The sequence below is a fragment of the Alteromonas sp. ABV4_515 genome (assembly GCF_056160345.1).
The window spans coordinates 1-57,671 of record NZ_JBSWWZ010000001.1 but is presented as its reverse complement, the minus strand read 5'-3'; the positions used below and the strand labels follow the sequence as shown (position 1 = coordinate 57,671).

The window sequence follows — 57,671 nt, the reverse complement described above, 5'->3', positions numbered from 1 at the left end:
GTAAATTTACAGCCAGAGAAAAAGCTGGAAGATTTATCTGCCGACAAACTCATGGCCTACTTTGCGGTGAATACCATTATTCCCACCCTTTGGGTGAAAAATCTGGTGGGATGCATGGCAGATGAGCATAGCTCGATAACCTGTCTGAGTGCACGGGTTGGCAGCATATCGGACAATCAGCTCGGCGGTTGGTATGGCTATCGGGCCTCCAAGGCCGCGTTAAACATGATGCTAAAAACAGCTGCCGTGGAATATGCAAGACGTAGCAAGGGCACCGCACTGGTTAGCTATCATCCCGGCACCGTCGATAGTGGGTTATCTCAACCTTTCCAAGCCAATGTCCCCAAAGGCAAACTGTTTACCCCTCACTTTACCGCAGAGCGATTAATGGCGTTTCTCGATAACGTCACGCCCGCTCACTCTCCCTACTTTACAGATTGGCAACATAAGCCTATCGACTGGTAGCGTAAATATTCGCCACACCCCGCGTAAACAGGCCATTCCAGCTGACTGATGCGAGACTTTACACAGGGACGCTGATACTATTCGCCGTTACTGTTTGCGAACTTGCCAAAAACTTGCGAGTGTAAGCAGTGTGGGGAAGGTGAGGCCATAAAATTATTAAAAACGGCCGTAACACGTGTGGTAAACAAAACAACACAAAAAATCATCACCACCCGATTATAACAATAAGTGAAGAGGAAAGATGATATGAGCGGGGCGAGAGAACAGTTCGGATCGCGCATCGGATTTATTCTGGCAGCAGCTGGATCGGCAGTCGGTATTGGTAACCTGGTTGGGTTTCCTGTTGGCGCTGCTAAAAACGGTGGCGGCGCGTTTTTATTGATGTACGCCATTTTTGTTGTGGCGATCTGCTTACCTGTCATGTTGGCAGAAATGTCGGTTGGGCGTCATGCCAAGAAAGACCCTCTGGGGGCGTATCGTGTCATCAGCGGGAATTCGACGGGCTGGAAACTCGCGGGTTGGTTATCCGTTATCACGCCATTCATGATTGCCGTGTTTTATTTGGTTATTACGGTATGGATTTTTGGTTATCTGTACGAGATTGTCACCGGCGATTTAGCGGTGCTCGCCGAACCTGAAACGTTCGGTAACTTTATTAAAAGCGAGAGAATTTTTATTTACATGGCCGGCGTATTGGCGGTGGTGTATCTGATCCTGCAAGGCGGGGTGAAAGACGGTATCGAGAAAGCCGCGAAAGTACTCATGCCCACGCTATTTGCCATGCTGGTGGCATTGGTGATATTCGTTTTAACGCAAGATAACGCCATGAAGGGTGTTGAGTTCTACCTTATCCCAGATTTCGACAAAATTAACGCTGGCGTGATAAACGGTGCGCTCTCCCAGGCATTCTTCTCGCTGTCATTGGGTATGGGTATCATGATTACCTATGGCAGCTACATTGATAATCGTTCCGATGTTCCGGGCTCAGCAAAGCTGGTGGCACTTACCGACACGGCGGTCGCTTTTATTGCCGGTCTGATGATTCTCCCTGCAATTTTCTCTTTCGACCCGAATACCGATCCTAGCCAATTGAGCGAATCGTCTATCGGCATGATATTCAGCTTCCTGCCGCAAATTTTCCTCGCACTGCAAGATTCGTTCGGTTACACCGGCGCGAGTATCGTGGCAGCCGTGTTCTTCCTGCAGGTTTTCTTCGCCGCTATTACATCACTGGTTTCTATTTTTGAAGTGCCAGTGGCGGCGCTGATGGACGAGAAGGACATGGGGCGGAAGAAAGCCCTGTTCATTCTTGGCCTCATGATGGTGGTACTGGCCGTGCTGTCGGCGTTATCGTTTGGTTATAACGCATTCTTGTCGAGTTTTGTGAGTTATGCGGGACAGAGTAAGTCATTTTTTGATGTGATTTACGATGTGTTTTACGACACTATTCTGCCGTTGAACGGTTTCTTAATTTGTATCTTCGTGATTTACAAATGGAAGAAAGTGAATTTTAATAAAGCGTTGGATGAAGGCGCTGAAAATTACAAAGGTAGCTTCTTCGAGAAGTATGTGGATTTTTCAGTAGGTACGTTCATTCCGGTTATCCTACTGGCGGTATTCATCAATACCGTTGCCTTGAAATACTTCGGCCACAGCCTTTTCTTTTAAGGCTGGTTAAAGCATATCGTAGGGGCTGGCAAACTTCGGTTTCAGCCCCAGCATGTTCCAGTACATCTCACTGAGTATCTTTTTCCCACCGATTCCTTTTTCTGTATTTGCGGTAAATTCAGGGGGTTCTAATCCCAGTTTTTCACACGCCCAGGTGTAATACTCGTCACGACGAGGGTGGTTAATGGCGCATAATTGCATGAGGGCACCGGGCTGGCTCGAACCGCACGCTAAAATGGCGTGAAGGGCGCACACCACATCCTCAATATGTACCAGGTTTATCGCTTGCTCACCTTTGTTCAGTTCCTTTCCTGCCAGGTACTTGGCAGGGTGCCGGTCTGGGCCAACCAGGCCTGACAATCGCAGCACATGAATATTGGGTCTTTCCATTTCAATCAGAAACTTTTCCAGTTCACAGTGAGCCTTACCTGAGTCGGTAACGGGAGATACCGCCGCAGTCGTGTCCAGTTCTCCCTCGGCATCACCAAAAACCGATGTGGTACTGATAAAAATAAGCTTATTGGCCCCCGCGTTCAAAAGACTGCTCATGAGTTGCTTCATATTGGTAACAAAGGATTCGTCCAACTTTTTCTTGCGGCCAGGCGGAATGTTCAGGATCACGGCGTTGTTACCACTTTGCGTCGCCAGTTCCAGTAGATCATCTCCGAGAGAAAAGAGAAAGGGCGACACGCCAAGCTCTCTGAGTTCAGGGACGTTATTTTCAGAGCGCGTTGTACCGAGTATTTTCATAGCAGATGCCGAACGGGCAAAGTGTTTACCCAACCACCCACAGCCACACAGGGTGATGCCGGACTGTGGTACGTTTTGTGGTGCAGATGCCTGTGACATTGTTCAGCTCGCTCAATGGTGGAAATGAAGACTACATTAAAACCGTCTTGCCCAATAATTTCCAGCATGATCGCGTTTGTGTGTTTGTTTCTGCTTTCACTACCAGTATCTGTGAAACAGAAAACGCCGCTTCGCATTACCAAACAAGCTAGCCTGTACGATGCCGGTACCTCAGAAGCCGAGGCGCTAACTGTGCTGACAAACAGCCCATTGGAGATCGCCAATTCAGTAAAGGAGTGCTGAGTGGTGTTAGCTGATCCTCACATTAAACACATTGTAAGGTGATTAAAAACGGTATATTTTTTAATCATGCAGCATTTAGAATTTGATGAACAAAAAGCCAACCTAATCTCATAAAGCACTAGCCGTTTTCTCTGATAAGCATCACCATTTTTGCGAGTCAAACGGCTTACCCATCGGCGACATAATTGAATTTCCTGGGGTAATTAAGTTGGCTGAGGCTTCAGACCCCGAAGGTAATAAGGTATCGTTTGTACAAGACATTTCGCAGTAATTGTCAGTGCATCCAGCAATGGTAAATATCGGCAGCATACAAACGCATTAAATCGTTCGCAGGCTGCCTGGCCAAAAATAACCACTACATCAGCATTTCTTCACCGCGTTCGATGGTCAGCATGTTCAGGCTTTCGAGGCCAGGAATATGCTTCTGCATTTTGTTTTCTGCGTAGTCTGCTTTTTTCAGTATTTCACATAGTTCGTCTGCACGGGCCTCGATGGCAGAAGACTTGGCTTCAACCCGTTGCTCGAAGTCTTCTTCCCAATTTTCCATATGCTGTTCGAATTCTTCAAAATCGTCGTCGCCTGCCAGCATGGCCTTACCTACAGCGATGAGTAGACGACCCGTTGAGTTAGCGATGATATCTTCCACTTTTTCTTCGTACTTGTCTTCCCAGCGCTCAGAAACCCAACCGTTATCGTCGAAATCTTCACTGGAAATGCGCATTTCTCCGTCTTCGTCATAGAAGTGAGTGTTCATTTCGGTGCGCAGGTCGGTAAACATTTCATCCAGATCTTCAACAAGTCCGTTATCTGCTCCCAGTAATTCGCCGAATGCCTCATTGATGGCGCCGCCAGCTAACTCCAAGGCATCGTAGGTGATATTCAGGGTCATCGGTACGGCCATTTCAATTTGCTGATAATAACGGGTGACATATTGTTGTTGGCTGTTGTTTAGAGAAACCGTTTGACCATTCAGCGAAAGGTGATGGGCAGGGGTAATGACAATTTCCTGGTCGTCAGGCGTGTTCAGTGTTAATACGCCTTTTTGCCAGCTCACGTCGCCCTGCATGCTGATATCGCAGCTGCCTGCCCCGATATCGGCAAACGCCGGGGTTGTAGTTAATGCAGTGGCAATGGCAATAGCAGCAAGTTTCTTCATGATGTCATCCTTTAAAATGTATATGGTGCCGTGAGGCTATTGGTTTTACTGTGTGTTTCGCTTTAGATAGCAATGCTGAGGCCAATTTTAATTTTCATTTTAATTCAGCTGCTTAGGGTGTTTTTATCGGACTGAATAGGTTATTCGTTAACTGAGAATTAGTGAAATGACGAACTAATTAGCGTAATTGACCAAGATCAAATAACCGGGTTAGCAATGCATTTAGATTACGCAATAAGTAAAATTTGATGCATAATAAGTGTTCAGTTTATGCCTTTCGTTAATGCTCTGAACAGCGCAGAGTTGTAACGAAATGAATCTAAGGGTTTGAGAATATGAGCGAGTGGATTACAGCAGTAGGTTTCGGTGCATGTGTGATGGCATTTGCACTGGGTTTAGCCAGCATCATCATGGGCTTTATGACAGCCAAAGCCGGTGCTGAGGGCATGCAGGAAAAAGTGGAGTATGGCTTTTTTGGCGTATCTGGACTGGTGGTCTGTGTATTGATGGCTTACGCCATACTCTGAATATTTCGCATATCAAAAACGGCGCAGAAAGCGCCGTTTTTTGTATCTGACAGTTAGCAAATTATCGTTCGCTACTTTTTTCTGTTTCATTGTCCGATTCTGTCACATCGGCTTTGTGTTGAATGCCCGGATGGGGCGCATTAGCGAACGGGTCCCAGTTCATTAAGTGGCTATCGCGTTGGTAAGCGCGCAATCCGAACATGGGCATCATAGCCAGAATGTGGTCGAAAATATCAGCCTGAACTTTCTCATACTGCACCCACTCTTTCTTGCTACTGAAACAATAGATTTCCAGTGGTAATCCCAGTTCGTTCGGTGGCAGTTGGCGAACCATCAGGTAAAGCGACTGATTAATGTCTTTGTGCTTTTTCAGGTACGATTCAAGATAGGCCCTGAACGTCCCGATATTCGTCATACTGCGTTTGTTCAATAAATCGGTTTCATCGATGGAACTGTCTTTGTGATATGCCTGCAACTCACTGACCTTGTTGTCGATATACTCAGTGATATAACGAATATGGCGAAATCGATCCAGCATGTCTGCATCGCACAGTTTTACCGAATGAATATCGATATACACCGCGCGTTTGATGCGTCTACCGCCAGACTCCTGCATGCCACGCCAGTTTTTTACCGCTTCTGTGGTCAGTGAATAACTCGGTAATGTGGAAATGGTCTTATCCCAGTTCTGAACCTTCACGTTTGTCAGACCAATTTCAAGGATCTCACCGTCTACTTCAAACTTGGTAATTTGAATCCAGTCTCCGGTATTAAACATACGGTTGGCAGCGATTTGGATCCCCGCTACAAACCCTAAAATGGTATCGCGGAAAATCAATAGCAACACCGCAGCCAGTGCGGTTAAGCCTGACATGATGATGAGCGGGCTTTTGTTCACCACCAGCGAAATACACAGTAAAAGAACAATCACTGAAAAAGCGAGTTTAGCAACTTGAATAAAACCGGTGATGGAAGCGCGCTTCGCCAGGTAAGACGCGTTGTAGACGTCTTGCACGGTATTTAATAAAGCAAAAATACCGAGTAGGGCGGTGAGCATCATGTAAAGCAGAGAAGCTTTAAGCATGAAGCCGTATATCAGATTGTCTTCGTTTATCAGTACGGGGGTGAGCAAAAAGATGACCAGTGCGGGCACCAGGTGAGTTAGTCGCCGGAAGAAACCGTGGCTGTACAGTGCGTCATCCCAACTGTTGCGGCTTTTCTTTACCAACATCGCCACCTGCACTTTCAGGATCACGCGACTGATCACATAGAACGTGAGAGCGACTATGAATATCGCAATGATACCAAGACTGTTGTAGAGAATCGTGTCTGTGGTGAGGTCGGGAAAAATGTCCTTAACAGTATGGACGAAGATCTCTCTGATCGAAGATGCAATTTGCACGTTCAGGGCTCCAGTAACTGGTGAATTCGAGTGTCTTTTTCTGACCACAATTCGTTAAGCCAGGTTTGAAACCGGCCGCGGAATGCGTCATCGCTGAAATAATCCCCCCGGACTGCTTCTGGCACATCGAGTACATTGACGTCGATGATGATACGCCGCATCTGACCGCTCAACATTGCCATCATTGGGTGTTTTACGTCGCCAGGGTATAACAACGAGATATCCAGCAAGTTAGTAAAAAGGTGGCCCATGGTAGCAAGAGTAAATGCGATACCCCCTGCTTTTGGTGGCAATAAATGAGCAAACGGACTTTTTTTACTTTTATGTTTCACGGCAGTAAAACGCGTGCCTTCAACGAAATTAATGACGGTTGTTGGTTGTGCCTTGTACTTTTCGCAAGATCGTCGGGTTGTTTCAATATCCTGCCCCTTTCGATGAGGATACTTTTCTAGATAACTGCGCGAATATCGCTGCATAAACGGCATTTCCAGAGCCCATGCACCCAAACCGACAAAGGGTAGCCAGATAAGCTCTTTTTTAAGGAAAAACTTGGGCGGGGGAATACGACCCTTCGATAAATTAATCAGCAGAACAATATCCAGATAACTCAGGTGATTTGATATCAGTAGATACCAATTGCGTGGCGATAAGGTGCCATCGATACGCACATCTACTGTGACCGGATTAAAAAGTTTAATCAGCAGCACACTGCATGCCCCAAACGCCTGCATAGCCGGGTGCATGATGCTGATCAAAAGTGTACGAATCGCCGGGAACGGCAATACCAGTTTCAATATTCCGCATACGATTATGATCGACGCCCAGAAAGCTAGGTTAAAGATCTGAAGCGGTGTGTGAATGAGAAATATTAGAGGGGCTAACAGCTTTCTCATAGCGGAGCCTGCGTTGAGTTTAATGCGTCAAGGTGGGCATCCTTCGCTTTCCAGCGCTCATTCAACCACTGTTGGAATCGCGCTTTTTGCGCCGGATCAGAAAAATACGTGTCGTTGAAAAAGCCGCCTTCAATGATTTCTTTAATGGGCGTTACTGCCACATTCACACGAATTTCCTTCACCTTACCGCACACAAAGTCCCAATAGCTAGGCACACCCCCGGGGTAATCTATGGTGACATCTATGAGTTTATGTAACTGCTCGCCCATGGCACTAAGCACAAATGCGATGCCACCGGCTTTCGGCTTCAACAAATGCGTGAAGGGAGATTGTTGTCGCTGATGTTTGGCTACTGTAAACCGCGTTCCTTCAACGAAATTCATGATGCTGACAGGCTTGGATTTGAACTTCTCGCAGGCTTTCCGAGTGGTTTCCATATCTTTGCCTTTTAGATGCGGATTTTTCGCCAGGAACGATTTGCTGTAGCGACGCATAAACGGGAAGTCGAGCGCCCACCAGGCGAGTCCAAGTACCGGTACCCAGATGAGTTCTTGTTTTAGGAAAAACTTCAAAAATGGAATTTTGCGGTTGAAAATCCGTTGGAGAACCAGAATATCTACCCAGGACTGATGATTGGCCACTACCAGGTACCAGTCGTCGGGTTTTAATGTGCTAATTCCGTTTACCGTCCATTTCGTACTGCTCAGCAGGCGCTGGTTCAGGTTGTTCACACCTATCCACGCGGTTGCACACGCGTCCAGTGGGTAAGAGACCACGCGGCGCCAAAGTGCAATTGGCGGTAGTTTGAGCAGCGATAAGATAAAAATCGGGATAAACCAGAAAACAGTATTGAAAAAGTAGCCAAGCACTGACACAGTGCCACGCAGATTATAGCCAACCGTTTTAAGCATTGTTATTTACCTCTGAAATTTGGCCGTTAGTGTAAACGATGTTGATTTAAAATCCATTACACCCTTTACTGTGAAATCGGGATTTAGCAATATTTAGCCGCAATATAGAGAAATTTATGCAACTTATTAGTGAGAATCGCGCATTCGGTGGACGTCATTGTCGTTACCGTCACGCAGCAGAAACCACAAACTGCGAAATGACTTTCGCGGTGTATTTACCGCCATTTGCCAGCAAAGAAAACCCAGTGCCTGTGCTGTATTGGTTGTCTGGACTTACCTGCACAGACGAAAACTTTATGCAGAAGGCCGGCGCAATGAAAATGGCGGCAGAACTTGGCATGGCGATTGTCGCGCCCGACACCAGCCCTCGGGGAGAGGGAGTGGCAGACGATGACAATCAGGCTTACGACATGGGCCTTGGGGCAGGTTTCTATGTGAATGCGACACAGGCGCCGTGGAGTTCGCATTACCAGATGTACGATTACATCACTAAAGAGCTGCCTGCACTTGTGGAAGCTAATCTGCCAGTAACCGGTGAAAAAGCCATTAGCGGGCATTCCATGGGCGGCCATGGCGCACTGGTAATTGGTTTACGGAATCCTGAGCAGTATGTATCGGTATCGGCATTTAGCCCGATTTCAAATCCGTCGGATTGCCCGTGGGGTAAGAAAGCCCTTGGTGGTTATCTTGGTAACGATGAATCGACCTGGCGTGAGTATGATGCTTCAGTATTACTGGCGCAGAAGCAGCATTATATTCCGCTGCTGGTAGAGCAGGGCAGAGCGGATCAGTTTCTTGAAGAGCAATTGAAGCCTCAGGCGCTTATAAACGCTGCGCAAAAGAGTGACACGCAACTTACTCTGAATATGCATGAGGGCTACGATCACAGCTATTTCTTCATTGCTTCGTTTATTGACGAACACCTGCAATTTCATGCTAGCCACTTGGGACTTAGCTGATAATACTGCGCTGTCACAGCTTACGTTGTGACAGCGCTTTACACGCCTTCATTTCTCCACTCAAGCCTGTTTGCTAAGTGCAATCCATTCTTTTTCATGACGGCGAATCGCGCGATTAATTGCCCCTGAAGATGACATAAAATGTCGCATGTTCATTTTCTTTACCATAGAAAGCGAATAGTTTAGTGGCAGCCCTGCGGCTTTAAGAAAATCATTGAGAAACGCGGGATGGGATTCATTGTTTGCTTGCATGCCCGCCACAAGCATGTAGGCACTGAGTGCGAGCTGTGCCTTCGCATGACGAAGTTTATAAATACTGAAGCCATTTACCGAGGCAAGCACAGTGATAACCACCATATTTAGTGGCGAAAATACCGTACTCAGTCGAGGGTAGACACTGCGGTAGGGGTCGTATAACGCATCAAAATTCAGTGCTGTGTAGGTAAATATACCAGTGAGTAACAGCACACTGGTTACCATCACCCAACTGGTAATATGTTGATGTCGTTTTCTTCTTTGAAGCGCTGTTTCTAGCTGGCTTTCAGATCGTAATGGCACACTTATTCCGGTAATGGGCCGGTAGAGTTTCGAATCACCAGCTCGGGTAGCGACAGTGGCAGTGCGACTTTCGCTTTATGACGAATGCACTGCTCTATCAGAATGGTAGCGGCATTATAACCCAGTTCTGCAACCGGTTGACTGACAGTCGTCAACGGTGGCCAAAGATTCATCGCAGCGGGGTCATCATCGAAGCCCACCACACTCAAGTCGTAAGGAATGCGCAGTTTAAGTTGGGATGCAATACGATAAACCACTGCAGCAGATGAATCGTTGGCTGTAAAAATGGCGGTGGGTCTGTCGGCTTGACTCAACATCTTTCTACAGGCTTGTTCCAGGGTGGTTTCGCCATAACGAAACTGACACACATGGTTGGCATTCTCTTCGATACCGTGCTTTTCAAGCGCCTCTTTATACCCTTCATAACGCCATTTACCAGCAGCGTGACCCACCAGATAATTCAGGAAGCCTATTTTGCTATGCCCAAGATTGACCAAATGCTCAATTGCTAGCTGAGCGCCTGCCTTTTCGTCGCTGTGAATAGAGATATGACTGTCTTGATTTAGAGAGGCAATTTTTACGATGGGAGTATCGGTTTCTTGCAGCGCTTGGATAACCGATTCGTCTTCACACAACGGAGGCACAACAATGAAACCGTCGACATTAGAGCGTTCAACCATGTGCTTCAGTGCTGCGGAAATCATTTGTGCATCGTAGCCACCTTCAAAAGGGCGTATGAGCAAGTCGTAACCGAGTTTGTCGCAGGCTTTTATGGCTCCGTTAAGAATGAGGCTGCCGTAAAAGTTGCTCGGATAGTCAATGTAAAGCACACCAATCAGGTAAGATTGATTAGTGCGTAAACGTCTGGCGTTCAGATTTGGTACGTAGTCCAGACTTTTGATGGCGGCATTAACGGCATCTTGGGTGGTTTTACGAACACCGGGCTCGTTATTCAATACCCGAGATACGGTTTTCTTCGAAACACCCGCGGCCTTTGCCACGTCGCCAATTGTTGCTTTACTCATTGTTCACTTTCCAATAGCAGGGCAATGGGAGTACACACAACTCCCTCATAAATTATTCTTATTCGTTGCAATTGTAAGCCCAATCGGCTCAAAATTTAATATGTTTGTGTGTAAGTTCATTATTCAGGTGTAGCTGATTATTTCCGCGGTTGCTTGTCTAACTGGTCGAACAGTTGAATTTTGCTGAACATATCTTCCAGGGTAAAGCGAGGGTCAACGAAGGTATAGACGCGAAACGATTTCAATTCATCATGCTGCTCATACTCGAAACTCTCTTTCGCGAATTGTATGCCGCTTTGTTCTCGATAGCCGTATTCGTGTTCATCAAGAAGCACTGTAACGGCCGGGTTATCTCCTAAACTCCAGGATTCGCCCTTAGGCCAATTAATATCGGGGAATCTGGCCGATGCCCAGGCGTTGAACTCGTGCATCTGCTGAACCAGATACTCACCAATTTTTCCGTAGGGCGCAACCTTAACGGTTAGTTCAGCAAGGCTTGTTCGCATAGTGGTATAGACGGCTCGGGGAATTTGCCAGTTGGTTACATTGGATGCAAACACCGCGTTTGCAGCAACGGGGTCGTTGGAAAGGTTGTATTCCCAACCTCCTTTCGGATAATCGCCACCACCAATCCACACCGAAGTGACCTTTTCACCGATTTCTGGTGCTAGCAGCAGCGCGTTAGCCATGTCGGTAAGGGGACCAAAAGAAATGACAAATAGCGGTCGAGGGTCGTCTTTCTTTGCTTCAGTAATAATTGCTCTGGCGGCTTCATTTTCAATCCCATTTGCAGATTCAAGCGCGAGCTCTAAACCTCTGTAAACGGCAATGTCTTCACTAATATCCATCAGCGACAGGATGTGATTGATTTCTTTGAGTCCCGCTTCCATTGAACCTGCCGGCCGACCCATTTGCAGAGATGTGTTCTCAAACTGAGAGGAAATAATGCCTTTGACTTCCAGTTTTGGTGACAACAACGCATGCACGATGGCGAATTGATCATCAGCTTCATTTTTTGCATCTGTCACTACAAATACCCGTACCTTTTTTTCTTCCGGAACAGGGATGGGCAGTAACGAACCATAAGCCTGAAAAGCCAGCAGTAATGGGGCGAGGCTGATTAAAATCTCACGCATTAGTATCTCCATATGGATAAAGACAGAACGGTGCTTTATCTGTCTTTCGATGTCATCTTTCGGGCGAATAATAGTTTAACAACGTTATGTTGGAACTCGCCTCATTGATTGCCAGTGTACTGTACTCTGATACTCGTTAAACCGGTGCATAGGTCTTTTTATGACACAAGCGCATGCTAAATAGCAAACGCTTTCGTTAAAAAAATGTTACGCTTGTGTTGACATCGATATCTTATTTGCGGATATTTTTACTATAGCCCAGTGCAGAACGCATGAACTCGTCATTTCCGGGGAGTAAAAAGGTGGTGCGCTGTTAAGACGCATTTAGTCTGGTGTCGGTTTATCCCTTAACTAACCCGATGTGGCTGAATAGTGCTGTGATTCAGCACGCAGGAAATGCTGGGTACCCTCGGCATTTCTGTATCGTTGGCAGTGCCCGTCAACGATACGAGGAAGCCACCCTTCGGGGTGGCTGCTTTTTACATGTCTGCAATGAGAGAGGGGTCGGCAAGTAAACCCGTTTGAAAATATACCGCTAACACCACCCGCATGATTTCTATTTCTGCTTTTACCGCATCTAATCTGGCGGAAATTGCTTGGGATTCCCGGCTATTGAGTAGGAACAAGTCGCTGTCGCCCATTTCAAATCGCTTCCGCTCCTGGCTAAACAGCGCTTCGCTTAGTGCTGCCTGCTTTTGTTGCAGAACCAACATATTCTGACCATATTGCAGGGCTTGCAAGCCAACGGCCATATCGCGCTTGAGAGCATCTTCTGTCGCTTGAATAACTGCATCAATTTCGCGAAGTTTTAATGACGCTTTGCTGGCTTCAGCTTTTGCCTGTCGGCGGCCTAAAGGCATGGAGAACTGCAATCCCACTTTGCTTTCTGTGCCAGTGAGATTTTCTGGGCCGTTGCCGATGTCTCGCGCTATTTTTGCTTCGATATCCAAGGTAGGCAGAAGCGCATTTTCTGCCAGCCGGTATTTGTTTTTGGCCAGTTGCCACTCTGCGCGCAGGCTCTGTAGCGCCGGATGTCGCGGAATAAGACCATTTAACGATGCTGGGTTAACGCTTCCCGCTTGCCACGGCCAAGCAATCGCATCTGGCACTTCATTCAGCTGCGCGCTGTTTATGGGCTGAAATTGATTGTCGCGATAGTAGTAAGCTAATTTCTCTCTGGCTTGAGCGGCTTTGCGGCTGGCTGCCTGTAACGCCAATTCACGCTGCATTACCGTTACTTCAAATTCTGTTTGGGTAATGCGGGCTAGATCGCCTTCTCGCACCCGAGTATCGATGGCGTTACCGCGACGTTTCGTGGTTTGAACCAGCGCAGCATAAATTTGTTCATTAAGGTGACTTTCGTACCAGTCCAAATATGCGGAAAGGCCGTTGTACACGAGTTCGTTGAGTGCCAATGCCGCTTCTGCATCCCACTGAGCAAGCCCTACTTTGGCATCTTCTATCGCCATACGTTTTTTATCGGTTTCCCGGTTTTTCAATAACGACATTGCAAAACCAATATTTACCTCACCACCGGATAAGGTTTCATATTCGCGCTCGTAATAAGGAAAATCGCCGTTACCAATGCGGTATTCTGCTTTGAACTTAGCGTTTGCAGTACCAAGTGGGTTCACTACCCGTTGAGACAAGTAATCGCCGCTGTAATAGCCGCTGGTGCGAAGCGCCGTGTCTTGTTCCAGTTGAATATCGAAAGCGGCTTCAGCGTAAGCCATATCCTGCAGACGCTGACCATTTTTGGCCTCTAATTCCAGCAATTTTGGGTGGTTGGTTAAGATCGACTGCAATACCTTTTCGGCGGTAACTGGCTCATTTGCCAACACACCGTGACTGATCAAAAATACTGAAAGCCCAATTAATAGAGAGAAGCACTTACTCATCGTTACTACTTTGTCACTGTTTGTTCGGTGCCGGTTCGCACGTTTTCCGGCGGGAAATTATTAAGTTGTCGCCACAGCTCATAACCTAAGCTGACTTCCTCTAACAAGATCCAGGCGTTTACCCGGCTGTCGAGACGAGCAAAGGTTTCACTAGGCCAAGGCTTACTGCCAGATTCAGGTTTAATCCAGACATTAAATAAGCCGTTCGGGTCGGCAACGGGTTCAACAATGGCCACTCGACCGCCAAAGGTACCAATTGACGTTCCCGGCCAACCGCTAAACTGAAATATCGGCCAGCCTTCAAATTGTAGTCTTACCCGGCGGCCTTCTGTTACTAGCGGCGCGTTAAGGCCATTTACTTTCACCCGAACCATGCGTTCTACGCCATCGGGAATGAAGTAGCCAAGCACTGCGCCAGAGCTTACAAGGGTAGATACACCACCTGAATGTAAGCGGGTGACTGTGCCATCTTGAGGTGCATATTTAGTTTGTGTTGATTGTCTGGCAAGGGATGAGTTGATGGAGTTTAGATCTTGTTCCGACTGTGCTGCGGCAGCAAGACGCTCCTGTAGCGTATTTTCAGTCACTTCAATATCGCGCATGGAAACCAGTCCTTCCGCATGCAAGCGCTTTTGTCTTGCAAGGTTAGCCTTGGCGTTCTCTACGGCCATCAAATCGGCTTCTAACTCCAGTTCTGCTGCTTTAACCTGAGCCTGTAAGCGTTCAACCAGCGCTTTGTCAGTATCAACCAGCGTTACAATCGGGTCGCCTTCTTTTACCTTTTGTCCTTCGCGAACATGCCAGGTTTTAATTTGGCCTGGAACCAACGCGGAGATAGGCTGCGCCCGATCGGCAGGGTTCAGAGTACTGATAACGCCGGTGCCGTAAGCGGTTTGTTGCCATGGCGCAAAATAGAGGATTGCGGCAGCAACAAGCACGATGAGGAACAATGACCAAGCTACCTTCTTGTACCAGGTGGGCACCTGCTGCGCCTGTAATGTCGACATCTTGCTCATAAAGAGATGCTGATCGTTACTCATGGCTATCTCCTAGGCCTGATTCCGGAAGATGGGTCATCAGCGATGAGTCTTCAGACAGCACAACGGTGCCGTCGAATACGGTTCTGTCTGGATTACTGGTGAAATAAAGCACCGTAACCGGCAAGGTATCAAGGTAGCGCAGGATAATCCCGCGAATGGCTTCAGGAATGGCATCAAAATGCTGATTTAACACAATCACACCCGGTTTAGACAGTATGGCTGCAGCAGTTTTTAATAATAAAAACTCCATCGGCTGCAAAGGATGACCAAGCTGAGAAAGCTGCGTTTGCAACCCGTCCTCGAGCCGTTTTAATGTACTTTGCAATTGAAGGTGCCTGAACACTTCATAAATTTCTTTTTCACTTATGTCGCTGGCATCTAGCCGCAAATATTCCAGAATTGAACATTCAATAATAAGTGAACGATCAACCATCGCGATGGCCTGTCGCAAATCACTGGTTTGATAATCGGAGAGAGAAAGACCACCCAACTCAATCCATCCCGTATCAGGTGATTCATAGCGTTTCAGCACAGTCATCAATTTACGTTGCTGCCACGCCTGTGAGGTAATGACGAAGTATTTACCATTTTCTTTCAGCGCCATATCCAGCACTACCGATTCATCGGCTTGTGTTAACACGGTTTGCTGAAAGCTCAGTGCATTGTGACCATTCAATTTCTGGCCTGAAGAATGTACTTCTTCTTGCGGCAAACTTAGTACCGCATTCAATTTTTCAGCGGCGCCATACAATTCGTAATACAGATTCAAATACACACTGAAACGGGAAATACCAAGAAAGACTGCCGACATAATGAGCTCGGCGGCAACCAGTTGGCCCACCGATAATTGCTCCTGAACCACCAGAATGCCGCCTAAACCAAGCAGTGCTGAACTTGCTAGCGCATAGATAATGAGGAACAGCACGGTTTGTGAAAAGGTAAAGGTAAAGTGGTCGGAATGGCAGCTCACATACCGGCTAATCACAGATTCAGTTTTATCGGCGGCATGTTCAATGTGGCGTCTGGATTTGAAAAACACATGGGCAGAAGAAATATCACTCAGCCATTTCGCTGTGGCGTATTTAGAGTCGGATAAGTCGATAGCCGTGGTCTTTGCTTGCGTGCTCAAGGTGCGCCAGATGAGGTACATCATGATTACAATGATCACGTTAAAGGCGAATAAAAACGGGTGATAAAACGAAACCAGTGTTAAACCCACCAGCATTTGTAAGAGTAATGCAAAGCCATCGACCATCAAAGAAGGCATATTTTTTTGAAAGGTCATCACTTCAAAATAACGGTGTGTGATGGTGGTGTTTTTCCGCCCCTCAAAGAACTGATGCGGAGCCTGAATGGTTTTTAACACTAAATCAGCCGTTAACCGGCTGTAAATACGGCGCTCGTAGTATTCCATAACCCGGGTACGAAGGGCGCTGAACAACCCGTAAAGCAAAAGCGTGCAAAACAAGATACCACTGATAACCAGTACTGCACTGATAGAGGCTGTGTACACCACAGTGTTGATTAATGTTTGAACCGCAAACGGAACGGCCAGGGTGAGCAAGCCGATCATCAGGCCGTAGCCAATAGCCAATTGGAAAAAACCTGCTTCAGGGCGCAGGATATCAAACAGAAGTGTTTTTGTTCTGCGTAAATCTTTTGTGGCTGCCATGAATCTCTCTGAAAAAGCGGGGTAACTGCTGTAATTTAAATTTACCTAACCCGGGTATGTCATACAAGCAGCAGTCGGTTTCTTGTTTGAAACCAGTATACGATTAAAAAGGCAAAATTGATCGCAGAAAAATACGCTTTTACCGATTACCAAAGTACAAGAATTTCGTTACTGAACGGGTTTTCTGTTTTTAACAATCAAAACATAACATTTCTCGTATTTTCAGTTCTTCTAGCTTGTGTTTTTATTGATGTCAGCGGTGTGCGAAATGGCTTAGCTTCTTCGAGAGGAGGCGCTGCTTGCACCCACAACAATAAAATATGTTGAGGAATTTATGACATCGAACACCTTTACTGAAATACCGGTAATTAATATTGAAGGCTTATTTAATGATGCTATTGAAGCGCGCTTAAAAGTTGCCGAAGACATGGGTAAAGCCGCCAGGGATGTTGGCTTTTTGTACGTTGTCGGACACGGCATTCCAGCGAAAAAGATTGCAGCGCTGCGTGATGCGGCGAAACGCTTCTTTGCACAGTCTGAAGCTGAAAAGATGAAGTACTACATTGGTAGTTCAGCAACGCATAAAGGTTTCGTGCCAGAAGGCGAAGAAATTTACGGCACCGGGAAGCCAGACAAAAAAGAAGCCTATGATGTTGGATTTCCCGCACCTGACGATCATCCTTTGGTACAAGCAAACACGCCGCTTATTGGGCAGAACGAATGGCCTGAGCTAGAGAATTTTAAAACGCCAGTATTAGATTATTACGAAACGCTTTTTGCTCTGGGTAAAACGTTATTTTCAGGGTTTGCACTTGCGCTAGGCCTACCGGAAGATCACTTCGATTCCATGATTTCCTGTCCGCCATCAAAGCTACGCTTAATCCACTACCCTTTCGATGAAAATGCGGAGGACCGCCCGGGCATTGGTGCGCATACAGACTATGAATGTTTTACCATGCTTCTTGCTGATCAGCCTGGCCTGGAAGTTATGAACGATAATGGAGAATGGATAGATGCGCCGCCGATGAAAAACGGTGACGAAGAGGCATTTGTTATCAATATCGGCGATATGCTGGAAGTGTTGACTGCTGGGAAATTTGTGGCGACTTCCCACAGAGTAAGAAAGGTGGCCCAAGAGCGCTATTCCTTTCCACTGTTCTTTGCATGTGATTACCACACATTAATTCGTCCATTGGAACAGTTTGACGATGGCAGCACGGAGTATAAAACATTGAGTATTGGTGAGCATATGTACAGCCAAGCGCTGCAAACCTATCGATACTTGCGGGAAAAAGTGGCAAAAGGCGAAGCATCTCTCCCCGAACGTGCAACCGGTGTTGCTACTTTTGGTCATCTTAAAAATAATAAACCAATCTAGTTAGTCTCTTCTCCAAACGCAGCGCAACACCTCGGTAAGTTTGCCGATGTGTTGCCGTTGTCCAGTCATTCTTACGCCTGTTGCAAAAAAGCAACGAAACGGGCTTTTCAGGCTTTCGTTTGGTCATTCACCGGCGATTTTATCAAGGTAATCGATGTGTCCTTTTTACTCATGTAAAAGCTTGATACAGGTCAACTAATAACAAATCGCTTATGCTATCGTGCGCGACTTTTATCGTTATAAATGAAACACATCCGACGAGTGCTTTAAAGGATTAGGCCTTGTTGAATGACATTTTTATCTGCGCGAGTATTGTGTCAAATCTCGCCACAAATCTCTCTACGGAATGATTCTTTAACCCATGCATGATTTAACTTCCAAGCTTCGTCGATTTTCAGAATATGTAGGCCAAACCCGTGGGCAAGCGTATTTCAATCACATCGTTTTGGGCTTGGCCGAAATTTGTGAATGCGATTACATCATGGTGGGCGAAGTTCACAATGAAATGAACACCTGTTCAACGCTGGCAGTTTGCGATAGCGGCATTATTCAACCAGACATGACTTATTCGCTGGCAGATACACCTTGCCATCTCGTGTCTCGTGATCAGATATGCTGTTTTCCCGCCAATGTGCAGGGCATGTTCCCAAAAGATCAAATGGTTATCGACTATGGCGCTGAAAGTTATATCGGTGTGCCCTTGCACAGTTCCCAGGGGGAGGTACTGGGCATTATTGTAGCCCTAAACAAAACGCCCATCGATGACATTGATGAAATTGTGCTGCTGTTTGAAATGGCAGCCTATCGAGTGGCGGCAGAATTAGAACGGCGTATTCAAGACCGATCGCTGGATATGTTGTCATCGATATTCCGCTATTCTTCAGAAGCCATGATTGTCACCGACGCAGCGCACAAAATCGTGGAAGTGAATGATGCCTTTTGCGAAATGTTTGGCTATTCCCGTGAACAGGCATTGGGTAAGAACCCTTCGCTCATCTCAAGTGGTGAGCATGATGCCGGTTTTTTCCAGGCTTTCTGGGAGCAAGTGACCACCCGGGGTAACTGGCGTGGCGAAATTAAAAACCGTCATGCCGACGGGCGGATTCTTGAGCAATGGTCGTCGGTAAACCAGGTTAAAGACGAGAGCGGTAGAACCCATCATTACACTGCCATATATACCGACTTAACCGAGTTAAAGAAAACGCAGGCTGAGAATCTTTACCTTGCCAGCACCGACCAACTGAGCGGCCTGTCGAATAAAGCCTTGCTAGCAAAAGAACTGGCCAGAGGCGGCAAGAAATGGATGTTGGCCATTCGACTTGATGGCCTGCGTTATTTCAATGAAGCGTATGGGTTCGATGCGTGCGACGGTTTGATAAGAGAAACGGCCAGTCAGATCATGAAGCTAGTCGAGGCCGATTGCTACGTGGGTATTGATGCTGGAAAGTTTGTGTTGCTCTTTAATCAGCCCACCGATCTGGTAGAAATTGCCCGGGCGCTTCATCAACATTTTTCGTTTTCTCAGGTAACGGCGGGGGACGTGAGTGTTTATATTTCATTGTCTTTTGGGGGTTGTATAGGGGATGCTGATTTACTGCGTTTGTCTTCTTCGGCACTCAGACAAAGCCAAGCCCAAGGCAAATTCAGTTGTGTGGTACTGGAGCAGGAGTGCGGACAACGGGTTGCTTCACAGCGGCATGTTTTTGTCGAGGCAAACAACCTTATTCATACTGCACTGAATAACGAGCTGCTGGTACCGTTCTTCCAGGGAATACGCAACAACCACAATGGCCGTATCACCCACTTTGAGGCCCTCGCGCGCATCATTCATGACGGCAAGGTCATTTCGCCTTATAGCTTTATTGAAGCGGCGCAGGTTGCCGGGATGTTACCCTTAATCACTCAACAAATAGCCCGTCAAGCGTTCAGAATAATGAGCAAAAAGGACTATATCTTCTCGGTGAATATCACTGAGCATGATTTAAATGGGCAGTACCTTTCCAATTTTCTTAATGAGCTTTGTAATACCTACAGTGTGACACCCGAACGCGTTATTCTTGAAGTGCTCGAAGGGATCAGTAGCTCAAGCAAGAACAACCATCTCAAGCAATTGCGTGATTTAAAACGCATTGGTTTTAAGTTGGCCATCGATGATTTTGGCACCGAGTATTCTAACTTTGAACGCATTTTGGAGTTGGAGATCGATTATCTGAAAATTGATGCCCGCTATATCAAACAAATCGATACCGACAGTAAAAGCTATGAAATCGTGAAAGCGTTTGCATATTTCTGCAAAAACAGTGGTATTAAATCAATTGCCGAGTTTGTGCATTCGCAGGCAGTGCAGGACAAACTGCTGGAACTGGGAATTGATTACAGCCAAGGCTTCTTGTTTTCTGAGCCACAGCCACTTTGAAAAATATAAAAAACAGCCCGGCTTTTGCCGGGCTGATGCATTTCAGAGCGAAATTATCTGACAGCTAGTTATTCTGCTTTGGTACGGTATTTTTCAAACCACGCCATAATGTTGCCTACTTTCTGAATGAGACGAGAAGGCTTTGAGGCAATGCCGTGTGAAGCACCCGGAATGCGCACCATGGCGGCATCCACCCCTTGCAGGCGTAGCGCTTGATAAAACTGTTCCGATTCACTAATCGGCGTACGGTAATCAGACTCGCCGGTAAGCAGCATGGTGGGTGTTTTTACATTGCCTACTAGAGACAGCGGTGAATGTGCCCACAGGTGGTCGAATGCTTCCCAGGGTTTGCCCGGCATCCAGTATTCGGTGAAGTAAGGATACGCATCGGCAGTCAGGCCAAAGCTAATCCAATTGATTACGGGTTTTGCTACCACTGCCGCTGCAAAACGGTTTGTTTTTCCTACCGACCAAGCCGTTAACACGCCTCCACCAGAGCCGCCCGTAATGAACAGATTTTTCTCGTCAATAAAGCCTTTGCCAATCGCGGTATCAACCACATCCATCAGATCGTTGTAATCTTCTGACGGATAGTTATGGTGAATGAGATTGCCGAAGTCGGCGCCATAGGATGAACTGCCGCGAGGGTTAGACCATACCACTACATAGCCCTGTGCCGCCATCAGCTGTATTTCCATGGCAAAGTGGGGGCCATATGCCGCGTGAGGCCCGCCGTGAATTTCCAGAATTAACGGGTAGGATTTGGCTTTGTCAAAGTTCGGCGGTAGCGCAATCCAGGCATCAATGTCGCGACCATCAACAGACGATTTAACTGGCATTGTTTCTACACTCGCCAGTTTAAGGTGCGCTAGTGCATCACTGTTAAGATCTGTGAGAGTAAACGTTCCACGTTTTGTGATGACAGCAATGTCGGCAGGGCTCAGTGGATCGTCGGTGGTAAATGCGATGGTACCATTATCTGCAACCGCGAACTGACCAGAGGTATAGGGGCGGCCCAGAGACTGCCCGCCAAGCGTTGCTTTAAGCGTTGTTATCTTGCCTTTTAGGTTTACTTCAGCCAACCGCGTTTGACCATGGTCGAGGTATGAAAATACCAACCCGTCACTGTTACTGTTCCATTCAAACTGCTGCACCGACCGATCCAACGACGAAGTAAGGCGCGTGACTTTGCCTGACTTCAGTTCCAACACGGTAATGTCGCCGTTCTGATAACTCATTTTATTATCTTCAACCTGGTTAAACGCCAGGTATTTTCCGTTTGGACTTAATGTGGGCGACGACTCAGGGCCAGGCAACGAGGTTACAGCAGTGACGTCTGTTGAGCTTATATCTACTGAGAATATGTCGCTGGTTAGCGGCTCTAGCGAGTAATCTGTATTGCGGTTGGCCGAGAAAAAGATGCGCTTATCATCGGCGCTGAAGGCGAGTTTACCGCCATTTGGAAAGGCCCCAGTTGTTAGTTGACGAGGCGTGCCGCCGGATACCGGTAAGATATAAATCTGGTTAAAGCCAGACGGCAAATAGCCGCGACCGTCTGAGCGATAGCTGGTGGTATCAATGACTTTGGCGGTTTCGGCCCATTCTGCGCCTTTAGGCTTTTTCGGCATGCCAGTGAAAAGCGGCTTGTCGAGGGTCGGGGTGAATAAGGTAAACGCCACATGCTTACCATCGTGAGACCATGTCAGATTACCGGGCATAAATTCAACCGTCGTTAGCTTGGCGATTTGGCCGGTGTCTTGATAGCGTACGTAAATTTGGTTACTGCCACCTTCGTCCGAAACGTAAGCCAACATATTGCCGTCGGGTGACGGTGTGGCAGAACGCACGTTGGCATTGTTGGCCAGCACCGGACGATGGCGTTTTCCGTCTACAGACGCCTGCCACAATGTGCTGTGCGTTCGGTCTTTCATGATATCCATAGAACGACGTTCGTAGAAAACGGTGTTGCCGTCGTGACTGAAAAACGGTGACGAAGCATATTCGAGGTTAAAAGTATCTTCGTATTGCAAGGTATCCGGTAGCGCTTCAGCGCAGGCCGCAGTGGACAAAAGGGCGGTGATGCTGGCGAGAAGCAAGTTCCTGCCAGGCATTTGGGGTTTTTCTCTGTCGGACAAACGTTGGGTGAAATGCATGTTCATTTCCTTTTATTGTTATCGTTATGATTTTTATTATGGAGTCTTTTTTATTGGTGCGTGTTTATCCTAGCGGATGCTCAATGCTGGGGGGAAGTCGCTTGCCGTACAAATCGAATAAATCGTCTCTATTGTTTTTCACACAAGACATTCAGGCAAGCAATGTTTCGAGTGTCAATGCTAAACATATCAGTAGCAATACGGCACTGAGTAAGCCTGTTTTTTTGGTGCCTTGAAAGCCGATGCCAATCACTGAAAGTAACCCAGGCGTTTCATTGCGTCGCCATTTTGTTACCCGGTGGGCGTAAATAATGGTTCCGGTAACCGATAGGCTGGTTAGCAATAAGCCAAAGAAAAAATACAGCGTTTTGCTCCAATAACCGCCCCAAACACCAAAATGTAACGGGTCAGCAGCTTCAGAGATCCTAACGTGAAATGACAGATCGCTGGCGATGCGCTGGGAAAGCAAATTACCAGATTCGGGGTCGAATACCATGTTATCTGCACGGTTACGCACTAACATTGTGCTTGATTGGCCTTCAACGCGGACAGGTTGGCCTGCTTTGATGGGGAAAAAGACCGATTTTATCTCCAGCTCGGGTCGCTGGCGCTGCACTGTAGTAATGAGCTTGTCGAAGATTTCTGGAGAAACACGAACAGGATGATGCTTGGCGTGTTCGCTAATAACGCTGCCATCTTTCGGATAGGTCGCGCCCAAACCGTATTTTTCAGCAAAATACCAAATGCCGGTAATGCTAATTACCACAAGTAGCCAACTGCTCCATAACCCGCTTAAGCGATGGAAATCTCCCCAGAATACCCGTGAATTTTGCTTTCGGGGTAATTTCCAAAGCCCTTTCCACCATTTGGGGTGTAGGATCAAACCTGAAACGAGCGAGAGCAAAAGCGGAAATGCGGTAAGGCTAACAATAGGTAAACCAATATTCAGCGGCATCATTAAATGACGGTGAATTCGTCGTAACAGAGTTTGCCAGTTGAACCAGGTGCCATTCCCGGTATGCGCATAAGTAACCGGGTCGATATAGGCGTGATAGCGCTGGTTATTTTCATCATACAGCAGCGTATCGGCGGCAAAGCCATCATGTAGCGGTGCTGCTAGTTGATAAATGCGGTTACCGTCAGAAGATGAGAGGGCAGCGCGGTAGTACTGAGGCCAGTTTAGTGGCGTGTTCGATGGTTGTGCCCGAACGGCCGGATTAGTCAGCCAGTCAAGCTCGTGTGACATCACAGCCAAGGTGCCGGTTAGCATTATGAAACACAACAGCACAGCCAGCGGAAGACCCGCCAGGCTGTGCCATCGATACCAGCGCTGTTTATTCATTTATAAGATTTAGAAGTCATAGCTTAGCTGAACAACCACCTCACGAGGCTCGCCAGGAAAGTGCCCGTTACGCTCACTGAATCCGCTTACTGCATATACTTTATCAAACAGGTTTTTAACGTTAACACTTAGCAGTAGGTTGTCCCAACGTGTGGTCCAGCTGGCATCAAAAATGGTGAATGGTTTTACCCGCTGACCGTTAAGGCTAACTTGTTCACTCACGTAGTCTACGCCCATGGCAAATGCTGAGTCGATAACCGCAATATTATATCGCGCCCAGAATCCGGCTTGATGGCGAGGGGTGTTAGCAAAGCGACGGCCATCAAAAGTATTTCGGGTCGCGCCTTCCTCTAAAAGGGTATCGTTGTAGGCGTAGTTAGCCGTAATACTGATATTGTCGGTAATGTCGCCTACCAGGGTAAATTCTGCACCTTGGCTTTCTACCAAGCCGAAGTTGATAAGGGCGGGTTCAATATCGTTGTTTTCACCGTCGATAAAGTCCGGGTTGTTGATAACCAGATTTTCTTTATCAATTTGATAGATGGCGGCGGTGGTCATGATGCTGCCATTTAACCAGGATTGTTTCAGACCCAGCTCAACCTGGTTACCGGTTTCTGGTGAAAGCGGATCGGCGACAGACTCTTCATACTGAGAAGGATCTACCGGGTTAAAGCTCTCAGAATAATTCAGGTAAACCGTTGTTTCGTCTGTTGGCGTGTAAATGAGTCCTGCTCTCGGTGTAACATCACTGTCGTTGTAGGCCGTGTCGGTATCCATGCTTTGTTCATCGAAGTAATCAAACCGTGCGCCTAACATGAGTGCCCAGTTTTCGCTGAACTGCATTTTATCCTGAACGTAAAAACTGGCCCGCTGACGCTCCAATCCATCTCGATTCATGTCTGTCAGGTTGTAAGTCGTTGGGTCTGTTTCGCCATAGTTCAGGGTAAAAATGTTGAGATTCGCCACACCATCTGCTTCGTAGCGAGCGCGGAAATAGTCGTAGTCGGTTTTAACATGTTGCCAATCGCCACCGAACAGAAGTTGGTGCGCAATACCTGCAGCCTCAAAGTCATAAACAAAATCCAGGGTAAGGCTTAGTTCGTCGTTTGCACGAAGCTGTTTGCGATACTCCCGACGAATCGTCTCGTCATTGATGTCAGCAACGCCATCGCCATTAACGTCAATCCAGCTTCTGGACTCGTGATATCCCTGATTTCGTTCGTTATCTAAATACCGCAAGGTACCATTGAAAGTGAAGCTATCGCTAAAGTCGTGCTTAAGATTGGCTTGCAATACCAGTGCTTCAAGATCCTGATAATCCCCTTTTTCATTGGCGTTATAACTGCGGTCGACCAAAAAATTACCATCATCATCTACCGGAACGCCGCGAAGACGATTGCCGCCCAGGTTCTGCACAATGTAGTCGTAGGTGGTGGTCAATTCTGTATTATTCCCCAATACAAACAGGGCGCCGCCAGCCAGCTCAATGTTTTCTGAATCGGCATTATTACGGAAGCTGTCTTGAGTCTCGTAAAAAGCGCCAAAGCGATAGGCAACAGATTCGTTAACGGCACCAGTGAATTCTGTGGATGCTCCTGCCAGCGAGAAGTTTCCGCCAGTTACCGTAACATTGCGGTATTCGCTGAACGAAGGCTTACGGCTAACATAGTTGATCATTCCGCCTGGCTCGCCACCGCCGTAAAGCGCTGCAGCCGGGCCTTTAAGTACTTCCACACGCTCAACATTAAACAATTGCGGTACGCTGAAACCAGAGAAGGGGTCGCCACGTACGCCGTCGTAAAACACATTGGCATCATCGCGGAATCCCCGAAAGGTAACACCTGAGTAACTGAATTCACTGACCCCCGCAATTGAGCGGTACATGTCAGTGATGTCGCGAGCAGCCTGGTCGGCAATGAGTTGGCGTGTGAGTACCTGTACAGACAAAGGGATTTCCATGATGTCAGCATCGGTTTTGGTACCAATGCGAGTCTGGCTATCTAGATAGAATTGCTGGGCACGACCCGTTACTTCAATTTTTTCAACGTCATCTGTGGATGAGGCTGTAGCGTGAAAAGTGCAGACAAGGGCGCTGAGTACGGCTACCGACAAGGAAGAGTATTTCATGAGAGTCCTAAGTGGGGATAATTTAATCTAAATAATAATGGTTTTCATTTTTATTTGCGGGAGTGTACAGGGAATGAAGTTGAATTGCTCGGAAAAAATAGGAACGCGAGAGAATACAGATAAGAATTAAATTGGGAGTTGAGAAATAAGAGGATTGGCGTGAGAAAAGTTTGCCACTGAGCCAGCTAAAAAAGCCCGTTATCAATAACGGGCGCTTGTACAGTATTTAGTGGTGATAAAGCTTAATTTTTTAAGCGCCAACCATCATGCCACCGTTTACGTGAAGCGTTTGACCGGTGATGAATGCCCCATCCTGGCTGGCGAGAAATACATAGGCAGGGCCAAGTTCCCGAGGTTGTCCTACCCGGCCAATAGGGGCCGCCATATTCTTTAACATATCTTCGTCGAAGTCTTCGAATACAGATTGAATATCAGTAGCGATGGGGCCTGGTGCAACTTCATTAACTCGAATGCCTTTGTCCATATATTGCTTGGCTAGCGAGCGAGTAAATGCTGAGATTGCTCCTTTTGTAGATGAATAAGGCAATAAAGCCTTATTGCCGACATAACCATTTATCGAGCCGGTGTTAACGATGGCAGAACCTGATTGCATATGGCGAAGTGCGGCACGACTTAGGTAAAACATACCTGCCATATTCACATCAAAGTGGGCCGTCCAATCTTCGTCGCTTACTTCTTCAAGATTATGGTAAGCCTTCTGAAATCCCGCATTGTTCACCAGAATGTCGATGCCGCCCCAGGAAGAAACGACCTTTTCAACCGCGCGATCGCAGTCAGCGCTATCGCCAGTGTTACCTTGTATTACCAACGCAGCTACACCTTCAGCTTCAATGGCTTGCTTGGTCTCGGCTGCCTTGTCTTCAGCCGAGTGATAAATAATAGCCACTTTGGCACCTTCCCGGGCCATGTGCAGCGCGGCAGCTCGACCAATACCACTGTCGCCACCGGAGATTAACACGCGTTTACCTTTCAATTTTCCTGCGCCGACATAGTCATTGTTAATGTACTCAGGGTCGGGAAGGTGAGACACTTTAGAATCTGACATATTTATCTCCTATTAAGTATTAATTGCCGCTACAGCGCCACCATCTACTCGCCAGGCAGAACCGTTGGTGAAAGTGGTTCGGTTAGAACAAAGCAATGCTACCGCCGCCGCTACTTCGTCAGCGCGGCCTCGGCGTTTAAGCGTGAGGTAAGGACGTTCTTTTTCGAGAAAATGTTCAACCGCTTCTTCCTGTGACACGCCGAGTTCTTCAGACAGTTTTTCCATCATGCCATCGGTCATTGGACTCTCGATGAAGGCGGGCATAACTGCATTAACCAAAACACCTTTCGGGCCATAGGGAAGTGACAACGCTTTGGTATAACTGAGTAAGGCGGCTTTGGATGCGTTGTACACGGCTTCATCGGGGTAAGGTTGAACAGCGTTTTCGGATACGGTGAGCACAACCCGTCCCCAGCCTTTTTCAACCATGCCAGGTACGATAGCCCGACATACCCTTACCGCAGACATAAAGTTAATATTCCAGCATTCCATCCAGTCTTCATCTTTCATCGTTAACGGGTCGCCCTTGGCTCCAGTAATCCCCGCCAGATGTACCAGAATATCCGCACCGCCCACTGCTTTTACTTTGTCAGCTAACGTGTTGATATCGCTTTCGTCGGTCAGGTCGGCTTTATAAAAGCCGACAACAGATTCGTGGAGTTCATCCACCGCCGCGCGAAGTGCTTCTTCGTTCATGTCGGTGAGGAACAGACGCACACCTTCTTCAGCCAGACATTTCGCAGATGCAAGGCCAAGACCACCTGATGCACCACTGATAAGGGCAATTCGCCCGTCGATATTTAAGTTCATGGGATACCTTCTGAAAAGAGTTCGTGGAACGAAAGAGGTACTTCATACTTAAGGCAGCAAGGAGCATGCCCAAGCAAGAATTCACTGACTTATTGTGCTACTTCAATGTGTTATCTCTGTAGCGGCAGAATATCTACTATGGCTTTACCGGCGTTTTCGAGAAAATTATTACAGTGATGTGTAAAAGTGGGAGGTCACTGACGCCGAGTGCACTATGGAATATTGTGATAGGAAGGCTCTGCGGAGATTGAGTGGTCGGAATGATTAAGCGATTCAACTCATCTGGTCGTGATTAGCTGATCGTCGCGGTGTCCTGAGGGTATATACCATCAACTCGTTAAACTCGGACCCCCCGATGAATAGTTCAGAAACGCAAGCATCCACAGCCTCTCAAGATCATAAATTGCCAACTTTCGAACAATGGCTCAACCACGCCGAACAAAATATGTTGCACGGCATATTAGCGAATATATCGCCATCAGATGGCAAGCCGGGTGCCGTTGTTGCCTCGCCATCACGCTCCAATCCCGATTACTATTATCACTGGACCCGAGATTCGGCACGAACGATGGGCGAGATTGTGAGATTAGCGCAAACCCACGCTTTCGATATGAGCGCGAAGTTCGAGCAGATGATGAAAGATTATATCGAGTTTTCAGTGCTTAACCAACAAACCCCTAATCCCAGCGGTCATGTTGGTGAACCCAAGTTCTATGTCGATGGCGATGCATATGAAGAAGAGTGGGGTCGGCCGCAAAATGACGGACCCGCTCAGCGAGCACTCACGCTGACGCGCTGGGCGCAGTATTGTCTTTCAAAGGGGCAAACCGTTGATTACCTCTCGCTGCTCTATCAAGCAAATGGCGGTGTAATCAAAACCGATCTAGAGTTTATTGCGGCTCACTGGCAGGACAGCTGCTTCGATGTGTGGGAAGAGTTGAAAGGGGACCATTTTTACACTCGTGTTCTGCAGCATGTAGCATTACGCGAAGGGGCGGAATTAGCTGGGAAGCTTGGAGACGAAGCGGCGCAAGGGCGCTATGTTGAACAAGCCGAGGCAATAAAAGCCGCTATGGCTGAATTCTGGTGTGAGGACGCGGGTTACTACGTGGCTACGCTAAACCGTAACGGTGGTCTGGATTTCAAGGATTCTGGATTGGATATCGCCGTTTTGCTGGGGGTATTCCAGTCGCTATCCGCTTCTGCACCTTATTTAACTGCAACCGATGATAAAGTTTTAGCGACCGCTTATGCGCTTTACCAAACATTCGACTCACTCTTTTCGGTAAACAAAACGCGGCTTTCGTCACTTGGCGAAACCCTAGCGCCGGGTATCGGACGTTACCCAGAAGATCGCTACAGTGGCACTGACGGGGTGGAAACGGGCAATCCTTGGTTTTTATGTACCGGGACAATGGCAGGCATTTGCTATCAAGCGGCACTACTTTTTTCTGAAAAGCAGGCGCTTCAGATTACCCGACTCAATCTTCCGTTTTTGCAATTGGCAATATCTTACGGTGAAAGCCAATGCGAGATTAATGAGGGTGAACGTTACCATATGGATTCTGACGGGTTCAGGAAGGTCATTCATGGGCTCATTGGTTTAGGTGATGCTTTTCTTCGCCGCGTTCAATTTCACTGTGTTGAAAACGGTAGCATGTCTGAACAGTTTCATTATCAGAGTGGTGAAATGCTCAGTGCAGACAATCTAACCTGGAGCTATGTAAACATACTCAGCTGCATTGGTTTAAAAAAACAGGTGAGCTCTCTTAAAGACTGGTAAAGAGTAACAAACGCCAGATACGACCGATGGCTATGTTGTTGTTCGGTATTTTGTTGGTTATTCTTAAACTTTTAAAGCGTTAACCAGAAGCCAACATGGAAGCAGAATTACAACAAGCTCAGGCAATTTACGACACACTTGTGGAATTTGCCGTTACCTACAGTTTTCAAATCGTAGGTGCAATCATCATATTACTGGTTGGCTGGTGGGTTGCAGCCAAGATCGGTACTCTCGTTGAAAACCTGATGATTGGGCGTGAAATTGATATCACGCTAAGCCGCTTTACCGGCGGGGCTTGTAAAATTCTCATCCTGGCACTGGTTATTATCATTGCGCTCGGAAACATCGGGATCAGTGTTACACCTTTCATCGCTGCAATTGGTGCGGTCGGTCTCGGTGCCGGTCTGGCAATACAGGGCATGTTGGCTAATTATGCCGCCGGTTTTACCATTATAATCACCCGTCCTTTTGTGCTAGGCGATACGATTCAGGTACGGGGTGTTTCGGGTGTGGTCGATAAAGTTATGTTGCCTTACACCATCCTTATTAATGAAGATAATGTTCATATCCAAATCCCCAATAAACTCATCGTGGGGGAAGTACTGCATAATTCCGCCGAACAAATGCTTATCGAATTGGAAGTGGGCGTGTCCTATTCCAGCAATGTTGATGAAGTTATCGCTGTGCTTGAGAAAGCGGTGGCTAAGGTAGACGGTATCTCCTCAGAAAAGAACCCAGCCATCGGGGTCGATAATTTTGGCGACAGCAGTATCAATTTCGGTGTACGTGTATGGGCGCTGACTACCCGCCATTTCGAAATTCGCTATGCACTAAATAAGGCCATTCATGATGGTCTGCAGCAAGCGAACATCGAAATACCGTTCCCGCAGCGAGAAGTGAAAATGCTTTAAACGCATGTCCCATCTTTCGGGTTTCTGCAATTTCACGTTTTATAATTTATGAAAAAGCTCAAGCCGCAGGTGAGTTAATGATGTCAGCGAGTATTACCAAACCGATAAGTACTTTGTCGAATGGTTATGATAAAAGCGTCAATTAGCGAGAAAATTGAGTCAATAATCTGAAGTTGATAGTCAGTGATGCAGGAAAGGCGCAACATGTAGTCACACCCGACATAAGTTACGCCTCTTTAGAATTTCGCAATCCGTCTGATGTACCTAAGCGATAGCTTTAATGCCTGCAATAGGCATTGTGCTGATTCCTGAGAAGCTAATTTTGTCCAATTCGCTTTCTAAGGACTTCTATGATCAGCACCTGGTATCTACTGTGCTTTCTTTCCGCCGCAGCTGTGCTTATTGCTTTCAGTAATCAATACATTCTTAAAATGCAAACCACTATTGCTATTACCAGTGGCGCAGTCGTGCTGTCGCTGGTGCTTATATTGGCAATTAAGCTGGCCGGTAACGAAACCGCGCAAATGTTGTCCGATACATTTGGCCAGATTGATTTCACAGAGCTGCTTCTCAATGGCATGTTGGGACTGTTGTTATTTGCGGGCGCGTTGGAAATTAATCTGGCTGCCATGCGTCAGCAGCGATGGGAAATAACCGCGCTGGTCATCTTTTCTACGCTAGCTTCTACGTTTTTAATCGGCTGGGTAGGCTGGTATTTACTGACACTATGTGGTGTGAGTATACCGCTCATTTATTGTTTGTTATTTGGTGCGTTAATCAGCCCCACAGATCCCATAGCCGTGCTCGCGATCATCAAAAAAATGCAGGCTCCTGAGCGGATATCTATTCAGGTTGAGGGGGAGTCTTTATTCAATGATGGAGTAGGGCTCGTACTGTTTAAAACCTTGTTCGCGGTAGCGTTTTCAGGTGTTTCACCGACGGCTTCAGGCATTTCTGAATTGTTCTTCTTTGAAGCAGGAGGCGGGATCCTGTTTGGTTTCGTGCTGGCCTACATGGGCCACTTCTTAATCCTGAACTCAAGAGATAGTAACCTGCGATTGCTCATCACTTTCTGTATTCCTACGGCAGGTTTCGCTAGTGCTAACTTAATGGATATCTCTGGCGCGCTGGCCATGGTCGTTAGCGGAATCTTTATTGGAAATGTAACTCGTACGGAGTCAGCGGTGAAAAACCACTCCGATAACGTGAATCACATACAAAGCTTTTGGCACGGCATAGACGGTTACCTGAATTCGCTTTTATTCCTGGTGATTGGCCTACTGATTGTTACGTTACCCATTACCAAGCTGGAAATTTTTATCGGTTTGGCCGCTATTCCGCTAGTGCTGCTAGCCCGGTTTATCAGCGTTGGCTTGCCTTACAGCGTATTTAAGAAAATACGAAATTACGACAAAAATGCGATAAAAATTCTTACCTGGGGTGGCCTGAGAGGAGGACTTGCACTGGCTATGGCGGCATCTATTCCGCGTCGAGAGTTTATGATAAATGATGTGGACTTACACAGTCTGATGCTGGTGGTGACTTACATTGTGGTGATTTTTTCCATCGTGATACAGGGTTCAACCATCACGCCATTAATTCAGGCCAGTATTGATGCGGACAAAAGTAGCGGTGCAAAGTAGGATTATAGAAAGAGTGAGAAGGTTCTGCTCGCCCTGCGTAATGGCGAGGACCATTATCAACAACGGCAACACGCACTAAAGTGAGCTAAATGGCAATTTTAGTTCATTATTCTGAGTTGTTCATTTCTAATGAACGGTTTTTAAAAGTGAACGTTCATGGATATTGAAATTAAGTCTAGCGAGAAGAATTGAAAACATTGTTTTCCTTCTGTCTGACCCTTGCCGTATATGAGACACCGTTTTTTCTCATTCCTTTACTTATGCTAATATTAGCCATCTGATTTTCACCCATTTATCGAGTGCGCCTAGAGGAAAAATAATTCCCCTATTTGGGCACCGTGTTCCCAGAAACGGGACTAAATCCAGTGAAAATGCTCAACTTTGAAGTTTCAAAATTTTTCTGAGGAATGCCATAAGTGGCTGATGTAAAATATTTAAATAGAACTATGGCTCATTCAACTATCGACAGAAGATTCTCAGTCGCGCCAATGCTGGATTGGACCGATCAACATTGCCGCTATTTCCTGCGCCAAATTACAAAGCACAGTCTGCTTTATACCGAGATGGTAACAACGGGTGCGCTGATCTACGGTAAAGGCGATTATCTGGCATTTAACGAAGAAGAACATCCTGTGGCGCTGCAACTGGGCGGATGTGATCCCTCCGATATGGCGCGGTGTTCTGAAATGGCACAAGCCCGTGGCTATGATGAAGTAAACATTAATGTTGGCTGTCCGTCAGACCGGGTAAAGAACGGCGCTTTCGGTGCGTGCCTGATGGCACAACCTGAAGTGGTGGCGGACTGTGTGAAAGCCATGCAGGCCGCGGTCGATATTCCGGTGACCGTGAAGTGCCGTATCGGTATCGATGACATGGACGAATATGAAGGGTTTGCCCGCTTTATTGATATTGTTGCTGACGCTGGTTGCGATACCTTTATCGTGCACGCCCGTAAAGCCTGGCTTCAGGGACTGAGTCCGAAAGAGAATCGCGAGATCCCACCGCTGAATTATCCGCGGGTCTATCAGTTAAAAGAGACTCACCCTGATCTGAATATCAGTATTAACGGCGGCGTGAAAACGATGGAGGATACCCTTGATCACTTAAACAAAGTTGATGGGGTTATGATGGGGCGGGAAGCTTATTCTAACCCTTACTTGCTATCGTCCGTTGATAAGGTGGTTTTCGGTGACGAAGCGCAGGCGAAAACGCGTGGCGAAATTGTTCACATCATGCAGAAATATATCGAGCGTCAAACCGATGAGTGGTTTAAGCCTTGGCACGTGGCCCGCCATATGTTGGGGTTGTATCAGGGGCAGGCTGGCGGGCGCATCTGGCGTCGTTACTTAAGCCAGAATGGAACCGGTAAAGAGCGTGATCCTAATCTTCTGATGAATGCGCTTGAGCAAGTTGAGCAGGCGCAAGCCAATGCAAAAGCCTTCAACGATTCCCGGGTGGTGGAATAGACTAATTGCATTGGTTTTTTTCACCACTTAGTTGTGTTGTTCGTTTTTTGTTCTTTTGAGGTGAATTGAGATTTTTTGTAAATTCATTCAAATTCAATTGGTTAAGAAATTTCTCTTAGTTGGCACGTCGCTCGCTATCTCTTAGGTAACTTGTCGTCGCAGTGAGTACGGCACCATTTAAAACGTTACCAAGAGGGAAACACTATGAAAGCGAAAATGATTTTAGCCAGTGCCGTGATGTCAGCTGCGATGTTTAGTTCACAAGCGATGGCGCAAGAAAGTGCGATCGAGTCATTCTTAAGCCGGATGATCGATCAAGCTGTCACTATGGCAACTGAAGAAATCAGCAATGGCGTGCAGCAATCTGTTGCCAATGCGACTTATAACTTTAGTTTGTCGAATGAATCAAAAGCAGGTTCGGTGAGTGTTACTGACCTGGCTGCAAGTGAGACACAATTAAAATCTGAACATTCCGAATCTGAAGAAGAGTAAGCTTATGGCTTGCTGTAAGATGCGAAAACAGCATCAACCTAGTATAAAAGAACGACCATGCAGGCAATCATAATTGATTGCCTGTTTTTTTTATCGTGCGCATTTCTGTCATCCGCTCCACGTCATCAGTATAAACCGAACACCATCCTCGACCCTTTAGTATTACCGTTTACTGAGTTTTCCATATTCATCCTATTCTGTCTTTTAACCATGCTTCGGCTCAGCTTATTGCACAGCCACTTAATGCCGTGTCAGTTAATACCATGCTTGTTAATACCTTGGTGTTCGTCAGATTGGCTAATTTCCAGTGGTTAATTTAACCAAATTATTAATTACTCAGTTTTGATAACACGTTAAAAAATGAAGTGATAAGTTAAAAGTTCAATTAATACATTGGGTTAAATATTTGGCACAGCGATTGTAATAGTCTCTCTGTAATCGAATAAACATGAAACAGGTAAAGGAGAAAGACAATGGGAATGTTCTCACGCATGTCAGACATCATTCAATCAAACATCAACGCGATGCTGGATAAAGCGGAAGACCCGGAAAAAGTGATTCGCCTGATCATTCAGGAAATGGAAGAAACCATGGTGGAGATGCGTTCAGTGGCGGCGAAATATATTGCCGAGCAGAAGTATCTCGATCGTCAGGCTGCCACATTGCAAAAGGACATCGATAATTGGATGGCGAAAGCGGAACTGGCCATGGATAAAGGCAAGGACGATTTAGCGCGCGCCGCTCTGGTACAGAAAAATAGTTATGTGGAAAAACTGGACGCTATCGAAAGTCAGAAAACGCAGGTGAGCGACATGCTCACGTCGGTGCAAGAGGATACGCAACGTCTACACGCGAAGCTGGCTGAGGCCCGTCAGAAACAGAAAAGTTTGGTGGCGCGAAAAGACAACGCCAGTGTTCGCCTTAAAGCGCGCGGCGTAACGCACAGTACGCAGGTAGAAAACGCCATGGCGCGAATGGATAGCTATGAGCAGCGTATTGAGCATCTGGAAGCGCAAGTTGATGCCTATGATGTGGTAGGTAGTTCATCATCGGCTACATCGTTGGAAGACGAGTTCAAGGCGCTGGAAACCAACGACGCCATTGAAGAAGAACTGGCGGCACTGAAGAAAAAACGCGCCGCCTAATTTCTTACTAAACCCATTTATACGCGCCTCTCAGGGCGCATCGTTATCGTCAGGAGAAGACAATGAAATTACCAGAAACTGATAAGCGCATTTACCGCGACATTAATAACGGCATGATCAGCGGTGTATGTGCAGGGCTTGCAAATTATCTGTCTGTTGATGCTGTTTGGGTTCGTGCTGCTGCGGTTGCTGGGCTCTTCATTCTTAGTGTACCCGTGTTGATGGCCTATATCGCCGCCACATTCCTGTTACCACGGTGGTCATAATGAAAAATGCATTTTTAGCTATCATCATCGCCATATTGCTGACTTATGCCTTTGGTAATCTGTTCAGCGATTGGTGGGGTATTCATTTAATGATGGGAGATGAAATGTTGTCACCCTTTGAGAATTTTGCTGCAGCTTCGGCGGTTGGCGTTGTATTTGTAATTATCGGAGTTATTGTTGCCTTTAGTCTTTTTGGCGCCCTTGCCATCGCCGCTGTTGCTGGTGTCGCTGCGTTAGTGGTTGCCGGTGTCGCAACGTTCTGGCCATTCCTGCTGGTAGTCCTTGCGGTGTGGTTAGTGTTGCGAACGAAACGACCACAAACGACGTGATCTGCAAAACTTACGCAAATCATGGCGAAAAATTATGGCTGGAATGCTAAAGTGCAGTCATAAGGTAATTAAAAGTGGGTGATGAGCAACATCACCCACTTTGTTATTGAGAAGGAATCTATACATTGAGCATTAAACAATACCTGAACACCCGAACCATTATTGGTACTGTTGTTGTCCTGTTTTTAATATTCTGGTTAATTGGCGTGTACTGGAGTGTTGAACCTGACACGTTTGATGTTAGACAAGCCGTGGCTGAACAAGCACAAAGTCCTTCACAAACTGAAATTCCTGGCTATACCATGACAACCACAATGATTGTGGTGACAGAAACATTGCTCGATAAGTCGGGTGGTTATATTTCTAATGATGTTATGCCACCAGGGTTGTTCCTCGATAATATGCCCGCTTGGGAATACGGCGCGCTGGAAATGATCAGAGACTTGTCGCTCTCTATGCGCAAAGATTTTAGCCGTTCTCAATCACAGTCTATAGAAAACCCGCATCTCACCAAAGCGCAGCCTGAATTCAATGTAAATAGTCGCAGCTGGGCTTTGCCTTCAGCAGAGTCTTCCTATCGCAATGGGATTAAGTCACTGGATAAATACCGCGCTGAACTGGGCGATATGGCCGCTGGCGACAGTCAGTTTTATACCCGAGCCGACAATCTTAGAGAGTGGCTTAAACAAGTAGAAAAGCGTTTAGGTTCATACTCTCAGCGCTTAAGTGCAAGCGTCGGCTCATCGAAAATGAACACCGATTTGGCCGGTGACAAGAATGCGCGACAGTCGACGCCGGCAGTGTCAGAACGGGTTGTACAGACGAGCTGGTGGAAACTGGATGATAACTTTTACGAAGCCCGCGGCGCGACCTGGGCGTTGCTGCATTTCTTAAAAGCGGCAGAAATCGAATTTGCCGATACACTTGAAGATAAGAATGCACTGGTAAGTCTTCGTCAGATCATTCGTGAACTGGAAGCGACACAGCAAACCGTGTGGAGCCCAATGATTCTTAACGGCAATGGATTTGGCATGATGGCTAATCATTCTCTGGTCATGGCAAATTATATTTCTCGCGCTAATGCAGCGCTTATTGAACTGACTGAACTTCTTAATCAAGGATAATTCATGAAAAAATGCATGGTAGCTGTAGCACTCGCAACGGCTTTTACTGCATCACCGGTAATGGCGGACACCGTTGCCGGATTGTATCTGGGTGGCCAAGGCTGGTACACAAGCCCATCAGGTGGTTTTGCTGATGACGGTACGTTTTCCGATGGCAGCGCAATGGCAGATTTCAACTTTGATAGCAACGCGAACTCTTCATTTTACGCTGCCGTGGAACATCCGCTCCCTTTTGTACCGAATATTAAGCTGAGCTATACCACCCTCGATAGCGATGGCAATACTTCACTTACATCGACATTCACCTTCGATGGTGATGTCTATACAATGGGTAACGACATTTACACGCAAGTAGAAATGTCTACCACAGACATCATTCTTTACTATGAATTGTTCGACAACGATTTGGTGAGCTTCGATGTGGGTGTTAACGCGAAGTACGTTGACGGTACGCTTTACGTTGCCGACACGGACTCGCAAACGCAAGGTGAGCAGGCGTTTTCCGGTATCATTCCCATGGCCTATTCTCGTGTGGCGGTAGGCTTACCGTTTACCGGTCTTGGGGCCTATGCGGAAGGTAGCTATCTGTCTTTCGATGATCATACCTTGAGTGATTATCAAATTGCACTGACTTATTCATTTATTGAAAGTCTAGCGGTGGATATGACAATTCAGGCAGGCTACCGCAATGTGTCTGTCGATATTGATGATCTCGATGGCGTATACGCCGATATGGAGTTCGACGGTGCGTTTGCAGGTGTAGAAATTCATTTCTGATGATTAAAATGCCGCTGATGTTTTTTGCATCAGCGGTAAATCTTCAAATCTATAAGAGCCGTAAGTATCGCTTACGGCTCTTTTTATATTCCAGAGAGCGTAAATTTCACAGTTTTAGAAACTTTAGAGCATAAAAAAGTGTTATTTATTCTTTTCTCTTCTCAATAAAAATCGATACCTTTGACGGCATATTAAAAAGGTTAATTAACTATGTCAGTGAATTCTAATCAAAACGGAGCACCCGGTGCGGTGCTCAATGAGCAACAGTGGAATGCGATTACGCAGGCCATTGCAGGCTTAAACCGCGATCAGCTTACCTGGGTAAGTGGTTATGTTGCTGGTATGGCAGCAGCGCAGGGCGGAGCGGTTGCTCCCGCAGCAGCGGCGCCGGTAGCAGCTGCACCGGCGAATACACCAACGCTTACTATTTTGGTAGGTTCGCAAACCGGCAACGCCATGGGCGTGGCAAAAGGTTTCCAGGCGCAGGCTGAAGCAGCGGGTTACACCAGCAAGCTAATCAGCATGGCCGACTACAAGCCGCGTAGCATCAAAGGCGAGACGCACGTTGCGGTATTCGTGAGTACGCATGGTGAAGGTGATGCGCCAGATGATGCGATTGAATTCCATGAATTCCTGGGCGGTAAGAAAGCGCCTAAATTGGATGGCTTGAAGTTCGCGGTACTGGGTCTCGGTGACAGTAGCTACGAGTTCTTCTGCCAAACCGGTAAGGACTTCGATGAGCGTTTAGGTAAGCTTGGCGGAAAGGCCATCGTGCCTCGCCTTGATTGCGACGTAGATTACGAAGACGCTGCCAAAGCCTGGGGTGAACAATTAGTTGCGGCACTGAAAGACGATTTTGCGTCTGCCGGAACTCACGACGTGGTGACTGTTCAGTCAGGCGTTGCTGCACCATCTGGCGCAGAGCAGATGTACACCAAAAAGTCACCGTTTAAAGCCACGTTGATTGAATCGCAGAAAATCACTGGTCGTGATTCGGTAAAAGACATCCGTCACATCGAAATCAGCCTGGAAGATTCAGGCATTCAGTATCGTGCCGGTGATGCTTTAGGGATCTGGTTTAAGAATTCTGCCGAATTGGTTGCTGAATTCCTGGAACTCACAGGTTTGTCTGGCTCTGAAGAAGTGAAAGTGGGTGATGCCACCGTTTCATTAACTGAAGCACTGACCAGCAAGCTGGAACTGACACTAAGCTATCCAACGTTTGTAAAAGCGTATCAGGAAGCAACAGGCTCAGAAGGCCTGGCTGCGCTGATGGAAGATAAAGCGCAACTGCGTACTTACCTGGCAGAGCGTCAGTTGATTGATATCGTGCGTGAACACCCGGCGAAAATTGAAGCACAGGCCTTTGCTGATGCGTTCCGCCCGTTAACGCCTCGTTTGTATTCTATTGCATCCAGTCAGGATGAAGTAGAAGAAGAAGTGCATCTGACCGTGGCACACGTCGACTACGAAGCCTTTGGCAAACGTCACCAGGGGGGCGCATCTAGCTTCCTTTGTGAACGATTAGAAGAAGGTGCCGAAGTTGAAGTGTATATCGAGAAAAATGACCACTTCCGTCTGCCTGATAATGGCGACACGCCTGTCATCATGGTGGGTCCGGGAACCGGTATCGCACCATTCCGTGCATTCATGCAGGAACGCGACGCTCAAGGTGCTGAAGGCAAGAACTGGCTGTTTTTCGGTAACCCTAACTTCACCCAGGACTTCCTCTATCAGGTTGAGTGGCAGGGCTACGTGAAGTCTGGTCTGGTTGACAAGATCACGCTGGCATTCTCCCGCGATCAGAAAGAAAAGATTTATGTTCAGCATCGTTTAACTGAAAACGGTAAAGAAGTGTGGGAGTGGCTCGAAGCCGGTGCTCACTTCTATGTGTGTGGTGATGCAACACACATGGCAAAAGATGTTGAAGCTGCACTGGTTTCCATCATCCAGGAGCACGGTGGCAAGTCTGAAGAAGACGCCAAAGCCTATATTGTTGCTCTGCGCAAAGCCAAACGTTATCAGAAGGATGTCTATTAATGAGTAACGAAAAATCGCCATTTATCGTTGAAGGCAAACTGGCTGACAACGAGCGCCTGAAGCGCGAAAGTAATAACCTGCGCGGTACTATCGAACAAGATCTGAAAGACGATTTAACCGGTGGTTTCACAGCAGATAACTTCCAGCTGATCCGTTTCCACGGTATGTATCAGCAGGATGACCGCGATATTCGTGCAGAACGTGGTAAGCAAAAGCTTGAACCGCTGCACAATGTGATGCTGCGTGCCCGTCTGCCGGGTGGTGTAATGACCCCTGAACAATGGCTGGTTATTGACAAGTTTGCTGAAGAGCACACCATGTATGGCAGTATCCGCCTGACTACCCGTCAGACCTTCCAGTTCCACGGTGTACTGAAGCCGCACATTAAACTGATGCACCAGACGCTGAATAAAACCGGAATTGATTCTATCGCCACTGCCGGTGACGTAAACCGTAACGTACTGTGTACCAGCAACCCGATTCAGTCTCAGTTGCATGCTGAAGCTTACGAATGGGCGAAGAAAATTTCTGAGCATCTGCTGCCTAAAACCCGTGCTTATGCTGAAATCTGGCTGGACGGCGAGAAAGTGGAAACCACCGAGAAGCCGGTTGAGCCGATTTTAGGTGATAATTATCTGCCACGTAAGTTTAAAACTACCGTGGTTATTCCGCCGCAGAACGATGTTGACTTACACGCTAACGATCTGAACTTCGTTGCCATTGCTGAAGACGGCAAGCTGGTAGGCTTTAACGTGCTGGTGGGCGGTGGTCTTGCCATGACCCACGGTGATAAGTCAACGTATCCGCGAAAAGCGACTGACTTTGGTTTTATCCCGCTGGAAAATACGCTGGATGTTGCCGCTGCTGTTGTAACCACACAGCGTGACTGGGGTAACCGGGTTAATCGTAAAAATGCGAAAACCAAATACACCCTTGAGCGTGTAGGTGCTGATAACTTCAAAGCCGAAGTAGAAAAGCGTGCCGGTGTGAGCTTTGCTGAATCACGTCCATACGAATTTACTACCCGTGGCGACAGCTTCGGGTGGGTTGAAGGTATCGACGGTAACTATCACCTGACACTGTTCATCGAGAACGGTCGTATTCTGGACTTCCCGGGTCGTCCGCTGAAGACAGGTTGTGCTGAAATCGCCAAAATTCACAAAGGTGATTTCCGATTAACCGCCAACCAGAACCTGATCATCGCGGGTGTACCTGCTGATCAAAAAGCGGCGATTGAAAAAATTGCCCGTGATCACAAACTGATCGAAGACGATACATCGAATCAGAAACTCGATTCCATGGCGTGTGTATCGCTGCCAACGTGCCCGCTGGCAATGGCAGAAGCAGAGCGTTATCTACCAGAAGCGGTAGGCCGTATGGAAGGGTTACTGGCATCTCATGGCGTAGCCGACGACAGCATTATCTTCCGTATCACCGGCTGTCCGAATGGATGTGGTCGTGCCATGCTGGCTGAAATTGGTCTGGTAGGTAAAGGCCCGGGTAAATATAACCTGCACCTTGGCGGTAATCGTGAAGGTACTCGCATTCCTAAGATGTATCAGGAAAATATCAGTGAAGACGAAATCTTTACTGAACTCGATACCTTAATTGGCCGTTGGGCAAAAGAACGCGAAAGCGGTGAAGCGTTCGGTGACTTCGTCATTCGCGCGGGCGTTATTGCCCCTGTGGTTGACTCAGCAAGAGACTTCTATGAGTGATATCCTGACCGACACCACATCGAAGCTGACGCTGGACACCAGTGCAGCAGAGATTGCAGACATTAACGCAGAGCTGGAGGGCATGGACGCGGCTGGCCGTATTGCCTGGGCACTGAAAATGCTGCCCGGTAAGCCCATGATGTCCTCTAGCTTCGGCGCGCAGTCTGCCGTTATGCTGAAACTTCTGGTGTCAGCTAAGCCGGATATTCCGGTAGTGCTGACCGATACCGGTTATCTGTTCCCGGAAACCTACAAGTTCATTGATGAACTAACGGAAAGACTCAACCTTAACCTGAAAGTGTACCAGTCAGAGATGTCTGCGGCCTGGCAGGAAGCACGGTTTGGTCGACTTTGGGAACAGGGTGTTGAAGGGATTGAGAAATACAACCGCATGAATAAGGTTGAGCCCATGCAACGGGCGCTGAAAGATCTGGAAGTGGGCACTTGGTTTGCGGGTTTACGCCGCAGCCAGTCTGACACCCGCGAAAGATTGCCGGTGCTGCAAAGGGTAGGAAAGCAATTTAAGGTCTATCCAATCATCGATTGGTCGAACAAAGACTTGCACTACTACCTGAAAGAGCATGAGTTGCCGTATCACCCGCTTTGGGACGAAGGCTACGTGTCGATTGGTGACTGGCATACTACCCAGTCATTACAAGAAGGCATGAGCGAACAAGATACGCGCTTCTTTGGCCTGAAACGTGAGTGTGGATTGCACGAATTTGGTGACGGTATTTAACCTTCTCTAAGCGAATAAAAAAAGCGACCTTTCTACGGTCGCTTTTTTATTGCCGGTCATTTATTGGCTATTCGATAGTAAAAGGACCACTAAAGCGCTCTTTCAAAGCATTTACGTACGCCGCTGCGCTCTGTCGGGATATGAGTCTAGCGAGTTCAGCCCCGGTACTGGTAAACTTATAATACACCAATGCTAATCCTTGGCGGTTCGGCACAATATGAAATGTTTCCTGGCCACATCGCCATTTAATGCTTTGGCCTTGTTCTAATTCACCACTTTCAATTTCACTGGCAAAAATCAATTTCATATCGGTTAGAGCCAGTATGTCGGGATAACTCACGCCGTAACTGGCCAAATTCAGCGACTCGGGCTGTCGCTGGCCGAGAAACGCCCAGAAGCCGGGCTTCTGATGGTAACCGGTGAGAATACGAGGCTCACTGTCGCCTTGTCGAACGCACGACAACGAAGCTGCTCTTGAGAATATGGCTGCATCTCGTTGAGTAAGCGCCTTCAATGTTTCCAAACTGCGCAGCGAGAATGAACCCGGCTTACTCACTTCCACCGCAAATATTTTGCCCCACAAGGTCTGCATTGCGGGTGAGTAAATATTTTCAGCGAGTTGCGAGAAGGCGTAGAACCAGTCTGGATCGACCATTTCTTCGCTTGTCTCAGTTAGGCCAACGCCCATTGCCGCTTCCATTACGGCTTGCAGATTACGGATTTTTGCTAACGCCTGAATGTCGTTTCTACGTTTAATAGCTCGCTGCCGGGTGTCTTCATCCGGCATGATCATCGAGGGGCTCACCCCAACTCTGGCGAACAGCGACTGGATGCGCTGAACATTGTCTGTTGCAGAGCGCGAAGCAGAGCTGCCGCGTTTCACATTCTCTGATGCGCTGCTCTGTGGCGCTTGTTTTAACGCCGCTGTGCTTACAGGAGCAGCGGCGGAGGAATTACCCGAATCAGTGACTTTCATAGCTAAGAATTAGAATAAGACGAATATCAACTTTACGCTTCACATTCTTACTAAGCAAATCGCCCATTAACTTGCAAATACGCAACTACCGAGTAGGCTTAAGTTAGGTGGTAAAAAAGGATGGATAATGAATGTCATCGGCAAGTTACGACAATGATGAACTGGTTTTTTTAGATGAGGAAGCGCATCCAGAGCTCGAACCTCAAACTTATAAGGAATGGAATGTTCTGATCGTTGATGACGATGAAGAAATTCATACCGTAACCAAGCTTGCACTCGCCGACTTGATCATCACCGAACGGAAGTTGCACTTCATGCATGCCTATTCAGGTGAGCAGGCTAAACAAATCCTTAAAGAAAATGGCCGAGATATTGCGATAATTCTGCTTGATGTGGTTATGGAATCTGACGATGCGGGTTTCCTCGTGGTGCAATATATGCGAGAAGAGCTTGGCCTGTCTGAACCACGAATTATTCTGCGCACCGGACAGCCGGGTTATGCCCCTGAAGAGTTTGTCATTCGTAATTACGACATTAACGACTACAAGACCAAAACGGAGTTAACGCGCAGTAAATTACTGACTACCGTGTATGCCTCCTTGCGTTCATACCAACAAATTCTTACCATTAACCAAAGTCGGTTAGGTTTACAGAAAATCGTAGCGTCTGCGGCGAACTTGCTTGAAGAGCATTCGGTTAAAGGGTTTTGTGAAGGTGTAGTCACGCAAATTAGTTCGCTCCTTGGTTTAGATGCCGAAGGGTTGGTGTGCGCAAGAGCCGGGTCCGTTCTCGATAGAGATGATAATGGTGTGTATATTCTGGGTGCTGCGGGCGATTATGCATCCTATATCAATGAGCCTGTTGACGTAATTTCCGATCCGCTTATTGTCGAAAACATCAGTCGATGCCTGCGCTTGAAGCGCCACATTCTTGAAGATGGAAACTCAATACTCTATTTAAACAGTTCAGGGTTTGAAGCCGCTGTGTTTATGAGTATGAGTAAAGAACTCACTGTGGTAGACCGCCAATTACTCGAAGTCTTTTTATCTAGCATCTCGGTGGGCTATGAAAACGTAAATCTGTTTCATGAACTCCGCAACGCGGCTTTCCGTGACTGGCTAACCCGTTTGCCCAACCGCAACGAGTTTATCAACTTACTAGATCGCCCCTCAATTCTTGGGGTCGCCGATCTATGTGTGGCGCTTATCGATATTAATCACTTTTCCGATATCAATGATGGTTTGGGTCAGGAAGCGGGTAACCAGTTACTCAAAGCCATCGCTGAGCGGCTTGAAGCAAGTTTTGATGAGCGAGTCATTAAGAGTCGAATTGGCGGCGATGTTTTCGGGTTAATTGGTTCTGATACGCAGATTTCACCTCAGACAGTTAATGCGGTGTTCGCAGACAGCTTCGTCGCCGGAGACAACGTGCTACCGGTAAATATCACCATTGGCATGTATCGCTCGGGTCCGCAAAAATGTGCGGGTATTGAAATTCTAAAACGTACCAACATTGCGCTTAATCGGGCTAAGAAGAGCACGTCCGACAATTACGAATATTACCAGTTAGAGTTTGAGCGAAATACTACCCGTCAATTAGCTATGATCAGAAAACTACGTAGCGACTTCCAGGCTCGTTTGCTGGAGTTGTGGTTTCAGCCTCAGGTTGATTTGGTAAGCGAAGAGGTTGTCGGTGTGGAAGGCTTACTTCGCTGGCCTGACGGGCAGGGCGGATATGTTTCTCCGGCGGAGTTCGTTCCCCTTGCAGAATATTCCGGTCTCATCGTCGATATAGGCTATTGGGTGTTAGAAGAAGCCTGTAGGCGTATTAACTCGCTAACGGAGTTGGGTTTTGACAAGGTACGCATGGCGATCAATGTATCTATCCCGCAGTTTCGTGATCGTCATTTTGTTGATCAAATCAAAGCAACGTTGACTAAGTACGGTTGTGCGCCGCATCGCCTTGAGCTTGAAATTACTGAGAGTGTGGTAATGGATGAGCCCCAGATTGTCATTGACGCGCTTACCGAACTGAAGGCTTATGGTGTTGCCACAGCCATTGACGATTTTGGAACCGGCTTTTCTTCCATGAGTTATCTGCAGAAGCTGCCCTTAGATAGGCTAAAAGTAGATCGTTCATTTGTTATGGATCTTAAGCCCAAAGAAAATGCCGTGATCGCTGAAACAATCGTGACGCTAGGAAACAAACTCGGTTTAATTACCATTGCCGAAGGTGTGGAAAAGCGTGAGCAGGCCAGCTTCATGATAAAACTGGGCTGTGACGAAGCGCAGGGATATCTATTTGCTCGGCCTATGCCGTTCGACGATTTACACCAGTATTTGCTCAATAAGCAAACTGTAAACGCGTCCCACTAAACAGGTATGGTGCTTGGTTCAACAGTATGCGTATTTATACTTTAGTGGCGGGATAATTTGGTATTTTTAAGACCGGATCGCTAATCTGCTCAGGATTTCAATGTAGGATTAACGCAATAGACGCTTGTTTTTAAGAATTTGGCAGTGTTATAAATGTGTAAATTATAACGCTTTTTCCTAAATTTACTGACTATTAAGGTAGCGTGAGCGCACGCTTGTCAGGCTTCTAGTCGATTTTTTGGCTAATATGTCAGTTTGTCATATTCCTGTAATATTCGCGTGATCCAAATTTGACGGATTTACGTTTCTACAGTATGCTGAATCATAACAGTAGTATCCACTGTAACACAGGAGTAATCACATGCGTAAATCACTTATTGGCCTGTCGCTTTTAATGTCGTTTGGCGTTGCGCATGCGGAGTCTGGTAACAGCCAGCTTTTCGAATGTATGGATGCGAAATCTTTCGAAATGAATAACCAATGTATGTCTGATAAAATCAGCAACAACATTCGTTACCGCGATGCACAACAACAAGTAACAGAGCAGGCGAGCGAAAACTTTGGCGACTATGCTATTGCAACAATGACTTTCGATGCTGAAAAAATGCAAATCGATATCGTTGCGCACAGAGACGCACTGCAGGCAAAAAACAATCTTGCGATGAATCAGTAAGGTTTATCCAGATAAAAGAAACCGGCTCAAAAAGCCGGTTTTTTTGTATCTGATTAAAGCTGAGCTTAGAAAATACGATTCAGACCGTTAAGGGCCGCTACCCGATATGCTTCCGCCATGGTGGGGTAGTTAAAGGTGGTATTAACGAAATAGTCCAGCGTATTGCCACCATTCTTCTGTTGCATAATAGCCTGACCAATGTGCACAATTTCTGAGGCACGTTCACCAAAACAGTGAATACCTAATAGCTCTTTGGTTTCCCGGTGGAACAAAATCTTCAAACTACCAACCGTTGTAGATGCAATCTGTGCTCTGGCCAGATGTTTGAACTGCGCGCGACCCACCTCATACGGGACTTTCATTGCGGTTAGCTCTTGCTCAGTTTTACCTACAGAGCTAATTTCTGGAATGGTATAAATGCCGGTAGGAATGTCTTCAACCAAACCGGAGTTTGCTTTGCCAGAAAGCATCGCTTCCGCTGCAGAACGTCCTTGATTGTATGCTGCAGATGCCAGGCTGGGATATCCGATAACATCACCTACCGCGAACACGTTCTCAATGTCAGTGCGGTAATTCTCGTCTACCCGTAACTGACCGCGAGAGTCGGCTTTAAGGCCAATCGCGTCGAGGTTAAGCATATCGGTATTACCTGTTCGACCATTAGCGAACAACAGGCAATCCGCTTTCATGCGCTTTCCTGATTCAAGTTCCATCACGACACAGTCGTCATGGCCCACTACCGACTTGTAGGTCTCAGTGTGTCGAATCACAACGCCGTTGTTCCAAAGGTGGTAGCTCAGTGCGTCAGAGATCTCAGCGTCGAGAAACGATAGCAATCGATCGCGCATGTTGACCAGGTCGACTTTTACGCCCATACCGCGGAAGATACTGGCGTACTCAGAACCGATTACACCGGCACCATAAATGATGATGTTCTGTGGCTCATGTTTGAGTGACAAAATGGTATCGGAGTTATAAATGCGCGGATGATCGAAATCGATGTCTTTCGGTGTGTAAGGGCGAGAACCCGTGGCGATAACAATTTGATGTGCAGTAATCGTGTCTTTCGAACCGTCAGGGCGTACGATCTGCAAAGTGTGGGCGTCAACAAAACTGGCTTCACCGTGGATCAAACTAACCCGGTTTCTGTCATAAAATGAGGTACGTAAACGAGACTGCTTTTTCACCACGCCACTAGCGTGTTTCATAATGTCCTGAAAGGTGACATGACGAGCAACCTGATTTTCAGAAAATAATGAGGTTGTATTATATTCAATTAAACGGCTAACCGAGTGACGCAATGCTTTGGATGGAATGGTCCCCCAGTGCGTACAGCCTCCGCCAACGGCTTCATATCGCTCGATTACCGCGACTTTTTTGCCTGCTTTGGCCAGTTGCATTGCCACACCCTCGCCGCCAGGGCCCGTGCCTATTACGATTGCATCAAACTGATAACTGGGGTCTGCCGCTTTGGCTGCTTTTTTAGTCATAATTTATTGTGCTCACTGTGTCTGGATCCCGATGAATTCCGGAAGGTACGTTGCTGGTACGGTTGGAGTCTTACAAAGTCTAGCAACATTTTGATACGAAAGACAAAGTTTAAGCGTATCAATCCTGGTTATCGGGCATCTCGTGTTGTGGTGCGGAAGTAACTGGAAATGTCATCACAAATTCGGTTCCTTCATTCTGCTTTGTTGTGAACACGATGCGACCACCAAGCACGCTCACCCATTGATGTACGAGATGCATGCCGAGGCCGGTGTTACCATCATTTCTTGCGGTGGTAACGAAGGGGTCAAACAGATGGTCTTGTACCTCTTCAGCAATGCCGCTGCCGTTGTCTTTTACTCTAATTTCAATGCTGTCTTCTTTGTTAATGGCGCTTACCACGACTTCCCCTCTCGGCATGTCGGAAAAGGCGTGATGGATTGCATTGGTTATCAGGTTCTGCAGAATTTGAGAAAACAAACCTGGGAAACTATTTAGCTGAATGTCCTCGGGAATGTTATGGGTGATGGATACTCGACGGCTACTCGCTTGCGATTCCAGCGTTCGAATCAGATCCGTAATCACCTGCATGAGGTTAAATCTAACGGGCGATTCACTGCCCCGGTCTACGGCTAAACGTTTGAACCGTTTTATTAGGTCTGTAATGCGCTCCAGGTTATGCCGCGATATCGTGAGTGATTCTTTTGTCGCTGACAGGTAATTATCTAACTCCGAGCGGGTAAGCCCGGACGAAATTTGCTGCTCTAGCCGCTCAAGTTTATTTTCCAATGTGCTAATACACATTGTTGTGCCGCCCACAGGCGTACTTAACTCATGGGCGACGCCCGCAACCAGCATGCCCAAGGATGCCATCTTCTCAGACTCTACCAACTCGTCTCTTAATTTGGTTTGACGCTCAAGGGCGGTCTTTAATTCTATTTTTTCTGCCAGAAGCTGCTTGTTTAATACGTTTACGTGCTCCTGATGACGAATATCTCGCTGAATAAATAATGCGATTAATGCAAATGTACCCAAAAACGTGAGTATGGCTGGCAGCAATGCATCTTTCATTAGCAGGGTATAGTATTGCCCCGGCGTACGGGCAAGAATATACAGCTCTTCGCTGCTGAAGGTGTGTTTCATGCGAATGGGTAATAATGCGGCGCTAAAGATGGCATCATTTGCCCCTCGTTGCAGCGACAGTACATGATGCTCAGCCAATCGTTCATAGAGTTCGGGTTGCGATAATTTAAGGCTTGCTGGCTCGATGTTCTTACTTGACGACCATTCAAGGCCACTGTCAGGGTTAATTAGCCACTGCGTTTCACCTGCCGCGATGAGCAGTTGGCTTTGTGGCTTTTCAAAATTACGCAAACGTTGGAACAACTCGGTCATGTCGAAGTTAAATACCAGAAACCCTTCTCCCAACGGATGTCTCGGAAAAGTATGTAGGCTAACCCGAATTGTAGGCTGGTAAGGTAAGGTAAGTCGGCCATTTTCAATGTTAAGGTCGATGGACGATAAACTGATCCCGCCGGGAGACGTTTCTTTAGCCTGAATAAAATAATAACGGGATGATTTATCTTGTAGTTCGTTCTCCGGCACTATCTGGCCACCATTTTCGGTAAAGTTAACTCGTATGGTTTCTTTCCCGGTTAAATCTATCCATCGTATTTGCGAAACATTGTTTAAAACACTGCCTATACGCAGAAAAATTTCTGCTCTGGAATTGTCATCATTGTCATAATCGATGGCTTCCATGAGGTGTTCGTTGGCAAGCCGAATGATGTTAGTGATATCGCCCATTTCCTGGCTAATCACGGAGTTAACCGACGAAATCATTGCCGCGTGATCGGCTGACAACTGCTCCATAGATTCACTATGAAACCATTGATACACAATGTAGCCAGTTGATAGAGACAGAAATAAATTTGCAACGTAAAAAAGACTGGCTCTCCGCCAAAGAGAACGATTCATTTAACCTGCCTTTTTCAGCCAATCAATCAATGCGGGCAGCGGCAGTGGCTTACTGAATAGAAATCCCTGTCCTGTTTCGTAGCCTTTATTAATTAGCGCGTTGCGTTGAGTCTCGGTCTCAATGCCTTCTGCAATGATCTTGAAATGACATTGGCGCGACAAACGATAAACCATATCCAAGATATGCGTATTCGAATTACTTTCGCTCGACATCAAGGTATCGACGAAGCTCTTGTCAACTTTCAACGTCGATGCTGAAAGCGTACTTAAGTGAGCAAGTGATGAGTAGCCGGTACCGAAGTCATCGATACTTATGGTAATTCCCATATTGATCAGTGTTTCCAGAATGGGATTTATGCCGTCATAATCTGCCATCGCCTGCGTTTCGGTAATTTCTATTTCTATCTGCTCAGGCGTTACCTGGTGCCTTGCCAAAAGCTGCTCTAAGTGAGGAATAAAAGTGGGCGACATGACATCCGCATGGGTAACATTAAATGCTACAGCAAAGTGGTTGCCCGACTCGGCAAGTTCTCTTGCTGCACTTACTGCCAATTCCATCACCAAGCTGTCGAGTTTGGTGATAAGGCCTGAGGCTTCTGCAAGGGGAATAAATGCACCCGGAGGCAACACTTCGCCTTCTTGGAATTGCCAGCGTAGAAGTGCTTCAACCCCCACTGGGCGACCGTTGTGTAAGTTAACCTTAGGTTGGAACTCAAGGAAAAACGCGGAGCCATCGTCTAGCGCGTCTGAGAGGGACTTGAGTAATGTATGCCGGGCGTTTATATCGTCAATATGTGCTTTTGTGATGGCATGAAGGGCGCCCAATTTTAGCCGCGGGCTATTGTGTACAAGTTGGGCTGTTTTAATCGACTTTTTCAGATCTAAAGCATCGAGATCCTGAACACCAACATGGCTGATGTTGATTGAGATACGCTGCACAACACCATCAATGGCAACCGTTTGAGAGGCCAGTCTATCCAGATTGCTTTCTTGTGCCAGGCGAGCAGTTCGATAGAGAATCGCGAAACATCCATCCTCCAGGTAGCATATCGTCATGGCTTTTTGGCAAGTGGTTTTAATATTTTCCAAAACCGTAGACACAATCAGCGAACTGAAATTGGTTCCTAGTGTGATTTCAGTAGTAGAAAAATCAAGGATACTTAAGAATACCAGAGAGGTTGATGTTCTGTCGTAGGTAGACATGCTGCTAATTTCGCGCTGTAACCAGTGTTTATTGGGTACGCCGAGCGCTTCATCATAGTAGGCCAGCATGGAAAGTTTGTTCATGAGCGCCAGGTTAACGAATCCATTACTGATGTTTTCACTGAAAACCATAAGCAGCGTGATGTGGCTGGGCTCAAGGGGTTTTGGTGACTTTACAACAATAAGATACTGATTGTTGTCTACGTCTGCTGTATCGAAATAGAGAATTGACCAATTTTCAAAAAATTGATGTTCATGATGCGCGAGCGCTTCATTAATCGCGTCGATGAGGCCAGGTTGTTCAATGTATTGTTGCTCTTCCAGCAAGTTTGCCAGTAATGGCGAATTTGATTGCGAGAATTCTCCAGATGTCGCAACCACCTCACATTGCTCGAGGGAGGCCATCGATGGCCTGCTGGCGCACACCATGCCACCCGTGTCGGGAATGCCTATTACGCGCGACACTTCTTTCAGTACCGTGTAGGTGAAATCGCTGACATCCTGCTTCGATGTGAGAGCTCGGGAGGCGTCGACAATCATCTGCAACCCACGTTTTGCAATAAAGAGCTCAGTCAGATTCGACCAGGTTTTAATATTGCTTGAAACGATTCCGCGAAGTTTCTCTTCGGTTAAATCAACTTTATTCCAGTACTCATCAATATCATATTCTTTCAGCGTGTCTTGACGAGGCGCCATACCGGGTTGACCGGTCAATAAAATAATTCTTACCCGGGAGTTTCCCAGTATAGTGCGAATGGTGTTAACCAGAAAAAGGCCCGCATTGTCCTGCTCCATCACGACATCAAGCAGTATTACCGCGATGCCATCATTCTCGGCAAGCACAGAGGAAGCCTGTGCTGCTGAGTTGGCAGTGAGAAATCGAATGGGGCGACCTCGCACGGTTAACCCGTTGAGACCTAACTTCAAAGATTGCTGATAACCAGGGTCATCTTCAACGCTGAGTACAAGCCATTCCGCTGATTGGCTAGACGTGTTTGATGTGTCTTCCGCTTCAGGAGTGAAGGTAAAGAGTTGTTCTTCGGTCATGCATAATCCGTACAAATATCTTAATTGCCTGGACTCTTAATTCCGCTACTAAATGCAGAAAACCGCAAGAGTGACTCATCACCTAATTGTTACTTATATTATTGATTTTGCAACAGTCAGAATATAAAAACGCCGCAAGAAGCGGCGTTTTAAGTTAAAGCTATGCAAGTTGTGGTGTAAGTGTCTGTAACTGGAGCCACTTTTCTTTCTGAAGCGCTAAGGCATGCTTCAGTTCTTTATAATGAAAGTCGATTTCAAGGCGCTCAACGCTACGTTTTAAACACCGTTTACGAACGTTCATAAGGCGTTTTTTCGCTGCGTAATAGGCAGACATCTTTTGCACCAGCAAGTCATATTCTGCCTGCACTTTCTGTAGCAATTCATCTGCATCAGGTAGTGCGGAAAGTCGCTGGCTGGCTTCCTGCAATTGCATTGCTGCCCGGGCCTTTTCAATTCGCTCTTCAGGCACACGGCGTAAGTTAGTGGTTAACCCAACAAAAGACAATCCACGGATAAGCCATTTTGTTGGATCAAACTGCCACCAATGAATGCCATTTCTGTAGTCGTATTCAAAGATATGGTGGTAGTTGTGGTAGCCCTCACCAAATGTGAAGAAGGCCAGAACGCCGTTATCTCGCGCGGTATTTTTATCGGTATATGGCTGACTACCCCAAAAATGGGCCAAAGAATTTATAAAGAAAGTGACATGGTGCACCATGAACAGGCGGAATACACCGGCGAACAAAATCATGCTCAGCACGTCACCGTTTATCCAGCCCAGTAATCCGGTTAAACCAAAGTTCGCAACCAAAACAATCGGCAGATAATATTTGTGCTGCCACATCACTACAGGATCTTTTTGTAAATCCCTGCAATTGCTGTAGTCGTCATAGCGATGCTTTTGGTACTCCCGAAGCATCCAACCCATGTGAGCGAACCACAATCCTTTTCTGGCAGAGTAGGGGTCTTTATCGTTGTCATCGACATGACGGTGGTGCACACGGTGATCAGACGACCAGTGCAGAATACTGTTTTGTAGTGCCATCGCACCACCAATGGCCAGAATGATTCTTACCGAAATATGGGCATCGTAAGTTTTATGTGACCACAGGCGGTGGTATCCCGCAGTAATCGACATCCCTGTAAAATAAAAAAGTACAATAGCCGTAACGATTTCAACAGTGTCGAATCCCATGGTGACTGCCCACAGAGGCACCGCCAGTAGAGCGATCGCGCCGGTGACTACGAAAACAAGAATATTGGTGAGGATAATAGGTGGTTTCTTCATCTTAACAACTCGGCTTACAACTGTACGCTAATTTAGCTTTTTCCCATACCACAGGCAAGGGAAAACCAATATTTTAAGCAATAAGTATAGTGCACAATGCATGAGTTGCTGCTTTTGTAAGGCAAGGATCGGCGGTCTATTTGTTTTTACTTGGAATATTTTTAATCAGCATTTCTCGCTGCCAGTCTGATTCGGTTACACTAGCCATGGAAAGTTGCACGCGTATAAAGGAGTTGACGTTGAATCGTCAGGAGCAAAAGCTAAAAACCCGCCAGAGCATTATTGATGCGGCATTCGGATTACTGGATGAACAACGCAGCCTGTCGGCCATCAGTCTGAGGGAAGTTTCCCGGGCAGCTGGTATCGCGCCTACCTCGTTCTATCGTCATTTCAAAGACATGGATGAGTTAGGACTTACTCTCGTCGATGAAGCCGGTTTAGCGCTGCGACAACTCATGCGTCAGGCCCGTCGCAGAATCGCGTCTGGAGGTGGGGTTATCGATACTTCCGTCGATACCTTTATGGAATTTATTACCGGCAATACCAACGTGTTTCGTTTACTTTTGCGTGAACATACCGGTACTTCAACGGCATACCGCATGGCCGTATTACGTGAGATCCAGCATTTTATCGAGGAACTTTCCGACTACATTGTAGAAAGTCAGAACGTAGAGCATCACCTTGCGAGTTTGCAGGCAGAAGCCATGGTACGGTTGGTTTTCAGCGCTGGTGCCGAAGCCCTGGAAGTGGATGTCGCTTTGCGTCAGGAAATTGGAAACAGGGTAAAAGCGCAATTAAGATTTGTGCAACTTGGAGCGAAGGTGTTTCGCCCCAGAGGAGAAAGAAGTAAAGTCTAGACCGGCTTTTTAACCAGTTTTACGCCAGCTTCAATGTGGTGAGTAAAAGGGAATTGGTCAAACAGGGCGGTTGCAACCAGTTCGTGGGTTTGCGTCAGCGTTTTCAAATTCTCCGCCAGTGTTTCAGGGTTGCATGAAATGTAAATAATTTCAGGGTAGTCCTGAATCATCTTCAATGAATCTTCATCTAAGCCTGCGCGTGGTGGGTCTACCAGTACCGTCGTGAAGTTATAAGCTTGTAAGTCGATACCGTTAAGCCGTGAAAATGTTCTCCCCGTCTTCAAGGCTTCGGTAAATTCTTCTGCCGACAAGCGTACAATATCCACATTATCGATTGCGTTCACATCAATATTAAATTGCGCTGCATTAACCGATGGCTTGGCGATTTCGGTGCCAATCACTCGTCTGAACTTACTGGCCATGGGCAAGGAGAAATTACCAGCACCGCAGTACATTTCCAGTAAATCACCGTCACTGGTTCCACATTGCGACATTGCCCACTCGATCATCTTGCAATTAACTTCAGCGTTAGGTTGAGTGAAGCTATTTTCTATGTGCTTGAACTGATAAGTGCGCGCATTTACTGGTAACTCTTCGATAATAAAATCATTACCTAGAATCTTCTTCTGTTTTCTGGCTCGGCCAATAATATTTACAGTGCCAAAGTGCTCAGATAAAAACGAGCGGAGGTTTTCAGCGGCAGCTTCCCATTCTTCGTCTAATTGACGGTGGTATAAAAGGCTGATCACCAGTTCTCCAGATAACCCAGTGAGGTAATCAATTTGGAACAACTTCTTTCTAAGAGTCTTCGACGGACGCAGCTGACTGATCAGTATGTCCATTGCCTCATTAATGGTTTGCGGTGCCGGAGCAAAACTATCAACCCGATACTTCTCCTTTGTTTCACTGTTAAACATAATGTGAAAAAGGTCGTCGCCTTCGTGCCATACCCGGAATTCAGCACGCATGCGGTAGCCTGTTTCTTTTGAAGGAATTACAACCAATTCATGGTTGCCGAACTCATTCAAAAGATGACCTAATCTGCCTTTCTTTTCTTCAAGCTGTGTCAGGTATTCGTGGCTGTGCATAATCGTACTCATTGGTTAATACTTCATTTGTTTCCGGGCTGCGCATTGTAGTGTCTCTGCAATATAGTGCAATCACTGTTCTGAGATCGTATTAAAATTAAACAAATTCGAAAAGGTGCCGATAAAGAATTGAGGTTAGTGAGGACATTATTATGAACGTGGGTGAAATTAAGGCATTTGTTAGTGACAAGACGCCACCTGTAAAAGAGCAGAAACCAACTGTTTCTGAATCAACAGGCGTTGAAGATCCGAATAAAGCTATTCAAAAGCAGTTACAGCAAGAAGGACTCCGTCAAGCTGCAGAATTTCAGCAGCGCAATACGGCGATGGTGAGTGTGAGCAGTTCGCAAACCACCATTGGTCTCAAAGTCTATAGTTCGTCAATGGAGCAGGAAGTTTCTGTTGATGGTCAACGTGGAAAATTTGCCAGAAAAAGCGATGACAAGGGCGAGCAAAAGCAAGCATCGTTATTTGATTTTGAAGAAGTGGCAAAGAACGTTATGAAATTTGTGGGTGGCGTTATTCAAGGCGCAGCCAGAGGCGGAGCCGATGATGACAAGCTTAACAGTCTGTTTTCACAGGCACGTGAAGGCGTTGCTCGCGGAATAGCGATGGCTGAGCGTGATCTTGGTGGAATGCTAAACGACGAGATCGCGACTGGCATCGGACGCAGCCGGGATCTAATTTCTAATCGAATTGATGAGTTAGAGTCTAACTTACTGGGGCAAAATCAAGACCCTGCACAGTTATCAGCGCTCGAGTCGTCAATGGAGATGAGAAGTTCGAATTCTGAATCAGCGAGTTTAATGATACGCACTCGGGATGGTGATGAGGTAACGCTAAGCTTTGAAAGTTTGCGGCAGTTTCAGTACCAGAATCAGCAAAGTTACAGTGCGACAGTCATGCCCGGAATAGGGGATAGCGATGAGCAATCTATTTCGTTGGCTGCCGAAAAAACTGAATCCTATGCGTACTTTGACCGACAGGGGATCAGTTTTTCACTCAAAGGCGAACTTGATGACGGTGAGTTAACGGCAATTGCAGATTTGGTAGGCTCGGTAAATGATCTTGCTGATACCTTTTTTGGTGGTGACATCGATAAGGCCTTTGAAAAAGCGTTAGAGCTTGGCTTCGATGATCAGGAACTGACCGGCTATGCATTACAACTTAATAGAGTTCAGCAAACAGAAGTCGTGAAGACTTATGGTGCAATACAACATTATAGGGAAAATGACACTGGAGCTGCCCATGGAGACGAAGCGCGTCCGGTTGCTCAGTATTTGGATAAAATGCTTAATGTGTTTGAATCAGCAAGGCAGCAACTGGCTTCAGGTGAAGACTTTAATGAATTGATTAGCGGCCTCATTAATGAAATGAAGGAAGTGCAGGTTCCAGATTTATTGTCAGCGATTAACCGTTTTCACACGTTTAACCAGCGAGTGTTAGAAGCGATGCCGAATGAACGTGAACGAATTCAACCGGATGATCGTCAAACCATTCAGCCAGCAGAACCACTGAAATCCAGTGGTCGGGAAACAATTCAACCGATAGAGCCGGATACCAAGAGTAAGTAATAAAAAGAAAGGCACTCATTGAGTGCCTTTTTTATTTAATACAGATCAAGCTAAAAATCGGAGACAGTTATTCAGTCTCACCCTTTTCTCTGGCTGCACGTACTTTTAACGTACGATCCAAAAACACCTTATCATTGAGTTCGATAATTGCCTGGTCGACATCCTGGGTAATGACTTCAATAAAACCATAGCCTTTACGTTTACCCGTTCGGCGATCTTTCATTAAGCGAACACTCTGTACCTCGATAAAACCTTTGAAATAATCCTTAACTGCATCTTCGTTCGCTTTATATGGCAAGTTACCAACATATAAAGTGGCCGTTTCTTCGGATGTCTTAGTTTCGACATCAGAGTTAGCCGAAGCTGAAGTCGAAGACTTACTAAGAAACGATGCAAGCCAAGGTGTAACGATACCGCTTATTAATAGAGAAGCTGCAACTGTCACAGGTAAACTCGCTTCCAGAGAACCGGAAGAGAAAACAATATACCCAGCAATTGCAAATACCGCGCTAATAATTGCGCATTGAATAAAGCCTACTTTCATAAACCTACCTTTAATTATTTTAGTGAAACTCGTGGAGGCTGCTTACAGTTTACTCATTTGTAACAATTTGGACAATGGTCTGTTGAAATAGTAGACGAAAGACCAATGAAAATCAGACTTTTGTTGGAAAACTAGGCATTTGAGTGCGAGTTTCGAGAAAAAACGATAAAAAGTTGAAAAAGGGGTTGACGAAAAACCTCTGGAGCGTAGAATGCGCACCACTTCGACGGGGAACGTCAAATGGACCACGAAGAAGTCGTTATAGGAAGTTATCTTAACCTCAAATAACGGTTTTCAGCCAAAACAACTTGCGAAATAAACTCTCAAAAAGATGTTGACACTGAAAACGAAGCGCGTAAAATACGCGTCCCGCTTCGGGGTAAAGCTTCGAAGCCGCTAAGTAGAGCTTTTAAATAAGCACTTAGCATTGTTCTTTAAAAATGTATAACAAGAC

47 protein-coding genes (1 of these 47 running past the window's edge) are annotated in these 57,671 nt (G+C 46.7%); 24 read left to right on the top strand and 23 right to left on the bottom strand.

What is annotated here, in order from left to right; all coding sequences use genetic code 11:
• Together ACXAGX_RS00235 and ACXAGX_RS00230 are read left to right on the top strand one after the other, a co-directional pair.
• Nucleotides 1-465, top strand: partial view of an SDR family NAD(P)-dependent oxidoreductase gene (locus ACXAGX_RS00235; RefSeq protein WP_474835939.1) — the 3' portion only. Its footprint begins 273 nt before the window's first position; the window shows 465 of its 738 coding nt (coding positions 274-738); its start codon lies off the left edge, out of view; the stop codon is at nt 463-465.
• A 246-nt stretch (nt 466-711) separates the two neighbouring features.
• Entirely contained in the window at nt 712-2,133 is a 1,422-nt protein-coding gene (locus ACXAGX_RS00230) for a sodium-dependent transporter (RefSeq protein ID WP_070127649.1), read from the top strand.
• Nucleotides 2,134-2,139: 6 nt separating this feature from the next.
• Here the strand turns inward: ACXAGX_RS00230 and ACXAGX_RS00225 are convergent, their stop codons facing one another.
• Nucleotides 2,140-2,982 (bottom strand): NAD-dependent epimerase/dehydratase family protein, encoded by an 843-nt coding sequence (locus tag ACXAGX_RS00225; RefSeq protein WP_474835938.1) that lies wholly within the window; start codon nt 2,980-2,982, stop codon nt 2,140-2,142.
• Between the two features lie 24 nt (nt 2,983-3,006).
• Between ACXAGX_RS00225 and ACXAGX_RS00220 the strand changes: the two genes are divergently transcribed.
• On the top strand, nt 3,007-3,225 hold the full coding sequence (locus ACXAGX_RS00220; protein ID WP_474835937.1) for a hypothetical protein: 219 nt from the start codon (nt 3,007-3,009) through the stop codon (nt 3,223-3,225).
• A 355-nt stretch (nt 3,226-3,580) separates the two neighbouring features.
• Here ACXAGX_RS00220 and ACXAGX_RS00215 read toward each other — a convergent pair whose 3' ends face one another.
• Nucleotides 3,581-4,381, bottom strand: coding sequence for a DUF2884 family protein (locus tag ACXAGX_RS00215; protein ID WP_474835936.1), 801 nt, complete (start codon nt 4,379-4,381; stop codon nt 3,581-3,583).
• Nucleotides 4,382-4,716: 335 nt separating this feature from the next.
• Here ACXAGX_RS00215 and ACXAGX_RS00210 point away from each other — a divergent pair, with 335 nt between their 5' ends.
• Complete coding sequence (locus ACXAGX_RS00210; protein ID WP_070127639.1) at nt 4,717-4,908, top strand: hypothetical protein; 192 nt, start codon at nt 4,717-4,719, stop codon at nt 4,906-4,908.
• Between the two features lie 61 nt (nt 4,909-4,969).
• Here ACXAGX_RS00210 and ACXAGX_RS00205 read toward each other — a convergent pair whose 3' ends face one another.
• From ACXAGX_RS00205 to ACXAGX_RS00195, 3 genes are read right to left on the bottom strand one after another with little or no spacing between them, the layout of a single operon-like run.
• Nucleotides 4,970-6,310 (bottom strand): mechanosensitive ion channel family protein, encoded by a 1,341-nt coding sequence (locus ACXAGX_RS00205; protein WP_474835935.1) that lies wholly within the window; start codon nt 6,308-6,310, stop codon nt 4,970-4,972.
• Between the two features lie 2 nt (nt 6,311-6,312).
• Nucleotides 6,313-7,203 carry an acyltransferase gene (locus ACXAGX_RS00200; RefSeq protein ID WP_474835934.1) on the bottom strand — a complete coding sequence of 297 codons (891 nt, stop codon included), beginning with the start codon at nt 7,201-7,203 and terminating at the stop codon, nt 6,313-6,315.
• A complete protein-coding gene (locus ACXAGX_RS00195; RefSeq protein WP_474821577.1) occupies nt 7,200-8,114 on the bottom strand; it encodes an acyltransferase in 915 nt (304 codons plus the stop codon). The genes ACXAGX_RS00200 and ACXAGX_RS00195 overlap by 4 nt, the downstream gene beginning before the upstream one ends.
• A gap of 116 nt (nt 8,115-8,230) precedes the next feature.
• Between ACXAGX_RS00195 and fghA the strand changes: the two genes are divergently transcribed.
• Nucleotides 8,231-9,073, top strand: a complete 843-nt coding sequence (gene fghA, locus ACXAGX_RS00190) for an S-formylglutathione hydrolase (protein ID WP_474835933.1) — start codon at nt 8,231-8,233, stop codon at nt 9,071-9,073.
• Nucleotides 9,074-9,133: 60 nt separating this feature from the next.
• Here the strand turns inward: fghA and ACXAGX_RS00185 are convergent, their stop codons facing one another.
• From ACXAGX_RS00185 to ACXAGX_RS00160, 6 genes are all read right to left on the bottom strand, one after another.
• Nucleotides 9,134-9,631, bottom strand: coding sequence for a hypothetical protein (locus ACXAGX_RS00185; protein WP_474821570.1), 498 nt, complete (start codon nt 9,629-9,631; stop codon nt 9,134-9,136).
• A gap of 2 nt (nt 9,632-9,633) precedes the next feature.
• The gene (locus ACXAGX_RS00180; protein ID WP_474835932.1) at nt 9,634-10,656 is read right to left on the bottom strand and encodes a LacI family DNA-binding transcriptional regulator; all 1,023 of its coding nucleotides are present in this window, start codon (nt 10,654-10,656) and stop codon (nt 9,634-9,636) included.
• 137 nt (nt 10,657-10,793) lie between these two features.
• A complete protein-coding gene (locus ACXAGX_RS00175; RefSeq protein ID WP_474835931.1) occupies nt 10,794-11,792 on the bottom strand; it encodes a nucleoside hydrolase in 999 nt (332 codons plus the stop codon).
• A 479-nt stretch (nt 11,793-12,271) separates the two neighbouring features.
• On the bottom strand, nt 12,272-13,690 hold the full coding sequence (locus tag ACXAGX_RS00170; protein WP_474835930.1) for a TolC family protein: 1,419 nt from the start codon (nt 13,688-13,690) through the stop codon (nt 12,272-12,274).
• Between the two features lie 5 nt (nt 13,691-13,695).
• Nucleotides 13,696-14,730 (bottom strand): efflux RND transporter periplasmic adaptor subunit, encoded by a 1,035-nt coding sequence (locus tag ACXAGX_RS00165; RefSeq protein WP_474835929.1) that lies wholly within the window; start codon nt 14,728-14,730, stop codon nt 13,696-13,698.
• On the bottom strand, nt 14,723-16,402 hold the full coding sequence (locus tag ACXAGX_RS00160) for an ABC transporter transmembrane domain-containing protein (RefSeq protein ID WP_474835928.1): 1,680 nt from the start codon (nt 16,400-16,402) through the stop codon (nt 14,723-14,725). The genes ACXAGX_RS00165 and ACXAGX_RS00160 overlap by 8 nt, the downstream gene beginning before the upstream one ends.
• A gap of 334 nt (nt 16,403-16,736) precedes the next feature.
• On the opposite strand from ACXAGX_RS00160, the gene ACXAGX_RS00155 reads away from it, so the two are divergent.
• Together ACXAGX_RS00155 and ACXAGX_RS00150 are read left to right on the top strand one after the other, a co-directional pair.
• Entirely contained in the window at nt 16,737-17,780 is a 1,044-nt protein-coding gene (locus ACXAGX_RS00155; protein ID WP_474835927.1) for an isopenicillin N synthase family dioxygenase, read from the top strand.
• 361 nt (nt 17,781-18,141) lie between these two features.
• A complete protein-coding gene (locus ACXAGX_RS00150; protein ID WP_474835926.1) occupies nt 18,142-20,196 on the top strand; it encodes a sensor domain-containing phosphodiesterase in 2,055 nt (684 codons plus the stop codon).
• Nucleotides 20,197-20,264: 68 nt separating this feature from the next.
• On the opposite strand, the gene ACXAGX_RS00145 is transcribed toward ACXAGX_RS00150, so the two are convergent.
• The 5 genes from ACXAGX_RS00145 to ACXAGX_RS00125 form a co-directional block, all read right to left on the bottom strand.
• The gene (locus ACXAGX_RS00145) at nt 20,265-22,307 is read right to left on the bottom strand and encodes a S9 family peptidase (protein ID WP_474836799.1); all 2,043 of its coding nucleotides are present in this window, start codon (nt 22,305-22,307) and stop codon (nt 20,265-20,267) included.
• Between the two features lie 193 nt (nt 22,308-22,500).
• Nucleotides 22,501-23,691 (bottom strand): PepSY-associated TM helix domain-containing protein, encoded by a 1,191-nt coding sequence (locus tag ACXAGX_RS00140; RefSeq protein WP_474835925.1) that lies wholly within the window; start codon nt 23,689-23,691, stop codon nt 22,501-22,503.
• Nucleotides 23,692-23,700: 9 nt separating this feature from the next.
• Nucleotides 23,701-25,818, bottom strand: coding sequence for a TonB-dependent siderophore receptor (locus tag ACXAGX_RS00135; protein WP_474835924.1), 2,118 nt, complete (start codon nt 25,816-25,818; stop codon nt 23,701-23,703).
• 250 nt (nt 25,819-26,068) lie between these two features.
• Nucleotides 26,069-26,884: an SDR family oxidoreductase gene (locus tag ACXAGX_RS00130; RefSeq protein ID WP_474835923.1), complete on the bottom strand. Its 816-nt coding sequence runs from the start codon at nt 26,882-26,884 to the stop codon at nt 26,069-26,071.
• Nucleotides 26,885-26,896: 12 nt separating this feature from the next.
• A complete protein-coding gene (locus ACXAGX_RS00125; protein WP_474835922.1) occupies nt 26,897-27,694 on the bottom strand; it encodes an SDR family NAD(P)-dependent oxidoreductase in 798 nt (265 codons plus the stop codon).
• 355 nt (nt 27,695-28,049) lie between these two features.
• On the opposite strand from ACXAGX_RS00125, the gene ACXAGX_RS00120 reads away from it, so the two are divergent.
• The 13 genes from ACXAGX_RS00120 to ACXAGX_RS00060 all read left to right on the top strand — a co-directional run bounded on the left by ACXAGX_RS00120 (nt 28,050) and on the right by ACXAGX_RS00060 (nt 42,127).
• Nucleotides 28,050-29,477 carry a glycoside hydrolase family 15 protein gene (locus ACXAGX_RS00120; RefSeq protein WP_474835921.1) on the top strand — a complete coding sequence of 476 codons (1,428 nt, stop codon included), beginning with the start codon at nt 28,050-28,052 and terminating at the stop codon, nt 29,475-29,477.
• Between the two features lie 95 nt (nt 29,478-29,572).
• Nucleotides 29,573-30,388: a mechanosensitive ion channel family protein gene (locus ACXAGX_RS00115; RefSeq protein ID WP_474835920.1), complete on the top strand. Its 816-nt coding sequence runs from the start codon at nt 29,573-29,575 to the stop codon at nt 30,386-30,388.
• A gap of 353 nt (nt 30,389-30,741) precedes the next feature.
• Nucleotides 30,742-32,031 carry a cation:proton antiporter gene (locus ACXAGX_RS00110; RefSeq protein WP_474836797.1) on the top strand — a complete coding sequence of 430 codons (1,290 nt, stop codon included), beginning with the start codon at nt 30,742-30,744 and terminating at the stop codon, nt 32,029-32,031.
• A 446-nt stretch (nt 32,032-32,477) separates the two neighbouring features.
• Nucleotides 32,478-33,497 (top strand): tRNA dihydrouridine(20/20a) synthase DusA, encoded by a 1,020-nt coding sequence (gene dusA, locus ACXAGX_RS00105; protein ID WP_474835919.1) that lies wholly within the window; start codon nt 32,478-32,480, stop codon nt 33,495-33,497.
• A gap of 204 nt (nt 33,498-33,701) precedes the next feature.
• Nucleotides 33,702-33,989: a hypothetical protein gene (locus tag ACXAGX_RS00100; RefSeq protein WP_474835918.1), complete on the top strand. Its 288-nt coding sequence runs from the start codon at nt 33,702-33,704 to the stop codon at nt 33,987-33,989.
• A 473-nt stretch (nt 33,990-34,462) separates the two neighbouring features.
• Complete coding sequence (gene pspA, locus ACXAGX_RS00095; protein ID WP_474835917.1) at nt 34,463-35,134, top strand: phage shock protein PspA; 672 nt, start codon at nt 34,463-34,465, stop codon at nt 35,132-35,134.
• A 62-nt stretch (nt 35,135-35,196) separates the two neighbouring features.
• The gene (locus ACXAGX_RS00090; RefSeq protein WP_070127619.1) at nt 35,197-35,400 is read left to right on the top strand and encodes a PspC domain-containing protein; all 204 of its coding nucleotides are present in this window, start codon (nt 35,197-35,199) and stop codon (nt 35,398-35,400) included.
• A complete protein-coding gene (locus ACXAGX_RS00085) occupies nt 35,400-35,729 on the top strand; it encodes a hypothetical protein (RefSeq protein ID WP_474821497.1) in 330 nt (109 codons plus the stop codon). The genes ACXAGX_RS00090 and ACXAGX_RS00085 overlap by 1 nt, the downstream gene beginning before the upstream one ends.
• A gap of 131 nt (nt 35,730-35,860) precedes the next feature.
• Nucleotides 35,861-36,853, top strand: coding sequence for a DUF2333 family protein (locus tag ACXAGX_RS00080; RefSeq protein ID WP_474822422.1), 993 nt, complete (start codon nt 35,861-35,863; stop codon nt 36,851-36,853).
• A 3-nt stretch (nt 36,854-36,856) separates the two neighbouring features.
• Complete coding sequence (locus ACXAGX_RS00075) at nt 36,857-37,630, top strand: TIGR04219 family outer membrane beta-barrel protein (RefSeq protein WP_474835916.1); 774 nt, start codon at nt 36,857-36,859, stop codon at nt 37,628-37,630.
• 210 nt (nt 37,631-37,840) lie between these two features.
• Entirely contained in the window at nt 37,841-39,670 is a 1,830-nt protein-coding gene (locus tag ACXAGX_RS00070) for an assimilatory sulfite reductase (NADPH) flavoprotein subunit (RefSeq protein ID WP_474821491.1), read from the top strand.
• The gene (gene cysI / locus ACXAGX_RS00065) at nt 39,670-41,388 is read left to right on the top strand and encodes an assimilatory sulfite reductase (NADPH) hemoprotein subunit (RefSeq protein WP_474821487.1); all 1,719 of its coding nucleotides are present in this window, start codon (nt 39,670-39,672) and stop codon (nt 41,386-41,388) included. The genes ACXAGX_RS00070 and cysI overlap by 1 nt, the downstream gene beginning before the upstream one ends.
• Nucleotides 41,381-42,127, top strand: a complete 747-nt coding sequence (locus tag ACXAGX_RS00060; RefSeq protein ID WP_474835915.1) for a phosphoadenylyl-sulfate reductase — start codon at nt 41,381-41,383, stop codon at nt 42,125-42,127. Before cysI ends, ACXAGX_RS00060 begins: the two co-directional genes overlap by 8 nt.
• 67 nt (nt 42,128-42,194) lie before the next feature.
• Here the strand turns inward: ACXAGX_RS00060 and ACXAGX_RS00055 are convergent, their stop codons facing one another.
• Nucleotides 42,195-43,103 (bottom strand): TIGR03899 family protein, encoded by a 909-nt coding sequence (locus tag ACXAGX_RS00055; protein ID WP_474835914.1) that lies wholly within the window; start codon nt 43,101-43,103, stop codon nt 42,195-42,197.
• Between the two features lie 131 nt (nt 43,104-43,234).
• Here ACXAGX_RS00055 and ACXAGX_RS00050 point away from each other — a divergent pair, with 131 nt between their 5' ends.
• Nucleotides 43,235-45,478 (top strand): bifunctional diguanylate cyclase/phosphodiesterase, encoded by a 2,244-nt coding sequence (locus ACXAGX_RS00050; protein ID WP_474835913.1) that lies wholly within the window; start codon nt 43,235-43,237, stop codon nt 45,476-45,478.
• A gap of 361 nt (nt 45,479-45,839) precedes the next feature.
• Nucleotides 45,840-46,151: a pyridine nucleotide transhydrogenase gene (locus ACXAGX_RS00045; protein ID WP_070127611.1), complete on the top strand. Its 312-nt coding sequence runs from the start codon at nt 45,840-45,842 to the stop codon at nt 46,149-46,151.
• Nucleotides 46,152-46,216: 65 nt separating this feature from the next.
• Here the strand turns inward: ACXAGX_RS00045 and sthA are convergent, their stop codons facing one another.
• The 4 genes from sthA to ACXAGX_RS00025 form a co-directional block, all read right to left on the bottom strand.
• Complete coding sequence (sthA, locus tag ACXAGX_RS00040; RefSeq protein WP_474821470.1) at nt 46,217-47,641, bottom strand: Si-specific NAD(P)(+) transhydrogenase; 1,425 nt, start codon at nt 47,639-47,641, stop codon at nt 46,217-46,219.
• A 118-nt stretch (nt 47,642-47,759) separates the two neighbouring features.
• Entirely contained in the window at nt 47,760-49,616 is a 1,857-nt protein-coding gene (locus tag ACXAGX_RS00035) for a sensor histidine kinase (protein WP_474835912.1), read from the bottom strand.
• Nucleotides 49,617-51,866 carry an EAL domain-containing protein gene (locus ACXAGX_RS00030; protein ID WP_474835911.1) on the bottom strand — a complete coding sequence of 750 codons (2,250 nt, stop codon included), beginning with the start codon at nt 51,864-51,866 and terminating at the stop codon, nt 49,617-49,619. It lies immediately after the preceding gene.
• A gap of 160 nt (nt 51,867-52,026) precedes the next feature.
• On the bottom strand, nt 52,027-53,154 hold the full coding sequence (locus tag ACXAGX_RS00025) for an acyl-CoA desaturase (protein ID WP_474821460.1): 1,128 nt from the start codon (nt 53,152-53,154) through the stop codon (nt 52,027-52,029).
• Nucleotides 53,155-53,393: 239 nt separating this feature from the next.
• Between ACXAGX_RS00025 and fabR the strand changes: the two genes are divergently transcribed.
• Complete coding sequence (gene fabR / locus ACXAGX_RS00020; RefSeq protein ID WP_474821457.1) at nt 53,394-54,011, top strand: HTH-type transcriptional repressor FabR; 618 nt, start codon at nt 53,394-53,396, stop codon at nt 54,009-54,011.
• Here fabR and trmA read toward each other — a convergent pair.
• Nucleotides 54,008-55,111, bottom strand: a complete 1,104-nt coding sequence (gene trmA / locus ACXAGX_RS00015) for a tRNA (uridine(54)-C5)-methyltransferase TrmA (protein WP_474835910.1) — start codon at nt 55,109-55,111, stop codon at nt 54,008-54,010. The genes fabR and trmA overlap by 4 nt on opposite strands.
• 140 nt (nt 55,112-55,251) lie before the next feature.
• On the opposite strand from trmA, the gene ACXAGX_RS00010 reads away from it, so the two are divergent.
• On the top strand, nt 55,252-56,673 hold the full coding sequence (locus ACXAGX_RS00010; protein WP_474835909.1) for a DUF5610 domain-containing protein: 1,422 nt from the start codon (nt 55,252-55,254) through the stop codon (nt 56,671-56,673).
• Nucleotides 56,674-56,740: 67 nt separating this feature from the next.
• Here ACXAGX_RS00010 and ACXAGX_RS00005 read toward each other — a convergent pair whose 3' ends face one another.
• On the bottom strand, nt 56,741-57,217 hold the full coding sequence (locus tag ACXAGX_RS00005) for an RNA recognition motif domain-containing protein (protein WP_474821447.1): 477 nt from the start codon (nt 57,215-57,217) through the stop codon (nt 56,741-56,743).
• Nucleotides 57,218-57,671 lie beyond the last annotated feature (454 nt).

Coding starts and splice junctions, on each gene's coding strand:
- ACXAGX_RS00230 (WP_070127649.1), top strand. CDS start 712: ATGAGCGGGGCGAGAGAACAGTTCGGATCGCGCATCGGATTTATTCTG.
- ACXAGX_RS00225 (WP_474835938.1), bottom strand. CDS start 2,982: ATGTCACAGGCATCTGCACCACAAAACGTACCACAGTCCGGCATCACC.
- ACXAGX_RS00220 (WP_474835937.1), top strand. CDS start 3,007: ATGAAGACTACATTAAAACCGTCTTGCCCAATAATTTCCAGCATGATC.
- ACXAGX_RS00215 (WP_474835936.1), bottom strand. CDS start 4,381: ATGAAGAAACTTGCTGCTATTGCCATTGCCACTGCATTAACTACAACC.
- ACXAGX_RS00210 (WP_070127639.1), top strand. CDS start 4,717: ATGAGCGAGTGGATTACAGCAGTAGGTTTCGGTGCATGTGTGATGGCA.
- ACXAGX_RS00200 (WP_474835934.1), bottom strand. CDS start 7,203: ATGAGAAAGCTGTTAGCCCCTCTAATATTTCTCATTCACACACCGCTT.
- ACXAGX_RS00195 (WP_474821577.1), bottom strand. CDS start 8,114: ATGCTTAAAACGGTTGGCTATAATCTGCGTGGCACTGTGTCAGTGCTT.
- fghA (WP_474835933.1), top strand. CDS start 8,231: ATGCAACTTATTAGTGAGAATCGCGCATTCGGTGGACGTCATTGTCGT.
- ACXAGX_RS00180 (WP_474835932.1), bottom strand. CDS start 10,656: ATGAGTAAAGCAACAATTGGCGACGTGGCAAAGGCCGCGGGTGTTTCG.
- ACXAGX_RS00175 (WP_474835931.1), bottom strand. CDS start 11,792: ATGCGTGAGATTTTAATCAGCCTCGCCCCATTACTGCTGGCTTTTCAG.
- ACXAGX_RS00170 (WP_474835930.1), bottom strand. CDS start 13,690: ATGAGTAAGTGCTTCTCTCTATTAATTGGGCTTTCAGTATTTTTGATC.
- ACXAGX_RS00165 (WP_474835929.1), bottom strand. CDS start 14,730: ATGAGTAACGATCAGCATCTCTTTATGAGCAAGATGTCGACATTACAG.
- ACXAGX_RS00160 (WP_474835928.1), bottom strand. CDS start 16,402: ATGGCAGCCACAAAAGATTTACGCAGAACAAAAACACTTCTGTTTGAT.
- ACXAGX_RS00155 (WP_474835927.1), top strand. CDS start 16,737: ATGACATCGAACACCTTTACTGAAATACCGGTAATTAATATTGAAGGC.
- ACXAGX_RS00150 (WP_474835926.1), top strand. CDS start 18,142: ATGCATGATTTAACTTCCAAGCTTCGTCGATTTTCAGAATATGTAGGC.
- ACXAGX_RS00145 (WP_474836799.1), bottom strand. CDS start 22,307: ATGCCTGGCAGGAACTTGCTTCTCGCCAGCATCACCGCCCTTTTGTCC.
- ACXAGX_RS00140 (WP_474835925.1), bottom strand. CDS start 23,691: ATGAATAAACAGCGCTGGTATCGATGGCACAGCCTGGCGGGTCTTCCG.
- ACXAGX_RS00135 (WP_474835924.1), bottom strand. CDS start 25,818: ATGAAATACTCTTCCTTGTCGGTAGCCGTACTCAGCGCCCTTGTCTGC.
- ACXAGX_RS00130 (WP_474835923.1), bottom strand. CDS start 26,884: ATGTCAGATTCTAAAGTGTCTCACCTTCCCGACCCTGAGTACATTAAC.
- ACXAGX_RS00125 (WP_474835922.1), bottom strand. CDS start 27,694: ATGAACTTAAATATCGACGGGCGAATTGCCCTTATCAGTGGTGCATCA.
- ACXAGX_RS00120 (WP_474835921.1), top strand. CDS start 28,050: ATGAATAGTTCAGAAACGCAAGCATCCACAGCCTCTCAAGATCATAAA.
- ACXAGX_RS00115 (WP_474835920.1), top strand. CDS start 29,573: ATGGAAGCAGAATTACAACAAGCTCAGGCAATTTACGACACACTTGTG.
- dusA (WP_474835919.1), top strand. CDS start 32,478: ATGGCTCATTCAACTATCGACAGAAGATTCTCAGTCGCGCCAATGCTG.
- ACXAGX_RS00100 (WP_474835918.1), top strand. CDS start 33,702: ATGAAAGCGAAAATGATTTTAGCCAGTGCCGTGATGTCAGCTGCGATG.
- pspA (WP_474835917.1), top strand. CDS start 34,463: ATGGGAATGTTCTCACGCATGTCAGACATCATTCAATCAAACATCAAC.
- ACXAGX_RS00090 (WP_070127619.1), top strand. CDS start 35,197: ATGAAATTACCAGAAACTGATAAGCGCATTTACCGCGACATTAATAAC.
- ACXAGX_RS00085 (WP_474821497.1), top strand. CDS start 35,400: ATGAAAAATGCATTTTTAGCTATCATCATCGCCATATTGCTGACTTAT.
- ACXAGX_RS00075 (WP_474835916.1), top strand. CDS start 36,857: ATGAAAAAATGCATGGTAGCTGTAGCACTCGCAACGGCTTTTACTGCA.
- ACXAGX_RS00070 (WP_474821491.1), top strand. CDS start 37,841: ATGTCAGTGAATTCTAATCAAAACGGAGCACCCGGTGCGGTGCTCAAT.
- cysI (WP_474821487.1), top strand. CDS start 39,670: ATGAGTAACGAAAAATCGCCATTTATCGTTGAAGGCAAACTGGCTGAC.
- ACXAGX_RS00060 (WP_474835915.1), top strand. CDS start 41,381: ATGAGTGATATCCTGACCGACACCACATCGAAGCTGACGCTGGACACC.
- ACXAGX_RS00055 (WP_474835914.1), bottom strand. CDS start 43,103: ATGAAAGTCACTGATTCGGGTAATTCCTCCGCCGCTGCTCCTGTAAGC.
- ACXAGX_RS00050 (WP_474835913.1), top strand. CDS start 43,235: ATGTCATCGGCAAGTTACGACAATGATGAACTGGTTTTTTTAGATGAG.
- ACXAGX_RS00045 (WP_070127611.1), top strand. CDS start 45,840: ATGCGTAAATCACTTATTGGCCTGTCGCTTTTAATGTCGTTTGGCGTT.
- sthA (WP_474821470.1), bottom strand. CDS start 47,641: ATGACTAAAAAAGCAGCCAAAGCGGCAGACCCCAGTTATCAGTTTGAT.
- ACXAGX_RS00035 (WP_474835912.1), bottom strand. CDS start 49,616: ATGAATCGTTCTCTTTGGCGGAGAGCCAGTCTTTTTTACGTTGCAAAT.
- ACXAGX_RS00030 (WP_474835911.1), bottom strand. CDS start 51,866: ATGACCGAAGAACAACTCTTTACCTTCACTCCTGAAGCGGAAGACACA.
- ACXAGX_RS00025 (WP_474821460.1), bottom strand. CDS start 53,154: ATGAAGAAACCACCTATTATCCTCACCAATATTCTTGTTTTCGTAGTC.
- trmA (WP_474835910.1), bottom strand. CDS start 55,111: ATGAGTACGATTATGCACAGCCACGAATACCTGACACAGCTTGAAGAA.
- ACXAGX_RS00010 (WP_474835909.1), top strand. CDS start 55,252: ATGAACGTGGGTGAAATTAAGGCATTTGTTAGTGACAAGACGCCACCT.
- ACXAGX_RS00005 (WP_474821447.1), bottom strand. CDS start 57,217: ATGAAAGTAGGCTTTATTCAATGCGCAATTATTAGCGCGGTATTTGCA.